This window comes from Streptomyces sp. NPDC002536 (assembly GCF_053594995.1).
On record NZ_JBSFWU010000018.1, the window covers coordinates 1 to 56,581 of the forward strand.

Below are 56,581 nucleotides of genomic sequence, written 5' to 3' on the forward strand. Positions count from 1 at the left end.
AGCCACGATGCGCCCGCAGTCGAAGTCCCGGGGCTGCGCCCGGACCCCTGGGGTGGTGCGTCGGCTGCAGGCCGTCGGTGGCTGATCGCGCAGTTCCCCGCGCCCCTTTGGGGCGCTACGGCGCCCCGAAACGCAGACGATCCGTGGGCCGGTTACCGCCGCGCCTTGCGGCGCGGCGGTGCCGAGCGGACGACTCGGCGGCCCACGGATCGGGTGACTGCCTGGGATTGGCCGGCGACGCCGGCGCAGCGCTGTACGCGACGACGGGCGCTAGCCCGCAGTCACCTCACGCGTCCGGATGTAAACCATGTCCCGAACCACCTCCCTTCTCGTGTGCCCCACAGCCTAGGAAGGCCCCCCGCGGGGTCACAACCGGTTTTTCCCGTGAACGGATTTCACGGAAGACGGCGCGGTGTCCGTCACGGTCGAGTTGAATGACCCGTCGTGCAGGACATGCAGACGCGTCCAGCAGGGGGTACCCCGTGACCGCTCCACATTCCTCAGGCCCTGCCGCAGCCGCCTCGGACAGCGACGACCACGACCTTCTCGTCGCGCTCCTCGACGGCATGGACGCCGCGCTGTTCGCCATCGACGCGAGCGGCACGGTGACGCACTGGAACCGCGAGGCCGAGCGGATACTCGGCTGGTCCGCGGAAGAGGCCGTCGGACGGTGCGGCCTGACGGGCTGGGCGGTGCGCGACGCGGACGCGGAAGAAGTGACCGCCCGGCTGCTCGGTGCGATGAAGGCGCACGGCCGGCAGGTGGACGAGTTCGCCCTGCTGACCAAAGAGGGCGGCCGGATCCTCGTCCGCGTGCAGTCCTCCGTGGTGCACGGTGCCGACGGCAGACCGGCAGGCGTGTACTGCGCGTTCAGCGAGGTGCACACGCAGATCGACCTGGAGCGCTCGGTCGCCCTCAGCGAGGCCCTGTTCGGAGAGGCGTCCTGGGGCGTGGTGCTGGTCGACGCGGACCTCCGGCCCGCGCTGGCCAACGCACACGCCGCACGGGCGCTGCGGACGAGCCGCACGGCCCTGCTGGGTCGGCCGCTGGGGGAACTGCTCGAACAGGGCGTGGAGGACCTGGAGGGCGCCCTCCAGCACGTCCTCGCCGCGGGCGCGCCGCCCGCGCCGACGGACCTGTGGGTGACGCTGCGCGGCGACCGGGGAGCCCCGGTGCCGGAGCGGCGCTGCTGGCGCTCGGGGTTCCTGCGCCTGGCCACCCCGCTGGCCGAGGAACCGGTGCCGCTCGGAGTGGCCTGGCTCTTCCTGGACGTCACCAAGACGCGGCTCGCCGAACAGGAGAGCGCCAGGCTGCGGTTCCGGGGAAGTCAGCTGCACCGCGCGGGGCGCGCGGTGGCGGAGTGCGAGGACCCGATGGAAGCGGCGGCGCTCTACATGGACTTCGCGCTGGCCGGCTTCGCGGACCACGCACTGATCGACCTGCTGCCGTCCGCCGAGACGGCACCCGACGGCCCGATCCGCCTGGTCCGCGCCGCGGCCACGCCGGCCGGCGCCCCCGGCCAGTCGCCCCCGCCGGGCGGCGGCCTGCCGGTCCCGTACATGGACGGCCACCCCGCCCTCCAGGCGGTCGAACGCTGCGGCTCGGTCCGCGCGGCCTCGGACCGCACGGAGGACTGGGCGGCGGCCCGCAAATGGCCGGACGGCACACGCCACGCCCTGTCGACGGCACTGCGGAGCCGGGGCAGGACGGTCGGAGTGGTGACGTTCCTGCGCGGGGCGTCCCGCAGGGCGTTCGACCGGGCGGACGCGATGTACGCGGAGGACATCGCGTCCCGTGTGGCGGCCTCGGTGGACTTGGCGGGGGAGGTAGGGAGCGCCCCGTAAGGGGCGCGGGGAACTGCGCGATCAGCCACAGACGACCTGCAGCCGACTCAGTACCGGAAGAAGATCCGGTCTCTGTACTCGGCCAGTACCCGCCCGTTCCATTCGTGCCCCCCGTCGACGTTGCCGGAGCGAAGCACCGGCGGATTGACCCCCCGCGCGGCGAGCTCTCCGGTGGCGGACGCCACGATGGCCTGCAAAGCCGCGCTGGCGACAACGGTCGACGCAGGCCCGAACCGCCCCCCAACGCCCTCGGCAGAGAGCTCCGCATCGCCGGGCGCCACCTTGCTGTCGATGACGACGTCGCAGTGGTCCTTGAGGAACGTCCCGGACACGTGCCGGGACTTCGTCTCCTCCGCGTACGCCAGCGACGTCAGACCGACGACCTTCAGCCCGAGCGCCCGCGCGTTCATGGCCATCTCCACCGGCAGCGAGTTCCGCCCGGACAGCGAGATGACGATCAGCAGGTCGCCCGGCTGCGCCGGACTCGTGTCGAGGACGGCCCCGGCGAGCCCGTCCACCCGTTCGAGCGCGCTGCCGAGCGTCGCCGGCATCACGTCCACGCCCACGGCCCCCGGCACGGACAGGAGGTTCATCAGGGCGAGGCCGCCCGCCCGGTAGACCACGTCCTGCGCGGGCAGCGAGGAGTGGCCGGCGCCGAAGACGAACAGCCGCCCGCCCGCGACGACGGTGTCGGCGATCAGCGCACCGGCCGCGGCGATCGCCCCGGCCTCCTCGTCGCGCACCCGCTGGAGCAGTCCGATCGCGGCGTCGAGGAACTGCCCGGCCAACTGGTGCTCGCTCATCGCTCACGGACTCCTTGTGCGTCGGGGGCGCGCGGATCACGTTGCGGTCTGGACCAGCACCCTGTCAATACGGGGCGGCCCCGGCCGGGCCGTACGCGGCACCCTTGTCGGTGGTATGCGTCAGAATTGAGTCCAGGGCCAGGCCAGCGCACTACTTATCGAGGGGCACGCATGTCCGGACTGATCGACACCACGGAGATGTATCTCCGCACCATCCTTGAGCTGGAAGAGGAAGGTGTGGTCCCCATGCGCGCCCGCATCGCCGAGCGGCTCGACCAGAGCGGCCCGACGGTGAGCCAGACCGTGGCCCGCATGGAGCGCGACGGACTGGTGACGGTCGCCGGCGACCGTCACCTGGAGCTCACCGAGGAGGGCCGCCGCCTGGCCACGCGCGTGATGCGCAAGCACCGGCTGGCGGAGTGCCTGCTCGTCGACGTGATCGGCCTGGAGTGGGAGCAGGTGCACGCCGAGGCCTGCCGCTGGGAGCACGTGATGAGCGAGGCCGTGGAGCGCCGGGTGCTCGAGCTCCTGCGGCACCCCACGGAGTCGCCCTACGGAAACCCGATCCCGGGTCTGGAGGAGCTGGGCGAGAAGGCCGAGGCCGATCCGTTCCTCAACGCCGGCATGGTCAGCCTGATGGAGCTGGAGCCCGGCACCGAGGGCAAGACCGTGGTCGTCCGCCGCATCGGCGAGCCGATCCAGACGGACGCCCAGCTGATGTACACGCTGCGCCGCGCCGGGGTGCAGCCGGGTGCGGTCGTCAGTGTGACGGAGTCCCCCGGTGGGGTGATGGTGGGCAGCAGCGGCGAGGCCGCCGAGCTGGAGCCGGACATCGCCTCGCACGTTTTCGTCGCCAAGCGCTGACCCCCGCCGCAGCCCCTGCGGCACCCGCTGCGACCTGCCGGGCCGTGCCCTCGCCCGGCGGGTCGGTGACGCTCCCCCAGCTACCTCCCCCAGCTACCGCTGGGGGTGCCCCCAGAGGTGCCCCCAGGGGCGGCAGGCGCCGCCCCTTCCGATCGACTTCCCCTGTTTCCGCCCGGAGTCGGCGGAATCGGCGCGCCCGGGCCCGAGCCGTGCCAGGCTGGCGCTGAGGCATATGCACACGCGCGCCGCCGACCGGGGGAGGGGGCTTGGGTCCGATGAGGCCGCTGGGGCGTCCCGATGCTCCGTATGCCGCCGTTGTCCTGCACGACGAAGGGCCCCGGCGCCCTGTCGGGCTGCCGGGGCCCCACCTCCCCGTAATCCCCCGTGGCGACCCGGAGCCCCGAGCTCCCAGGGTGCGCCGCGCGGACCTTCTTCCCCGAGCGGTCCGCGCCCAGGTCGATTCCTCCCCGTGGTGCAGACGGCCAATCCTGCCGCCCGGTCACTCGAACGAGGGGTGTTGCGCGTCGTAACCGTGTATTCGAATAGGCGTTCAATAAAGTGAAGCTGCCAGTCAGGCTGCCGGTTCAGGTGGAGCTGCTCGGGGGAGAAGCGAGGTGCCAGGAGTCATGGTGCGGCGTATCGAGGTGAGCGGTAGCGGCGGAGTACGGCTTGCCGCCTGGGAGTTCGCCGACCCGCCGGCGGCCGCCGGGGCCGGCGGCCGGGGTCACGGCGGAGTGCTCCTGCTCCACGGTCTGCTGGGCCGCGCCGCGCACTGGACGGAGACCGGTCGCTGGCTCTCCCCGCGCCACCGCACGGTGGCCCTCGACCAGCGGGGCCACGGCCGCAGCGACAAGCCGGTCGGCGGTCCGTACGTCCGCGAGGCCTATGTGGCCGATGCGGTGGCCGCCATCGAGCAGCTCGGCCTGGCGCCCGTGACCCTCGTCGGCCACGCCATGGGCGCCCTCACGGCCTGGCAGCTGGCCGCCCGGTACCCGGAGCTCGTGCGGGCGCTGGTCATCCTGGACATGCGGGCCTCCGCCCTGGGTGCGGCCACCCAGCGCCAGTGGACGGAGTGGTTCCGCTCCTGGCCGGTCCCGTTCGCGACGCTGGCGGACGTGCGCAAGTGGTTCGGCGAGGAGGATCCGACGCTGGAGAAGCCCGCCCCGGCCCGGGGCGACTTCTACGCCGAGGTGATGGCCGAGCGGGCCGACGGCTGGCGGCCGCTGTTCTTCCGCCGTCAGATGCTGGCCGCGCGCGAGGCCTACGCGCACGACGCGCACTGGGAGGAGCTGGCCATGGTCACGTGCCCGACGCTCGTCGTGCGCGGCCTGGACGGCGCCCTCGGGCGGGCCGAGGCCCAGGAGATGGTCCGCGTCCTGCCGCGCGGTCAGTACGCGGAGATCCCCGACGCCGGGCACCTCGTCCACTACGAGCGGCCGGACAGCTGGCGGCGGGTGGCGGAGCCCTTCCTGGACGCGGCGGTTCCGGCGTAGGGGGCGCGGGAAGAGAGCGGGGGCGCATTAATTCAACGGGCGTTGACATAACCCGCTGCCGGGTGTCCACTGGCAGTAGGCACAGCACCGTGCCGCGCAGCCGCAGAGAGCGGCCGTCCCTCGGGAGTCAGCCATGTCCGCCATGCCCGCTCGCCCCGAACACACCGCAGACGTCCTGGTTGTGGGAGCCGGCCCCACCGGGCTGCTGCTCGCCGGCGATCTCGCCGCCGCCGGCGTCCGCGTCGTCGTGCTGGAGAAGCGCGCGCAGGAGTCCAACCTCACCCGGGCCTTCGCCGTCCACGCCCGCACCCTCGAAGTGCTCGACGCCCGCGGCCTCGCCGAAAAGCTCCTCGCCACCGGCAGCTTCCTCCCCGGCATCCGCTTCTTCGGCCCCACCCGCGCCGACCTGACCCGGCTGCCCACCCGCTTCGCGGGCGTTCTGATGACCCCGCAGTACGAGACGGAGCGCGTCCTGGAGGAGCGCGCCCTCAAGCTCGGAGTCGACATCCGGCGCGGCGCCCGGCTGACCGGCCTGCGGCAGGACGCGGACGGGGTCGAAGTGGACGTCGAGGGCGCCGCTGCCCCGCTCCGTGCGCAGTACGCGGTCGGTGCGGACGGGGTGCACAGCGCGGTCCGGGCAGCGCTCGGCATGCCGTTCCCCGGGCAGTCCGTCCTGCGCTCGGTCGTGCTCGCGGACGTCCGCCTGGACGCCCCGCCGGAGGCGCTGCCCGCCTTCCGCGGGGTCGGCGCGGGCTTCGCGTTCGTCGTGGCCTTCGGCGACGGCTGGTACCGCGTCATCGCGTGGGAGCGCGGCAGCGACCTGCCGGTGGACGCGCCCGTCGACATGGACCGGCTGCGCGCCGTCGTACGCGCCGCGTTCGGCACCGACTTCGGCATCCGGGACGAGCGGTGGACCTCCCGCTTCCACAGCGACGAGCGCCAGGTGCCGCGGTACCGCCAGGGCCGGGTGTTCCTGGCGGGCGACGCGGCCCATGTGCACTCGCCCGCGGGCGGCATGGGCATGAACGCCGGCCTCCAGGACGCGGCCAACCTCAGCTGGAAACTGGCGGCCGTGCTCGCAGGCCGCGCGGACGACACCCTCCTCGACAGCTACCACGAGGAACGGCACCCCGTAGGGACGGCGGTCCTGCGCATGAGCGGCGCACTGATCCGCGCGGCGCTCGCCGACACCCGGCTCAAGCGGGGCGCACGCAACGCGGCGGTCGCGGCGGGCTTCCTGGCACCGTTCGCCATCGACCGGGCGATGATGTTCGTCTCGGGCATCGGCATCGCCTACCCGGCACCGCCCGGCGCGCACCGCCTGGTCGGGCACCGCGCACCGGACGTCCCGCTGGCGGAGACGGAGGAGGGGCCGTCGCGACTGTACGAGGCGCTCCGCGCGGGGTCGTACGTACGGGTGCTGCCGCGGGGGGCCAAGTCCGAGCCGGAGGACGGGGTCCTCACGGTGACGCGGGCCGATGCGGGGCAGATGTCGCTGCTGGTCCGACCGGACGGACATGTGGCGGAGGCCGGCTGAGACGGTGCGCCCCGCCCCGTAAGGGGCGCGGGGAACTGCGCGACCAGCCACTGTCGGCCCGCAGCCGACGCACTACCCCGGGACGTCGACTGCGGGAGCGTCGTGGTTGCTCGCGCAGTTCCCCGCGCCCCTTACGGGGCGCTGCCAAACACCCTGGTGTCGCCGCGTCAGCGGCACCGCGCATCGGCCGCCTCGCGGCCACACGCATACGCCAACGAGCTGACAAGCTCCTCCGCATCCGGCAGCCACCGGTTGGCTGCCGTCGGCTGCCGCGCCCACAGCACCCGCCCCCGGTTGCCGATACGGGTCGGCGGTGCGACCACGTAGTCGCTCTCGCCCCGGGCGATCAGGTCCAGCGTGGCCGGCGACCAGCCCAGCTTCCGTGTCGCGTCCGGCACCTTCAACGCCCCGCCCGGCAGCACGAAGAACAGCATCCGCCGGAACGGCGTGCAGGTGACCGGGCCGAGTTCGATGCCCATGCGCTCCATGCGCGCCAGCGCCAGGAAGCCGGCGGATTCGGAGACGTCGAGCGCGTCGAAGGTGCGACCGGTCGGCAGGATGATCGCGGCGCGGGGCTGTTTCGTCCACATCCGGCGTGCCGTCGAGGCGCTGCCGGTGGCCTGTTCCGCCCAGTCGGGGCGGGTCGGATGGGCGCCCGGGGCCGGGCAGTCGGGCTCGCCGCAGGAGCAGCGCTCCCTGCCGTCGACGGCCTCCAGCCAGGTGCCTGCGATGACGTCCCAGTGCCGCTCTTCCGCGTATCGTGCCGCGGCCTCGAGCACGTGCTCGCCGCGTTGTTGGGGGATGCGCGGTGCTCCTACTCCGATGGTCTCTTCCACGCTCATCACAACTCCCCTTGTCACCAGGGGTTACGGCTGTCGCACGGGGATGTGGCGGATCGGGTGTCGGGCGAGGTTGACAGCAGCCGTTGATCCGTAACAGCACGCGGGGCGCACGGAGGCATGGACGGGGGCGCAGGTGCGGCTTCACCGCCGCGAAGGGGTAGCCACTCGGGCGGCGGGCGCCGACCTCGTCATTACGGCTATAGATGGCAATACCCGTAATTCCTGCATTCTCCGGATATTCAGGGGGCAAAGATCACAGGGGAAGGCGTTCACAGCTGTCTCAGCTTCTCCGCTTCTCGCGGTCCACATCGCGAACGCATAGCAGTCTCAGGGGGTTCAGCATGGCGGCAAGGCCGCTTGTGGCGCGGCAGCCGAACGAACGGCTGCAGGCGCTGATCCAGGAAGCCGGCTGCTCCAACGCCGGGTTGGCGCGCAGGGTCAACATGTGCGGCGCGGAGCACGGTCTCGATCTGAGGTACGACAAGACCTCCGTCGCGCGGTGGCTGCGCGGTCAGCAGCCGCGCGGCCGCGCCCCGGCCGTCATCGCCGAGGCGCTCGGGCGGAAGCTCGGCCGTACGGTCACGATCGACGAAATCGGCATGGCGAACGGCAAGAACCTCGCCTCCGGCGTCGGACTCCAGTTCTCCCCAACGGTGTTGGGTGCGATCGAACAGGTCTGTGAGCTGTGGCGCAGTGACGTCGGGCGGCGCGACTTCCTGAGCGGGACGTCCGTGGCGTCGTCCGCCCTCGTGGAGCCCAGCCGCGACTGGCTGATCACCGCGGCCGATCCGCAGGTCGCCCGGAGCGCGGGCGCGCGGGTCGGGGTGTCCGACGTGGAGGCCGTGCGTGCCACGACCGAAGCACTGGTCGAACTTGACCACCGTTACGGCAGCGGGCACGTGCGCCCGGTTGTCGTGCACTACCTCAACAGCGTGGTCTCCGGACTGCTGGCCGGTTCCTACCGGGAGGCCGTGGGGCGGGAGTTGTTCGCCGCAGTGGCCCGTCTGACGGAACTCGCGGGCTACATGGCCGTGGACACCGGGCAGCCCGGTCTCGCCCAGCGCTACTACATCCAGGCCCTCCGGCTGGCCCAGGCGGCCGGGGACCGGGGGTACGGCGGGTACGTGCTGGCGGCGAGCATGAGTCATCTGGCCGCCTCGCTGGGCAATCCGCGGGAGATCGCCCAGTTGGCGAAGGCCGCGCAGGAAGGGGCGCGGGGCCAGGTCACACCGCGGGTGGAGGCGATGTTCTACGCGGCCGAGGCGCGCGGTCACGCGCTCCTGGGGGACGCGCGCTCCTGCCAGACCGTCGCGGCCAAGGCGGTGACCAAGCTCGAGGAGGCCGACAACGGGCCGGACTCCGGTGACGACCCGGCGTGGATCCGGCACTTCGACCGGGCCTACCTGTCGGACGAGTTGGCGCACTGCCACCGCGACCTGGGCCAGGCGGAACCGGCCCGGCGGCATGCGGAGGACGCACTGCACAACCACCCGCAGAGCCGGGTGCGGCGCCGGGCGATCGGCATGCTCGTCCTGGCGACGGCGCACGTGCAGCAGCGCGAGGTGGAGGAGGCGTGCGTCACCGGGACGCGGGCACTGGAACTGCTGGGCACACTGCGGTCGAACCGGGGCGCCGAGTACCTGGACGACTTCCGGCAGCGGCTGGAGCCGTACCGGGACGAGCCGGTGGTACGGGAGTTCGGGGCGCGACTGGAGATGCAAGCGGCATAACGGGCGGCGCAAAGTGAGGCAAAGAGTGACGTAAGGAGGGGCGACCCGGGACGCCGGGCGGGCCGGCTGCGACCCGCCCGGCGTCCGGGAGCGCATGGGGTTCACTGTCCCGGCGCGGAGCGCACCCGGTAGCGTGAGCTGCCGGTTCACACGCCCCGTACAGCCTGAGGAGTCCCCGGTGACGCAGAACGGACAGGGAAACGAGCCGCAGTTCCCTGCGGTGCGTGCCCCGTTGCCTCCGGAGGTTCCTCCGGGTGCCTCGGACGCCGCCACCCAGTACCTGCCGCCGCTGCCGGGCGGCCCCCCGCCGATACCGGGGCCGATACCCGGGCCGATGCCGGCCCCCGAGGCGGCATCGGCGGCGACGCAGTACCTGCCGCCCGTGGTCAACGAGAGCGCGGCGGCGCAGTATCCGCTGCCCGTGGTCAACGAGGCCGCGGCGACGCAGTACCTGCCTCCCGTGGTCAACGAGGGCTCCGCCACGCAGTACCTGGCGCCCGTTGCCGACGGGGACTCGGCCACCCAGTTCCTGCCGCCCGTGGTCAACGGGGACGCCGCCACCCAGTTCCTGCCCCCCGTCGGGGGTACCGCCGAGGCGGCCACCCAGTACATCGCGCCCGTCGCCGGACCGGGCGGCGCGCCCGGCCCGCTGCCCGCGCCCCACGGGGACCGCACGCCCCCCAGGGAGTTCGACACCCTTTTCCGTGCGGCCGCACCCACGCAGCAACTGCCGCCCGTTCCGCCGGCCGCACCGGCCGCTTCCCGGCGCAGACAGCCGTCGCCCATGGGCCCGCCGCCCGGCAGCACGGCACCGCCGCCGCCCGGGCACGCGGCCCCGCCGCCCGCCAAGCGGAAGAAGTCACCCGTCGTACTGGTCACGGCCGTTGTGGCCGGCTGCGCCGTCGCAGGGCTCGGCGCCGGTGCGCTGCTCAGCGGCGGTGGTGACGACAAGAGCAGTGACCAGCAGAACGCAGCGGCCAGCGCGCCGCCCGCCTCCACCGCGCCGAGCGACAGCCCTGCCGCCACGATCCCGGAGCCCAAGCCGGCCGACCCGGCCGAGGGGCAGGCCAAGGCGCTGGACGCCCTGCTGAAGGACAGCTCCGGCAGTCGTGACGCGGTCATCAAGGCCGTCGACTCCACCCGCAGCTGCAAGGACCTCGACAAGTCGGGCGCCGACCTGCGCACGGCTGCGGACCAGCGCAACGGCCTGGTGGGCCGGCTGCAGCAGACGCCCATCGACAAGCTCCCCGGCAACGCGGACCTCTCCGCCCAGCTGACCAAGGCCTGGCAGTCCTCCGCCTCGGCGGACAGCCACTACGCGGCGTGGGCCGGCCAGGCCGGCGGCAAGCACGGCTGCGACAAGGGGCATGCCCGTCCGAGCGGCGACAGCGTGGCCGGCGACCGGGCGAGCGGGGATGCGACCGCCGCGAAGAAGAAGGCGGCCGACCTGTGGAACCCGATCGCCAAGAAGTACGGGCTGACGCAGCGCGAGTGGTCCCAGCTGTGAGTGGGAACGTACGATCGACTGCTGTGCAAGGTTCGGAGAAGTCTTCCCGTCGCGGCCGCCGCTCGACCACCATGGACGGCATGCCGCTCAATGACATGCCGTGGTGGCGCTGGCGCGTGAACGTCCGCTCGGCGCTGCACATGCTCTCGGACCCGGCGTTCCAGCAGGAGTGCTGGCTCACCGGCCGCGAGGGCTACGGAGATGTGACCGACGCCGTCTACCGTCTGGTCGAGGACACCTGGCTGGACAACTGGTCGGCCGAGAAATACGTCGGAACGGTCTTCCGGGACTCGGGCGAGGCCGCGCTCGTCGACGTCGCCGTCCTGCGGGTGCTGCGGATCATGCACCAGGTCGGGGCGGACGCACCGGTCTCCGCCTACCTGGAGCACCACGGCTGGCCCGAGGCGGTCCGGGCGGCACGCGAGGCACACGTCCGGATGGCCGTGAGCGACGGGGACGACCCGGACGCGGCGCCGCGCTCGATCGGCGTGCTGGAGGCGCTGCTCACCCACGCCTGAGCCACGGGCGGGGGTGAGAGGGGAAGCTGGAGGTCCGGAAGGGGTCGCGGGTGTGCGACGCTATTGGGCTATGAACGCCTCGCAGCCCCCCGTCGCCGAAAAGGCCCCCGAGCAGTCCGGCCAGTACGTCCTCACCCTCTCCGGTCCCGACAAGCCGGGCATCGTGCACGCGGTGTCCAGCTACCTGTTCATGACCGGCTGCAACATCGAGGACAGCCAGCAGTTCGGAGACCGCGACACCGGGCTCTTCTTCATGCGCGTGCACTTCAGCGCGGAGGCGACCGTGACGCTGGAGAAGCTGCGGGCCAGCTTCGCCGCCGTCGGGGACTCCTTCCGCATGGACTGGCAGATCCACCGCGCCGACGAGAAGATGCGCATCGTGCTGATGGTGTCCAAGTTCGGACACTGCCTGAACGACCTGCTGTTCCGCAGCCGGATCGGGGCGCTGCCCGTCGAGATCGCCGCGGTGGTCTCCAACCACACCGACTTCGAGGAGCTCGTCGGCTCCTACGGCGTCCCCTTCCACCACATTCCGGTGACGAAGGAGAACAAGCCGGAGGCGGAGGCGCGGCTGCTGGAGCTCGTCCAGTCCGAGAACGTGGAGCTCGTCGTCCTGGCCCGCTACATGCAGGTCCTCTCCGACGACCTCTGCAAGGTCCTCACCGGCCGGATCATCAACATCCACCACTCCTTCCTGCCGAGCTTCAAGGGCGCACGCCCGTACCACCAGGCGCACGCGCGCGGTGTGAAGCTGATCGGTGCGACCGCGCACTACGTGACGGCCGACCTCGACGAGGGCCCGATCATCGAGCAGGAGGTCGAGCGGGTGGGCCACGAGGTGACCCCCGACCAGCTGGTCGCGATCGGCCGCGACGTGGAGTGCCAGGCGCTGGCGCGGGCCGTGAAGTGGCACAGCGAGCACCGGGTGCTGCTGAACGGGCGGCGGACGGTCGTGTTCGCGTAGGTTTCGGCAGCGCCCCGTAAGGGGCGCGGGGCTGTGACACCTTGCGGCTCCGCCGCGTGGGCGCGAGCAACCATGGACGGCCTGCAGCCGACGCACTGCCCCGGGGAGCCGCGACAAGGGGAGCTGGGGGCACAGCCCCCAGACCTCACAGCCGCGACAGCGACGCGGCGGCGTACAGCACGTCCCGAATGGCCTCGCGGTCCCCCAGGCCCCCGGCCGCCGCATCCGTCGGAGACACCCGGCCGGAGGCCAGCCGGCAGAACTCCACCCCCTCCACCGCCACATGCGCCACTTCGCCCTCCGCGCCGCCCACCGCTCCGGGTGAGTCCAGCGGGATGTACCAGTGGCCGCCCCCGCTGCCCTCGATCTCCAGGTGCAGCGACCGGCCGACCGTCCCGGCGGGCACCAACTCCCGTGCGGGTGCGGCCAGTCCGGCCCGTCGCCGTCCGGCGATCACGGTGGGCAGCAGCCGGGCCGCCAGGTCGATCATGCGGTGCAGGTGCGTCGAGGAGGGTGCGGTGTACGGATAGGCGACCGCCTCCGCGATGTCCCCGGCGTGCACCCAGCACTCGAAGGCGCGGTCCAGGAAGGAGTCCCGCAGCGGCAGGGCGAACGGGCCGTACTCCACGGCGAGTCCGGCCACCCGGCCGGCATCGAAGGACGCCTTCCGTATCAGTGACCGCCCCTGGTCCCGCCACGCCGCGTGGACGGCCGCGGGCGCGCGCCCGGCGCCGTCGGCGGCCCAGTACGCCTCCGTCCGCGCGGTCGGCGAGCGGAGCGAGACACAGGCGTCCCGGTCCACCGCCTCCAGCGGGTCCCGCAGCCCCAGTGCACCGGCGACGATCCCGTCGACCGTCATCAGGTGCGTGATCACCGCGGCGACCGTGGTGTCGCGTCCCACCGTCTCCTGTCCGTCGAACCACAGGAGCCGCACCGGCGCCCGCCACTCCGCCTCGCCGATGTCGTGCAGCAGGGCGTCGAGCCGGGCTGCCTCGGCCTCGTACGGCGCGGCCCAGTCGGGCACGGGGATGCGGGCGGGGCGGCGGCCGAGGGCACCGGCGAGGACGCGGGAGCGCAGGCCGGGGTCGAGGTCGAGGCTGTCCTCGGGGTGCAGCAGGGCGACCGCGTCACGCAGGCGGACGGCCTCGTCCGCGCAGCTCGCGCAGTCGGTCAGGTGCCCCTCGACGGCTGTCGTCTCCTCGGCCGAGCAGGCGGCCAGCGCCCAGGCGCCGAGCAGGGACTTGAGCACCGGGTGCGGGAGCGCCGGCCGCGGCGCGGCCGTCTCCGGGGCGTCCGGTGCGCCTGCCCACGGCGCACTGTCGTCCGCAGCAGCGCGCGGTCCCGGTACGCGCGGGGGCGCATCGGAGCGCCGGGGGTCGTCCTCGCCGCTCATCGCGCCGCCCCGCAGCCGGGCGGGGGGACGGGGCGTGGGCCCTGGTGCGCGGTGGAGAGCAGTTGCAGGCCGAGGCGGAGCCGGCGGCGGGCCTCGTCCTCGGTGACGCCCAGGCGGGCGGCGGCCTGGCGGTAGTCGAGGCGCCGGAAGTAGGCGAGGTCGAGGGCGGCGCGCAAGGGGGCGGGCATGGAGGTGACGATGTAGTCGGCGCGGGCGGCGGTGGAGGCGGTGCGGACCTTCTCCTCGACCTCCTCGGGCCCGGCCGTGCCGTCGTCCTCGGTGCGGCGCAGCCGGCCGACCGCCTGCCGGTGGGCGAGCCCCGCGATCCAGGCGCGCAGCGAGCCGTGCCGGGGGTCGTAGGCCTCGGGATGCTCCCAGGCGTGGCCGAAGACCTCGCGCGTGACCTGGTCGGCGCCGTGCTCGTCGTCGAGGACCCGGTGGGCGATGCCGTGCACCAGCGAGGCGAAGCGGTCATAGAGCTCGCCCAGGGCCGCGGCTTCGCCGTGGGTCAGCCGTTGGTGCATCCGGCGGTCCCACCGGGGTGGTGCGTCGTTCGTCATGCCGCCCCTTCCGTACGTACTCCCCTTCCGTACGTAGTGACGAATGTAGCCGCGGGCCTCCGCCGGGGATATGAGTTTGCGGCAAACTCTGGATCTTCGGTTGCTGCGGATGGTATGGGGCCGGTCACTTTGGGTCGATCTGGTCGATCGGTACGGATCGTACGTGCACGAATGTGCCGATGTGTTATGCGGGTGTGACCGGAACCAGGGGAATCCAGGGTTCGGGCTGGGCATAGGCTCAACAGCGGCCGGCTTATGCCAGGTGGTGTTTCACGGGGGAGCTCCCGGGCAGCCACCCGTTGAAGGGTCCATTCCGGATAACGAACGAACTGGGGAAGGGGCTCGGCGCGTGACATTGAAGGTGGTGGGGCACGAGCAGGGGGAGTGGGCCGTGCTCCGGGTCTGCGGCGAGATGGATCTGGTGACCTCACCGGCGGTCCGGCAGCATGTGCACGACGCGGTCGCCGAGGGGCGCAGGTCCCTGGTGCTCGATCTCGGCGAGGTGCGGTTCTGCGACTCCAGCGGGGTGGGCGTGCTGATCGCCGCCCGCCGGCTGATGCGCTCCTGCCAGGGCAGGCTGCGGCTGATCCTGCCCGCCCAGGGAGCCGTGGAGGGCTCCCACGTCAACAGGGTGCTGGCCGCGCTGGGGGTGCGCCGCCTCTTCGAGGTCTACCCGGATCTGGACAGCGCCACGGCGGAGCCCACCGGCACCCGCCCGCTGTCGGCCTGAACGCCCGCTACGGCCGCTCCTCCCGCGGGAACCGGGCGCGTACGACGAAACCGCCCTCCTCCGTGGCGTGCGCCTCCAGCGTGCCGCCCAGGCTCTGGGCCCGCTCGCGCAGCCCCACCAGGCCGTGGCCCCCGCCGGGCAGCCCCGGCGCCGGCACGGCCGAGTCCGCCGGGCCGTTGCGCACCTCCACCAGCAGGCCCCGGCCCCGCTCCTCCGCCACCCGCACCAGCACCTTCGAACCCGGCGCGTGCTTGCGCACGTTGGTCAGCGCCTCCTGCACGGTGCGGAAGGCCGCCCGCTCGACGGCCTCCGAGCGCCGGGCGTCGGGCGCGGTCACGTCCTCGAACGTGACGTCCAGCGCGCTCAGTTCGATCAGCCGGGGCAGGTCCGCCAGCCGCGGCTGCGGCGTGAGCTCCTCGGTGTCGGCGCCGGCCGCACGCAGGATGCCGACCATGTGGCGCAGCTCGTCGAGCGTGCGCACGGACAGTTCGCGGATGGTGCCGGCCCCGGCCCGCGCCCTGCTGTCGTCGGTGCTGACCTGCACGGCCCCGGCCTGGAGGCTGATCAGGCTGACCTGATGGGCCACCACGTCGTGCATCTCCCGGGCGAGCCGGGCGCGTTCGGTGGCCAGCACCTGGTCCGCCAGCAGCCGGTCCTCGCGGGCCCGGCTGCTGGTCAGCTCGGCGAGCCGGTCGGCGAGTTCACGGCGGGTGCGCACGAGCAGGCCCAGGGCGATCGGGGTGGCGGCGTTGACGAGCGCGTCGGCTGCGGACAGCCCGATCTGCCGCGCGCTGCCCCAGTCCGAGGCGGGATACGGGACGAAGTGCGCCACGGCCAGCAGCAGGCCCGTGACGAGCAGCAGCCGGCGGTCCGGCCTGCGGACCGCGATCGTGTACAGCGCGATGAGCGGCGCGAACCAGATGTAACCGATGTGCAGGCCGGGGAGCGTGATCAGGAAGACGGCCACGGGGAAGCGGCGGCGCCACAGCAGGACGACCGCGGCCAGGAGCGACAGCCAGAGCGCGAGGGACGGCGTGGTCCCGTTGACGAGCAGCGCGTCCGCCGTGGCGAACAGCATGGGCGCGACGACCGGGGCCCACGGGGGCCACGGGAACGCCCTGAGACGCGCTGCCACGGTGCTCATCGGGCGCCGCCCTCGCTCCGTGCCGCGTCCGCGGGTCTTCGGGGGTCCATGGGGCGGCAGGCGGTGACCAGGCCCGCGCGGTCGGCGACGATCGCGGCCTGCACCCGGTTGACGCCGCCGAGCTTGCCGAGGACGGCCCGCACGTGGTCCTTGACCGTGCTGGGCGCCAGGCCCATGCGCTCGGCGATCTGCGGGTTGGCCAGGCCCGTGCCGAGGTGGGCCAGCACCTCGCGCTCCCGCGGGGTGAGGGACCGTACGGCCTCGGCCGCCGCCGTCTCGGCCTCCGCGGCCAGGTAGCCGCCGATCACGGCACGCGTCACGCCCGGGTCCAGCACGCTGCCGCCGGAGGCGAGGGTGCGCACCGCGCGGACGAGCTGCTCCGGGTCGGTGTCCTTGAGGAGGAAGCCGGCGGCGCCGTGGCGGAGCGCGGCGGCGAGGTACTCGTCGGCGTCGAACGTCGTGAGCATGGCGACGGCCGGCGGCTGCGGGGCGGCGCGCAGGGCGCGCAGCACGGTCAGGCCGTCCACGTCCGGCATGCGGATGTCCAGCAGGACCACGTCCGGGGTGCAGGCGGTGATCACGGCCACGGCTTCGCCGCCGCCGCAGTCGGCGATCACCTCGATGTCCGGGGCCGTGCCCAGGATCATGCGCAGCCCGGACCGGACGAGCTGTTCGTCGTCCACCACCGCAACACGGATCACCGGCTGCTCCTCTTTCGTCCTACTGTTCGTTCCCCTCCAGCCTGCCGTATGGGTCGGACACGCGCCCCGAAGGGGCGCGGGGAACTGCGCGACAAGCCACAGCGGACCCGCAGCCGAAACGCTACGGCCGAGGCCACTGAGGCGGTGCGGTAGGGGCCGGCCCGAGTGTGGTGGTGCCGGGCGCAGCCCGGTGCCCCAAGCCGGTGCGATAGGCGTCCAGCGCCGCCTCCGTACGCCCCGTACGCCGCAACAGATCACCGAGCAGCCGGCACAGATCGGCCAGATCCCCCGCAGCACCGGTCCGCTCCAGCAGGGAAAGGGCGGCGCAGTAGTGCTCCTCGGCCCGGTCCGTGTCGCCCCGGTCCTCGGCGATCAGCCCGAGCAGACGGTGCGCCCCGCCCGCATGCACCGCACCCCGCTCCGCGCCCAGCGCATCGGGCGACAGCAGCGGATGCAGCAGCTCCTCGGCCTCCGCCGTCTTGCCGCGCCGCCGCAGCACGTCCGCCAGTTCCACCTCGACCTGGACCGTGAAGAGGGCGGCCCGCTTGGAGGCCAGCATGTCGCGCGCCGTGCGCAGCTCGCTCTCGGCCTTGCGCAGGTTGCCGTCCTGGGCGTGCACGTAGCCGCGCATCCAGTGGCAGTGGGCGAGCTCGGTGCGGATGTGCAGCTGCCGGTAGAGCTCCTGCGCCTTGGCCAGGGAGGCGTCGGCCTCGGCGATCCGGCCCTCGGCGATGAGCGTGCGGGCCACGCCCCGGTGCATGCCGGCGACCAGCGCGGGGTTGTCCACCTGGGGCGCGAGGGTCAGCGCGAGCTCCGCGGCGTGCGCGGCGCGTGCGTGCGCTCCCATGTCCATGTAGGGCGCGATGGAGGCGGTGTAGAGCAGCAGGAGCGCGTCCGGGTCGTGCATGCCGGAGGCGTTGAGCTCGTCGACGGCCGTCTCCAACAGGTAGCAGGAGTAGCGCAGTTCGCCCGCCAGGAGGTGGGCCGTGGCGCGCCCGCGCAGGGCCGGGACGCGGCGCGGCAGCGGTTCGTCGGCCAGCAGCGCCTCGGCCTCGGCGAAGCGGTCGCGGGCGTCGGTGAGGTCGCCGGTCTCCAGGGCGCAGTCGCCGAGGCCCTGCAGCGCGGCGGCCTGCTCGGGGACGAGGCTCAGGGCGGCCGTCTCGTCGTGGAGGGCCCGGAAGAGGGCCGCCGCATCCTCCGCCTCGCCGGTCGCCAGCGTGCGGCGGGCGTCGGTCAGCCGCATCCGCAGGCCGGTGGCCAGGTGCGGCGGACGGCCGGTGGTGAGTTCCTCGACGGTGGTGCCCAGCCGCCCGGCGAGGTGCCGCAGGGCGGTCTCCGAGGGGCGGACCTTGCCGGCCTCGAGCGTGGAGATGTAGGCGGCCGTGTAGGCCGGTTCGGCCAGCTGTTTCTGGGTGAGCCCCGCCTTCGTGCGCAGCCGCAGGACGCGCCGGCCGATGTCGGCGGGGTCGTCCGTCCGTATGCCGTGGGTGCTGTTCTCGGCCACTTTCGCCCCTCGGTGCCTCGCTCGGTACATTGCGCCGTGTTTCACACCGTGCCGTAAATCTGCTTACGTGAGGATGCGATCGTGCCGATGTCCCCCGAAAGGGCTGCTGCCTCTTCCGTCCGCCAGCCCGGCCTCGTCCTCACCGACCACTTCTTCGACGTCCCCCTCGATCATGCGGTTCCCGGCGGCGAACGGATCCGGATATACGCCCGCGAGGTCGTCGCCGCGGGGCGCGTGCGGGACGAACTGCCCTGGCTGGTCTACCTGCAGGGCGGTCCCGGCTGTGCGGCCGGCCGGCCGGTGGGCCGCGAGGGCTGGCTGGACCGGGCGCTGGACGAGTACCGCGTCCTGCTGCTCGACCAGCGCGGGACCGGACGGTCCACGCCCGCGAACCGGCAGACCCTCCCGCTGCGCGGCACCCCGGCCGAACAGGCCGCGTACCTGGCCCACTTCCGTGCCGACTCGATCGTCCGCGACTGCGAGCACATCCGGCCGTTGCTGACGGGCGGGCGGCCGTGGAGCGTGCTGGGGCAGAGCTTCGGCGGCTTCTGCGCGGTGACGTACCTGTCGTATGCGCCGGAGGGGCTCGCCGAGGTGCTGATCACCGGCGGTCTGCCGTCCCTGGACGCCGATGCGGACGACGTCTACCGCGCCGCCTACCCGCGCATGGAACGCAAATGCCTTGCGCACTACGCCCGCTACCCCGGCGACGAGGCCGCCGCACGGCGCATAGCCGCGCACCTGGCGGAGCACGAGGAAGTGCTCCCCGACGGCACGCTGCTGACCGTCGAAGCCTTCCAGCAGCTCGGCATCCTCCTCGGCACGGGCGACGGCTCGCACCGCCTGCATTACTTGCTGGAGGACGCCTTCGTGGACACCGTCTCCGGACCGCGCCTGTCCGATGCTTTCGGTGAACAGGTCGCAGCCGTGCTCACACGCGCCGACAACCCGCTCTACGCCATTCTCCACGAGGCTATTTATGCCCAGGACGGGCGCGCGACGCACTGGTCGGCGGAGCGCATACGGACGGAATTCCCGCAGTTCGAATGCCATTTCGAGCCCGGTGCGCGTTTCTTCTTCACCGGCGAGACCGTCCATCCCTGGATGCTGCACACTCATCCCGCCCTGCGCCCCCTGCGGCAGACCGCCGAACTGCTCGCCGGGCGCAAGGGCTGGACGCCGCTGTACGACACCGGGCAACTCGCCCGCAATGAGGTGCCGGTGGCCGCTGCCGTCTATCACGACGACCTGTACGTCGACACGGAGCACTCGCTGCGCACGGCGCGCGCCATTGCGGGGCTGCGGACGTGGGTGACGGACGAGTACGAGCATGACGGGGTGCGGGCGAGTGGCCGGGTGGTGCTGGACCGGCTGATAGGGCTTGTCAGGGGAGAGGTCTGAGCGGTCGGTTGAGCCGCAGGCATTGTCATGGGGCGGCCGCACCTCTACGTTAAGCCGCGCATTAAAGCGACTTGAGACGCCGCTTTTGCGGCGGTCTTCGAGAGGACCCCCCATGCGCAGACGAATATCGCTGGCGGTGGGCGTGGCGGTCATGGCCGCGCTCGCCGCCCCTGCCGCTGCGGCACAGCAGCCGCACCCCCAACGACAGCAGGACGTCGAGTACTTCACGGAACCGGGCGGTCACCCGCATCACGCCCGGCTCCCCGTCTCCACCACCCCGGTCAGGCCGCTCAAGCCCTCGTTCAAGGGGGACGGCGACGTCACGTCGATCGTCGACAACGGCCCGGTGAACAGCAAGCTGGACGTCGTCTTCATCGGTGACGGCTACACTGCTGGCCAGCAGGAGGCGTTTCACACCGCGGTGCGCGCCAAGTGGGCCAAGATGTCGGCCGTCGAGCCGTACGCCTCGTACCGCAATCTGTTCAACGTGTGGGCCGTGGACGCCGTTTCACGGGACTCCGGCGTGTCGGGCGACCCGGCGCAGGGCGTGAAGAAGGACACCGCACTGGGCTCGGGCTTCTTCTGCGACGGCATCGAGCGGCTGCTGTGCCTCGACACCGCGAAGGTGGAGCCGTACGCCGCGAAGGCGCCTGCGGCGGACCTGGTGGTGGTGCTCGCCAACTCCACCAAGTACGGCGGTGCGGGCTACAACGACGTGGTGTCGAAGGTGGGTTACGACGGCATAGCGACGGCGTCGTCCGACAACGACCGCTCGGACCAGATCGCGGTCCACGAGACGGGACACTCGCTGGGCAAACTTGCCGACGAGTACCAGTACGACGAGTACGGCACCTACACAGGTGCCGAGCCGCACGAGTCCAACATCAGCACGCTGAGCGCAGGGCAGATGCAGGCGCAGCGGACGAAGTGGTACCGCTGGCTCGGACAGCCGTCGCCCGACGGCGGTGCCGTCGACACGTTCGAGGGCGGCGGCTACTACCCCAAGGGCCTGTTCCGCCCCACCGACAACTCGATCATGCGGTCGCTGGGCAGGGAGTTCAATCTGCCGGGACGTGAGGCGATGATCGCGGGCTTCTACCGTCACGCGAGCGTCCTGTCGAGCAGTGCGCGGACGGATGTGACGGTCCGGAGGAGCGAACGTCTGACCGTCCGGTTGGCCGCACGGACGGTGTCGGTGCGCTGGTACGTGGACGGTCACGAGGTGGCGTCGGCGCGAGGCCGGCTCACGGTGGTGCCGCGCTCCCTGGGTGTCCGGGCCGACGGGCGCACCCACACGGTGACAGCCCGCGCGGCCGACCGGACGGGGGCGGTGCGCGACCCGGAGACCCTCAAGCGGATGTCGGGCGACCTGACGTGGCGGGTGGCCGGCTGAGGGTCTTAGCTGTCGACGGGCTACAATTTTAGACAAAGTCCAAATCTTCCGTGGTCCGTCCCCGCGGGCCGCGGAAGAATGGTCCGAGCAGGCAGCCGAAGACAGCCTGATCACCAGTCGAAAGGTTGGGGTCCGCCATGGCAAACGAGCTGAACCACATCATCGTGCACGTCAAGGACCGTCATCGGACGGCCGAGTTCCTCACCGAGTTGACGGGCACCGGCAAACCGCTGGACTGGGGGCGCTTCACCCAGGTCACCTCGTCCAACGGGGTCGGCGTCGACTTCGCCGACGACTTGGTGCCTGCGGACGCCATCAACGGGAGCCACCTCGCCTACCTCGTCACCGACGAGGAGTTCGACGCCATTTTCGGCCGAGTCACGGAACGCGGACTGCGCTACTGGGCCGACCCCGCGCACCGCGTCGAGGGTGAGATCAACACCGAGTACGGCGGCCGGGGCTTCTACACCGAGGACCCGGGCGGCACCCTCAACCTCGAGTTCATGACCACGCCGTACGGGGACGAGCCGACCGGTCGGCCCTCGCCGCCGTCACGCCACTAGGCCGTGTCCGGCGGATCTTCGCGCCCCGCAAGGGGCGCGGGGCTATTGACACATGCGGCTCCGCCGCGTGGGCGTGACCGGCCGCGACGCGCCCGCAGCCGGACTACCGCACTTCCCGCGGAGCGCTCAGCTCCCGCTCCAGCGGCGTGCGGAACCGGGGTGTGACCCGGACCTCCCCGATCCAGGCGGACAGCCGCTCCGCCTCGGCCGTGACCGCCGCCTTCGCGTCGCGGCCCACGCGGTCCAGCGCGCGCCAGACGACCTCGCCGTCCGCGCGCTGGGCCCAGCCGCCCACGATGCGCCCGTTCCACCAGACGGTGGGCCCGATGTTGCCCGCGCGGTCGAAGAGCGCAGGGACGTGGCCGGGGGACAGGTACCAGTCGCGCTGCCGCCAGCCCATGGAGGTCGGGTCGAGCCCGGGGAGCAGGGCGGCCCAGGGCCCGGCGGCCTCCCCGTCCTCGAGATCCTCCGGGAGCACGTACCCCGTGCCCTCCGTCAGCTCCACGCCCACGGCGCCCACGTCCGCCAGCGCCTTGCGCGTGTCGCCCAGCGTCCAGCCCGTCCACCACTTGAGGTCGGCCTCGGTGGCGGGCCCGTACGAGGCCAGCCAGCGCCGTGCCAGTTCGGCCTTGGCCTCCCGCACCGGGAGCTCGGGCAGCTGAGGGACGAGTGCCCACGGGTACAGGCTGCTGGTCCACGAGCCCCGCGGCCGTGCGCGGCGCAGGTGCCCGTCGGAGGCGAGCAGCCGCAGGACCCGCGAGCCGACGCTCTGCCGGGCCTCGTACGGCTTGCCGGGCGAGACGACCATCGTGTCGCGCAGGGCGGGCACGACCTTGCCCAGTTCCGCGGTCGTCGCCTCGCCGCGCTCGGCGAGGGCGGCGAGCACGGCGCGCTCGGTGCCGGCGAGGCGCTCCTCGTCCCAGTCGGGGAGGTGCGCGTGGAGGCGTTTGACGAGCGCGGCACGCTCGCGGGCGGCGATGGCGCGGGCGGTGGACGAGTAGACGTACGGGGCGAGTTCGGTGGTGACGGCGAAGAGGGTGTGCCGCATGGAGAGCAGCTTGACGAGGGAGACGTCGTCGTAGAGCCCGCGCTCCACCTCCCCCGCGGAGGGCTCGGCGAGCCGGGCGCACGCGGAGAGGTAGACGGTGGCGGCGTCGCTGGCGTGCAGCCCCACGAGGGCGTCGGCGACGCTCTCGACGCGCGCGGCGCGCCGGCCGGGGGCGAGGAGGTGCCGGTGTCCGAGCCGGGCGCGGCGCTGCTCGTCGGTGATGCGGGGGAGGACGGTGCTCATGGGGCGACGGTACGGGGTGAGTAGGTCGGTTCCTGTCCTCGTTCCGGGAGGGGCGCGTCGCCGGGAGCGGTGCACCCGAACACACCCCGTAGGGGTTCGGCTGGGGGCAACGTCCGGGCTCGTCCCGGATGTTCGGAGGCCGTCCCGAGGACAGACTCGACGCATGGACACGCTGAAGCGCAACGCCTGGGGGCCGGCCGTCGCCGCCCTGCTGGCGGCGACCACCGCCGGACCGTCGCTCGACAGGGACGCCCTGCGCCGTTCCGTCGCGGGACTTCCGGACGCCGATGTCACGGGCGCCCTGGTCAGGGTCGCGGGATCCGCAGGCCACTGGTGGGGCGTGTCCGGCGTGGCCGACGCGAGCACCGGCGCCCCGGTGCGTTCCGACTCCTCCTTCCGCATCGGCGGCATCACCCGGCTCTTCACCCACGTGGTGATGCTCCAGCTGGTGGGCGAGCAGCGTGTCGGCCTTGACGCCCCGGTCGTGCGGCACCTCCCCGGCCTCCTCCCGGAGTCCCATCGGCAGGTCACCGTCGGCCAGTTGCTGGACGGCACGAGCGGCCTGCCCGCGCCGCCCTCCCTGACATATGGGGACGGCTCGAACGAATGGTTCACGGAGCACCGTTTCGATTCTTGGAGTCCGGAGCGGATCGTGCGCGAAGCGCTCAAGGAACAGCGGGAGTTCACCCCGGAGGCGGCCGAGCCGCGAAACGGTATAGAGGACCTCTTGGCCGGCCTCGTCGTCGAGGAGATCACCGGCCGCTCCTTCGCCCGCGAGGTGCGCGAGCGCATCGCGCGCCCGCTCGGCCTGCGCTGCACGCACGTGCCGGATGCGGACGACGTCACACTCCCGGAGCCGTGCTCCCACACCTACGTGGCGACCGGCGGCGGCCTCGCCGATGTGACGGCGCGCAGCCCGCATGCCTGGGCGGCCGGGGGCATGGTCTCCACGGCGGCCGATCTGGACCGCTTCCTCACCGCCCTGCTCGAAGGGCGCCTGCTCGGCCCCGCACAGCAGGAACTCCTGTCCACCCACGGCGGGTTGGAGCGCACCGTCCTGCCGGACGGCAGGGAGCTGGTGGGTGCGACGGGCTCCGGCCCCGGTTTCGTCTGCGGCGTCCTGGCCGCCCGGGACCTCTCGCGACGCGTGGCGTACTCCCTCGCCTGCATACGCGCACAGGGATCCGGCGAAATCCCTTGCGTACAGGGCATAGTCGACGCGGCGTTCCGCATCGGCTGAGGCGCACCGCAGCGCCCCGAAGCACCCCGACGCGTGCCGCACGGACGCCGTCGGCCGGGAGGCATTGCGGCAAGATGGGCACATGGGGACCTTCGCTGCCCCCGGCGGCCTGCTCGCCGGGCGCTACCGGCTCGGTCGGCGGATCGGGCGCGGCGGGATGGGCACCGTCTGGCGTGCCACGGACGAGCTGCTCGCCCGCGAGGTCGCGGTCAAGGAACTGCACGTGGGCGACGCCGACTCCGCGCGCGACAGCGAGGCCCAGCGGGAGCGCACCCTGCGCGAGGCGCGCACGGTGGCGTTGATCAAGCATCCGAACGTGATTGTGCTGCACGACATCGTCGAGCAGGACGGGCGGCCCTGGATCGTCATGGAACTGATCGAGGGGCGTTCGCTGTCCGATCTGCTGGCGGCCGACGGCCCGGTGGGCGCGGGAGAGGCGGCGCGGATCGGCATCGCGATGCTGGGGGCACTGCGTGCGGCGCACGCGCGCGGCGTGCTGCACCGGGACATCAAGCCGCCCAACGTCCTGCTGGAGGCCGGCACGGGGCGTGTCGTCCTGACGGACTTCGGCATCGCACAGGTCTCCGGGGCGACGACGATCACCGAGACCGGCGCGTTCGTCGGCTCGCCCGAATACACCGCGCCGGAGCGGATGTCGGGAGGGCGTGCCGGGCCGGAGTCCGATCTCTGGTCGCTGGGCGTGCTGTTGTGCACGGCGCTCAGCGGGTCGTCGCCGTTCCACCGGGACTCACTGGGCGGCATCCTGCACGCGGTCGTCCACGACGAGATCCGCCCGCCCGCTGCCGCGGGCCCGCTGCTGCCGGTCGTCCGGGGGCTGCTGGAGCGCGACCCGGTGCGGAGGATGAGCACCGACCGGGCCGAACAGCTGCTGCGCGCCTACCTGGAGACGGGCAACACCTCCGTGGGGGTGGCCTGTGCGCCCACGGAGCGGAGCGTCCAGCTGCCCGTGCTCCCGGCCACCGCGCTCACCCCCGGCCGCGGGCGCACCGCGCTGATGGCCGCCCTCGCCGTGGCGACCCTGGCCGGCATGGGCGCCGGGCTGGCCGCGCTGCTGACGCACCCGGGCGCGGGCCGCACGGACGGCAGGCCCCCGCACTCCGCCGTCACGGACATCACCGGCACCAGCGCCTCGGCCCCCTCCGTCCCGGAGGCGTCCGCCAGTGCCGCCGTGTCCGCCCCGGAGGGGTTCCACGCGGTGCAGGACCCGGCGGGCTTCGCCCTCGCCGTCCCCGACGGGTACATCCGCTCCTTCGAACCGCCGCGCGTCTTCTACTACTCGCCGGGCAAGGAGTTCCGCATCGGCGTCCTCATCCAGGACCCGCAGGAGGGCGGTCCCATCGGGGTGATGCGCAGTGCCGCCGCTCTCGCGCCCGACCGCTACCCCGGCTATCGCGACGGCCAGGTCGAGCGGACCACGCACAAGGGACTCAAGGCCGCCTCCTGGGAGTTCAGCTGGGACGGCTTCGCGGAGAGCGAGAGCAAGGCACCTCAGGGCGACCGTCACACGTACGACATCTCATGGGACGAGGCGGACAAGATGTACGACGTCTGGGTGTCCTCTCCGCTCGCCAAGTCGGCAGAGGGCAAGCGGTACTTCGACGTCGCGCTGGGCACCTTCGCCCGCATCAGGCCGCGGTCGGGACCGTAGGGCCTGACCTGAGCGGGCCCTAGGGCCTGTCCGGCGGATCTTCGTCGCGTGGCACCGCAGCGCCTCGTCAGGGGCGCGGGGAACTGCGCGATCAGTCACGACGCGCCCGCAGTCGAGGTTCTCGGGGCTGCGCCCCGGACCCCAGGGGTGGGCGAAGATCCGCCGGATACGCCCTAGGTCGTTGCCCGAGTGGCCCGGGTCGCGGAACGAGGCTACTGGCGGGTACCCAAAGCGTCCGAGCACGCCTACGCTCGCCCCCATGACGGAATCGCGGCACAGCAACCCCCTCGCCCCGGCCGGCGCCCGTACCGCTGCCGACGTGGTCACCCCGGCTCTGGTGGCCCGTCTCACCGCCGGCGTCACCGGCTCCGGCAGCACTGTGAGCCACGCGCCGTTCACCGGCGAGGTGCTGGCCCGGCTGCCGGAGTCCACCCCCGAGGACGTCGCCGCCGCGTTCGAGCGGGCCCGCGAGGCGCAGCGGCACTGGGCCGCCCGCTCCGTGCGCGAGCGCGCAGGCGTGCTGCTGCGGTTCCACGACCTCGTGCTGCGCCGCCAGTCCGACATCCTCGACCTGATCCAGCTGGAGACCGGCAAGGCCCGGCTGCATGCGCACGAGGAGGTGCAGGCGGTCGCCGTGGCCGCCCGCCACTACGGCCGCAGTGCCCCCGCCTACCTCCGTCCGAAGCGTCACACCGGCGTCATCCCCACACTCACCCGGGTCACCGAACTGCGCCGCCCGCGCGGTGTTGTCGGACAGATCGCGCCCTGGAACTACCCGTTCGAGCTGTCGGTCGGCGACGCGTTGCCCGCCTTCGTCGCGGGCAACGCCGTCGTGATGAAGCCCGACACACAGACCGCCCTGACCGCGCTGCTGGCGCGCGAGCTGCTGATCGAGGCGGGGCTTCCCGAGAGCGTCTGGCAGGTCGTGCTCGGCGAGGGCCCGGTCGTCGGCCCGGAGGTGACGGACCGGGCGGACTACGTCTCCTTCACCGGCTCCACCCGGACCGGCCGCGAGGTCGCCCGCAGCGCGGCCGCCCGGCTGGTCGGCTGCTCCCTCGAACTCGGCGGCAAGAACGCCATGCTGGTGCTGCGCGACGCCGACATCGAGAAGGCGGCGGCCGGTGCCGTCCGGGGCTGCTTCTCCTCCGCCGGACAGCTGTGCATCTCCATCGAGCGCCTCTACGTGCACGCCTCGGTCGCCGACGAGTTCCTGGTCCGCTTCGCCGCCCGGACCCGGGCGATGCGGCTGGGGACGGCGCTCGCCTACGGCGCCGACATGGGCTCGCTGGTCTCGCAGAAGCAGCTGGAGAACGTCACCCGGCACGTGGACGAGGCCGTGGCCAAGGGCGCCACGCTCGTCGCGGGCGGCCGCCACCGGCCGGACGCCGGGCCGCTGTTCTACGAGCCGACCATCCTCGACGGCGTCGAGCCGCCCATGGCGGTGTGCACGGAGGAGACGTTCGGCCCGGTGGTGTCCGTCTACCGCTTCACCGACGAGGACGAGGCGGTCCGGCTGGCCAACTCCACGCCGTTCGGCCTCAATGCGAGCGTCTGGACGGCCGACGGGCGGCGCGGCCGGGAGATCGCGGCACGGCTGAAGGCCGGCACCGTCAACGTCAACGAGGCGTACGCGGCCGCCTACGGCAGCGCACAGGCGCCCATGGGCGGCATGGGCGACTCGGGGCTGGGCCGCCGCCACGGCTCGGAGGGCATCCTCAAGTACACCGAGGCCCAGACCGTCGCGCAGCAGCGGGTGATGCCGCTCGGCCCAGCGTTCGGCATGGACGACGAGAAGTACGCACGGCTGATGACGGGTGGACTGCGCGCGCTGAAGGCGCTGCGCCTGCGCTGAGGAGGACGCGTCGCAATGACCGAGCTCGACAACTTTGACTACGACGTCATCGTCGTGGGCTCCGGCTTCGGCGGCTCTGTCTCCGCGCTGCGGCTGACGGAGAAGGGCTACCGCGTCGGCGTCCTGGAGGCGGGCCGCCGCTTCACGCCCGAGACCCTCCCCAAGAACTCCTGGGACCTGCGCAATTACCTGTGGGCGCCCGCGCTCGGCCTCTACGGTATCCAGCGCATCCACCTGCTGGGCAAGGTGATGGTGCTCGCGGGCGCCGGCGTCGGCGGCGGCTCGCTCAACTACGCCAACACCCTCTACGTCCCGCCGAAGGCGTTCTTCGACGACCCGCAGTGGGCCGGCATCACCGACTGGCATCAGGAGCTGGAGCCCCACTACGCACAGGCGCGCCGCATGCTGGGCGTCCGGCTCAACCCGACCGTCACACCCTCGGACGTCCATCTCCGGGCCGCTGCCGAGCAGATGGGCGTCGGCGACACCTTCCACATGGCGCCCGTCGGCGTGTTCTTCGGCGACGGCAAGGACGCCGACGGCACTGCCCGGACACTGCCCGGACAGGAGGTGCCGGACCCCTACTTCGGTGGCGCGGGCCCGTCCCGCCGGGCCTGCCTGGAGTGCGGCGCCTGCATGACCGGCTGCCGGTACGGCGCGAAGAACACCCTCACCGAGAACTACCTGTACCTCGCCGAGCGCGCCGGGGCCGTCGTCCACCCGATGACCACGGTCGTCGCCGTCACCGAGCACCGCGACGGCGGCCACCGCGTCGTCACCGTCCCCACGGACCGGCGGCGGGCCCGGCCGAAGGTGCTGCGCGCCCGCCACGTGGTGATCGCCGCGGGCACCTACGGCACCCAGACGCTGCTGCACACCATGCGGGACAAGGGACTGCTGCCCCGCATCTCCGACCGCCTGGGCGCGCTGACCCGCACCAACTCCGAGGCCCTGGTGGGCGCCCAGACCGACACCCGTCGCTACGGTGAGCGGCCGGACTTCACGCGGGGCGTGGCGATCACGTCCTCGGTGCATCCGAACGCCAACACCCATATCGAACTGGTCCGTTACGGCAAGGGCTCGAACGCGATGGGCTTCCTGTCCATCCTGCAGGTGCCCGTGGGCACCCGGGCGCCGCGGGTGCTGGCCTTCGCGGGCCGCTGCGTGCGCCACCCGGTGCAGCTGGCGCGGTCGTTGTCGAACCACCGCTGGTCGGAGCGCACGATCATCGGCCTGGTCATGCAGTGCCTGGACAACTCCCTGACGACATACCGCCGGACGCGCGGTCCGGGCAAGGGCCTGCTCACGGCCCGCCAGGGTCACGGCGCGCCCAACCCCCAGCAGATCCCGGAGGCCACGGCGGCGGCGACCCTGCTCGCCCAGGAGATCAACGGCTTCCCCGGCAGCAACGTCGGTGAGCTGATGGGCACTCCGCTCACCGCCCACTTCCTGGGCGGCTGCCCGATCGGGCCCGACCCGGCACACGGTGTCGTCGACCCCTACCACCGCCTGTACGGCCACCCGGGCATCTCGGTGGTCGACGGCGCGGCCGTCTCCGCGAACCTGGGCGTGAACCCGTCCCTGACGATCACCGCCCAGGCGGAGCGCGCCATGTCCTTCTGGCCGAACAAGGGCGACAAGGACCCCCGCCCGCACCAGGGTTCGGAGTACGAGCGGGTGGCCGCGGTGTCCCCGCGCAACCCGGCTGTCCCGAAAGGGGCGTTCGGTGCCCTGCGCACCTGAGGCCGTCCGGCGACCCCCGCATGGCGAAGGGCCCCGGGCCGCTCCGCGGGGGCGTGCGGGCGGCCACGGGGCCCTTGACTGCCGGCACCGAGGTCAGGGCAGGTCGGTGCCGCAGGAGCGGCGCCGGGGGGAGCGCCGCAGGCCGAGGTCGGTGGTCGGACCAATGGCGGTACGCCGGAAGGGATTTGGTCTTCCCTTTGCATCGTGGGGGATGAGCCAGGCAGTGCGCAACCGTTTCGACCGGATACGGTCGGTTCCAGGCGTCCCCGGAACCGACCGCCCCTTGGATGGCGGCCGGGCTGCTGTCCCCTGCTGACCGGTCGCCGCGCCACCGGAGTGAGGTCCCACGACATGCGTGCTCGCACGTCACACACTCCAGTGGATCCGCCCTGTCGTTGTCGGGCGCCCGGATGAACAGGGGCGGAAGCCACGCGTGGATTTCGGTGGGCCGCTCCTGGCTGGCGCGGACGACCGGTCCAACGAAGGCGGCGGCAGGCCGGTCACGCTCCGTACGGGTGACGGTCGGGTGACGGTCCGACGCTGCCCCAGCGGTCAGATGCGTCCGCGGCACAGCTCCAGCAGCGTCATGGCGAGCGCCGTCCCCGGCTTGCCGAGCTGACCGCTGTAGTGGTTGAGGATCTCCAGCTCCCGGGCGAGGTTCACGCGGCCCCCGCCGGAGGCGATGCGCTCCTTCTGGATCACGGCCGAGACGGCCATCCGTTCCTGGACGAGCCCGATGATCCGGCCGTCGAGATCGTCGATCTTCTCCCGGGCTCCGGTGATCACCGAGGCCGCGGCCTCGGTGCGGGCGCCGGTGTCCTTCGTGGCGGTGACGGTGGTGGTGCTGGTGCTCATGTCGGTGGTCGTTCCTCTCCGGGGGCTGTCGGCGGCCCGTGGCCGGTCGGCCGGCCCGGTGCGGAGGGAAACGACAGGCGCCCCGGGCCTTGACCGGCCCGGGGCGCCTGGGAAGTGCTTGTCAGTGGTTCAAGCAGCACGACCATGGCAGCCGGACGGGCCGGTGCCATAGGTAAAGACGAAGGTCGTGTGCTTGCGCATGGCCGACAGTATGGCCCGGGGACGGCCCCGGGGCCAATGCGGATTCGGATGGTGAGACAAAAGCACCTACCCGTTCCCCGGTAGAATCGACAAATACAGACCCCCTCCACCGACCGCCGGAAGGCCGCCCCGTGTCAGCAGCACCTCCCGCCGCCGCCCACGACAACACCGCGGAACCGGTGCTCGTTGTCGACTTCGGCGCGCAGTACGCCCAGCTCATCGCCCGCCGCGTCCGCGAGGCCCGGGTCTACAGCGAGATCGTTCCGTCCACCATGCCGGTGGCCGAGATGCTCGCCAAGAACCCGAAGGCGATCATCCTGTCCGGTGGCCCCTCCTCGGTCTACGAGGAAGGCGCCCCCACCGTCGACCGTGCCCTCTTCGAGGCCGGCGTCCCCGTCTTCGGCATGTGCTACGGCTTCCAGCTGATGGCCACCACCCTGGGCGGCACCGTCGACAACACCGGTGCGCGCGAGTACGGCCGTACGCCGCTGCACGTGAGCAAGCCCGGCTCCACGCTCTTCGAGGGCACCCCGGAGGAGCAGTCGGTCTGGATGTCGCACGGCGACGCCTGCTCGGCCGCCCCCGAGGGCTTCACCGTGAGCGCGTCCACGGACGTCGTCCCGGTCGCCGCCTTCGAGAACGACGAGAAGAAGCTGTACGGCGTGCAGTACCACCCCGAGGTGATGCACTCCACGCACGGCCAGCTGGTCCTGGAGCACTTCCTCTACCGCGGTGCCGGCATCGAGCCGACCTGGACCACGGGCAGCGTGATCGAGGAGCAGGTCGAGGCCATCCGTGAGCAGGTCGGCACCAAGCGTGCGATCTGCGGCCTGTCCGGCGGCGTGGACTCCGCCGTGGCCGCCGCGCTGGTGCAGAAGGCCATCGGCTCGCAGCTGACCTGCGTCTACGTCGACCACGGCCTGATGCGCAAGGGCGAGACCGAGCAGGTCGAGAAGGACTTCGTCGCCGCGACCGGCGTGCAGCTGAAGGTCGTCGACGCGAAGAAGCGCTTCCTGGACGCGCTCGCCGGGGTCTCCGACCCCGAGGAGAAGCGGAAGATCATCGGCCGGGAGTTCATCCGGGTCTTCGAGCAGGCCGAGGCCGAGATCGTCGCCGAGGGCTCCGCGAGCGGCGAGCCGGTCGAGTTCCTGGTGCAGGGCACCCTCTACCCGGACATCGTCGAGTCGGGCGGCGGCACCGGCACCGCCAACATCAAGTCCCACCACAACGTGGGCGGCCTCCCCGAGGACCTGGAGTTCAAGCTCATCGAGCCGCTGCGCCAGCTGTTCAAGGACGAGGTCCGCATGGTCGGCGCCGAGCTGGGCCTGCCCGACGAGATCGTCCAGCGCCAGCCCTTCCCGGGCCCGGGCCTGGGCATCCGGATCGTCGGCGAGGTCACCCAGGAGCGCCTGGACCTGCTGCGCGACGCCGACGCCATCGCCCGCGAGGAGCTCACCGCCGCCGGTCTGGACCGCGAGATCTGGCAGTGCCCGGTGGTCCTGCTCGCGGACGTCCGCTCCGTCGGCGTCCAGGGCGACGGCCGCACCTACGGCCACCCGATCGTGCTGCGCCCGGTCTCGTCCGAGGACGCCATGACCGCGGACTGGACGCGCATGCCGTACGAGGTGCTGGCGCGCATCTCGACGCGCATCACCAACGAGGTCCGGGACGTCAACCGCGTCGTGCTCGACGTGACGAGCAAGCCGCCGGGGACCATCGAGTGGGAGTGACCGCTCCCCGCTGACCGCCGCCGCGCCGCCCTCCGCACCTCCGGAGGGCGGCGCGGCTGTTTCTGTGTCCTTGTCGCGCGATTTCTGCGAGCCCTCACCCCCGCCCGTCGGCGGGGGTGAGGGCTCGTCCTTCAGGTGCCTTTGGGGGGTATTTGCGCTGCTTAGGATGGTTGCGAGCCGGGGCGTAGCCGCCTCGGCTCCGTCGTGCCATCGGTGGTGCAAACACCGGAACACCGGATAGGAGAACCATGCGCCTCTCCCGTTGCATAGGGCTGTCCGCCGCCCTCGCCCTCACCGGCCTGGCCGTCACCGCCTGCGGTGGCGGGGCCGAGGCGGAGGAGCGGCCGGCGAAGTCCGGGAAGGCGTCCTCCTCGCCGTCGGCCTCCGCCTCGCCCTCGCCGACCGCGGTCACCGAGAAGCCCGCGCCGCCCGCCGAGCTGCTGACGAACGCCGCCCGGGTCGTCCGGCCCGAGATCGCCCCCGAGAACGGCGAGAAGGTCGGCGTCGGACAGCCCGTCGCCCTCGTCTTCAAGAAGCAGAAGATCGCCCAGGAGCTGCGCGCCGGGATCGAGGGCCGGCTGAAGATCTCGAACAGCGCGAAGGTGCCCGGCGCCTGGCACTGGAACGAGACCAAGGGCGACACCTACCTGCACTTCCGCCCCGAGAAGTTCTGGCCCGCCGGCACCGAGGTCACGCTCGACGCGAAGCTCGCGGGCGTGAAGCTCGCCCCCGGCGCGGCCGCCGACCGCGACCGCTCGCTCTCCTTCACCGTCGGCGACTCGATGGTCAACACCGTGGACCTCAAGGCCCGCACGTTGACGGTCGTCCGCAACGGGAAGACGCTGCGCACCATTCCGATCAGCGGCGGCGACGAGTCGAAGGGCTTCCAGACCCGTCAGGGCATCAAGACGATCATGGCCAAGGAGGGCCGGGTCGTCATGGACTCGCTCTCCATCGGCATCCCCCGCAACCACCCCGACGGCTTCTACGGCTCGTACGACTTCAGCATGCGCGAGACGGTCAGCGGCGAGTACGTGCACGCGGCCCCCGACAACGCCGAGTCCTTCGGCAAGGAGAACGTCAGCCACGGCTGCATCGGCATGTCCACGGAGAATGCCAAGTGGCTGTACGGGATGAGTCTCAAGGGCGACGTCGTACAGGTGAACGGCAGCTCCAAGCCCAAGCCGATGGACCACTTCGGCAACGGCTACGGCGACTGGAACCTCGGCTGGGAGGAGTGGCTCGCGGGCAGCGCCCTGGGCGTCCGGGCCGGCTGAGTCCGGAGGGGGTGGGCGGGGGCCTGTGGGTGGTTGAGTCGGCACGGAGCGCGGTGCCGGTGTTGCCACCGGTCCGTTTCTCCGTGCCGCTCTCCGAACCCGGCGTGCGCCTCTCGGCGCACCGGGCTCTCCACGGACTCTGCCGTTCAGGCGTGGTTGTAGCGGGTCCAGGGGTTGGGGATCGTGTTGCCTCGGTAGCGGTAACGGGTGATCGTCACCGTTTGGAGGTCGAACAACTCGATCCCGTCCGCCGACGGTCTGTGCCACCGGCCATTGCGGTCGGTGAGGCGTCGGCGGACGTCCTTCCACCTCCAGCGGTAGAGCCGGAGCCACCAGTTGATCACCCGGTGCCAGACAAATCGCTGGAGGGTTCTCAAGGTGACCTTCGCGACCGCGTGCTTGAAGTAGTTGGCCCAGCCGCGCATGATCTGGTTGAGCCTTCTCAGCACGTCCCTGGGGTCCTGCTGCGACGTTCTGTTCGTCAGGGCACGGATCTTGTCCTTCAGCTGCCGGATGGGCCGGTCAGCGATGAAGGTGTAGACGTACCACTTGTCCGATCCTCGCTTGCGGCGCCACTGGATGCGGAACCCAAGGAAGTCGAACCCTTCCGACATGTGCACCATCTGGGTCTTGGCCTCCGCGAGGCGGAGGCCGATCGGTTGCAGCGCGTCGGTGATGTCCTCGCGCAGCGCTGTGGCGTCGTCGCGCTCTCCGTCCACCAAGACGACGAAGTCGTCCGCATAGCGGACGACGCGCCAGTTCGGCAGACCCTTGAGCCGTCGTCGCTTGCGCCGGCTGCTGGTGGACATCGTCCCACCTGGTTCCCATGGCGCCGTGAGGTGCTCGTCGAGCGCCGTCAGGGCGATGTTCGCCAGCAGCGGGGAGAGGATGCCGCCCTGCGGGGTGCCCGTGTAGGAGCTCTCGCGGACGGCGGACTCGGTGAGCACACCAGCCTTGAGAAACGCCTTCACCAGCCGCAACACGCGCTTGTCCTTCACTCGTTGCCGCACCTGGTCCATCAGGGCCGTGTGGTCGATCGAGTCGAAGCACGCCTCGATGTCCGCGTCCAGGACCCAGCGGTAGCCGTGGGTGCCGTAGAAGTGGATCTCGGCGATCGCGTCGTGTGCCCGCCGCAGTGGTCTAAAGCCGTAGGAGACCGGCTTGAAGTCGGCCTCGAAGATCGGCTCCAGCACCAGCTTGAGGGCCGCCTGGACCACTCGGTCGGTCACGGTCGGGATGCCGAGCTTGCGCACCTTTCCGCTCCCGCCGGGCTTGGGGATCTTGCGTTCACGCACCGGCAGCGGGCGGAATTCACCCGTCCGGAGTATGCGGCGCAGGTCCTCCAGGAACCCCCAAGTGCCGCTTTCCCGCTCGATGTTGACGACCGTCTGGCCGTCCACTCCGGGTGTTTCGGCACCTTTGTTGCCTGCGACCCGTTCGAACGCCACGAGCAGCGTCGCCGGGTCGTGCACGAGGTTGAACAGGTCGTCGAACCTGCGGCCGGGATCGGCCGCCGCCCAACGGTGAAGCTTGGCCTGCATCTCCGATACCCGCTGGTGAGGCCCCTTCGGGGCCTGCGGAGCACTGCTGTTCAGCAGTGCGTCTTTCGGCATTGCAGCCTCCTTCCCTTCTCGGATCCGCTGCCGCCCTTCCCCATGTGCCGGGCTCTCCCCGGCTCGGAGTACTACGGCGGCTCCGCCCCGCCCCGGCCCGATCGGCCGACGGTGGACCCAGCCCACGACGGCACCGGCTGTGTCGTTGCAGGTCAGGACCGGGACGGTTCCCGTGTTCACTCACTGTCGATCGACGGAGGAGGAGCCCGGCTATACCCCCGCGACATCGCCACGGCTACCCCGCAGCACTTCACCGTGGCCTCCCCGAGCGCCAATCCGATGACCCTCGGGAAGTTCCCTGCCTCCCACTCTGAGCAGGGACGCGCCGCTTCCAGCCCGTATCCGCCAGGTTGGAGCTGGTGTGGAATCAGGGGGCGTGCACGCCGGTTCCTCGCGTACTCCTTTCCGTCTCGCTTGCCGGACCCGCGCCATCTGGCAGTTCTGACACGTCCCGGCTTTGTCAGGGCCGCTTGCCACCCACCCCGGCACCTCCCGGGGCGAGCTGCCCTCAGCTTCAGCCGCCCTGCTGCGACAGGGCGGACGGTGGTGGTCTTTCACCTCCACTCGAACAGTGAGCGCCTCACGGCGCACAGCGGGTTGTCCACATGCGGGCCGCTGTCCACAAGGGCGAGCGCGGAACGTCTTCCGTACGTATGGTCGGTTGCAGGCCCGGTCTTTCGAGGGCCTGGTCGTTCGAGGACCACGACGGGACGGAAGGCGGGCGGCGCGCATGGCACTCAGGGGTGTGCTCGGGAAGAGCGATGAGCTGACCCGGTATGCGCTGCTGCCGCTGCGCGTCTTTCTCGGCGTCACCTTCGTCTACGCGGGCCTGGACAAGCTCACCGACTCCGTCTTCCTGGCCGCCACCGGGCAGGGGTCCCTCGGGGCCCTGATGCACTCGGCGCGCGACACCGCCGCGATCCCGGCCCTGGTGGACCTGGGCCTGAAGAGCCCGGTCGGCTTCGGCTACGGCCTCGCCCTCGGCGAGCTGGCGGTCGGGCTGGGGACGCTGCTGGGCCTCTTCGCCCGCCTCGCCGCAGCCGGCGGTGCACTGATCTCGTTCACCCTGTGGATGACGGTCAGCTGGCCGGCCACGCCCTACTACTACGGCAACGACCTGGCCTATCTGATGGCCTGGCTGCCGCTGATAGTCGCGGGTGCGCCCCTGCTGTCGGTGGACGCGATGCGGCCCCGCCGTCGCCGGGGGCGCGCCCGGCGCTGAGCCCGGCCCCCGGCCCGGGTCACAGCAGCTCGCGCTGTTCCGTGCCCCGGGCGCGGTGGCGGCGTACCGCGAAGGCGAGGGAGGAGACCAGGCCCGCCACGCAGAAGCCCCCGACGAGCACCGGCAGCAGGAAGTAGAAGGGGAGGTGCACCCAGCCGCGCACGGACGCGAGATGCGCCAGACAGCCGCCGATCAGCACCAGGCCGACGACCAGCTTCCCCGGTTCGAACTCATGGCGTCCCACGGGTCACCTCCACCTGTCCGATACCGGCCTTGAGCCGGAGCTCCAGCGTGCCGCGCGAGGGGTGCCCGGCGACGGGGGCCAGGGTCACCTTCCGGTGCTGCCCGGGCCGGATCCCGATGTCGTCGCGCCCTTCACCGGGCAGCTGGATGTCGCCGACGCCGACCTCGATGGTCAGCTGCGCCGTCATGTCGTCGGGCAGCACGGCCTTGAGCCGACCCGCGCCCACCTCGGCACTGGCGCTGACGGGCGGTCCGCCCTGCCCGTCCGGCGGGTGCAGGCCGCTCAGGTCGAGCACGCCGACGCCGCTGCCCACCGCGTAACGGCTCTGCACGTCGGCCGCGCTCGCCGGATGCCACGTCATGTGCGTCCAGTCCGGGGTGACCGACTTCGGCAGGGCGGTCGCGCCCGTCAGCAGGACGGCGGTGAGCACCCCGAGAAAGACCGTGCCGCCGCCTGTGCGCCCGTAGAACGAGCTGAGCACGATGCCCAGGCCGAAGACGCCGAGCGCACAGGCCAGGCCCGTCTCCAGGGAGGTGCCCAGCGGCTGCTGGTGCCAGTGCACGGCGGTGCCCGCCCAGCCGGCGGCCAGGGCCAGCAGGAACGTCCAGCCGCCGAGCCGGGGGGCGCGGCGGACCGGGCGGGCGTGCTCCACGGCGGCGCCCCACGCGTTCTCCACGGCGGTCCGGACGGTCCCTGCCACCCCGGCGGGTGCGGCCCCGGCCGCCCCTGTGCCGTCGTCGGGTCCCCACAGATAGCCCGTGCTGATGCGGGTCGCCGCCATGACGTCCCGCGCCAGCGGGTCGCGCCACCAGGAAGGGGTGCCCGCCATCGGCGGGGCCTGCGTCTCCGGGGGTGCCTCCACCGTCTTCGGGGCCTTGAAAGGCTTCTGGGCACCGGCCGCATCGGGCACGGCCTCCTCCGCCTCGGCCAGCCGGCGGCGCTGCGACCAGTACGCCGCGCCGCTGAGGGCTATCAGCAGCATCAGCCCGAAGGCCAGCACCCCGCCGTTGTTGAGCATGGACAGGAACAGCCCGCAGCCCACCAGCGCGCACAGCACCGCCGTCAGCGCGGGGCCCTCGACGCGGCCCGACAGCATCCGGCGGGCCTCGTTCTCCTCCTCGCCCTCCAGGGGGATCAGCAGCCAGGCGAAGCCGTAGAGGATCAGGCCGAGGCCGCCGGTGACCGCGAGCACGCCCAGCACCACCCGGAACACGACCGGGTCCAGGTCGAAGTACCGGGCGAGCCCTCCGCACACGCCGGAGATCAGCTTGGGCTCGCGGCTGCGCCGCAGCGGCGGTCTGCCGTCGTGGCGGTCGGCGGGAGGTGCTTCGTCGGTCATGTGCACATGGTGTCAACCGGAACGCACGTACGGCATCCGTGACGACCCTGGCCGTTCCCTGAGATCGTCCCTGAGACCGATCCGGTTAGGGTGGCGCTGCTCGAACACACATGGGGAACCGGAGGGGGCGCGCGGTGACGGAGTCATGGCCCGGGGCGTGGCCCGAGGACGTATCCGGCCCCGGACCGGACGCCGGACGCCTGATCGCCGGGCGGTACCGGCTCCTGGAGCGGATCGGCCGCGGCGGCATGGGCACCGTCTGGCGCGCCGAGGACGAGCTGCTGGCACGCCAGGTCGCGGTGAAGCGGCTGCACGTCTCGCCGGGCCTGGACGACGAGGACCTCGCCACCCTCTACGAGCGCACCCGCCGCGAGGCCCGCAGCGCGGCCCGGATCAACCACCCCAACGTGGTCGTCGTCCACGATGTGGTCGACGACGGCGGCCTGCCGTGCATCGTGATGGAGTACGTGCCGTCGACGACGCTCGGCGACGTGCTCAAGCGCGGCACGATCGGCCCCGAGGAGGCCGCCCGGATCGGCCGCGGCATGATCGCGGCGCTGCGTGCGGCCCACGCGGCCGGTGTGCTGCACCGCGACGTCAAGCCGGGCAACGTGCTGCTCAGCCACGACGGGCGGGTCGTGCTGACTGACTTCGGCATCGCCCAGTCCACCGGCACCTCGACCCTGACCAAGACCGGCGAGATGGTCGGCTCGATCGACTACATCGCACCCGAGCGGGTCAAGGGCGCCAAGCCCGGTCCCGCCGCCGACCTGTGGGCGCTGGGCGCCACGCTCTACCAGGCGCTGGAGGGCCGTCCCCCGTTCCGCCGGGACACGGGCGTCGAGACGGCCTACGCCATCGCCATGGACCCGTTGCCGCCGCCGCGCCACGCGGGGCCGCTGGCGCGGCTGATCGAGACGCTCCTGGCCAAGGACCCGTCCCTGCGGCCCCCGGCGGACCTGGCCGAACAGATACTGACCGAACCTGGCGCCCTCCCGGTCGGGATCCCGGACGAGACCGTCGTGGCACCAGCGGGCACGAGCGTCGTGTGGCCGGAGGCCGGAACGGCAGTCGCAGCCGCCGCGGCGGCCCCGGCACCGCCCGCCGTCCCGCAGGAATCCCCCCTCCCGCAGCCGGAGACCGGGACGCACCCACGCCTGCCCGGCTCCGGGCAACTCCCCGGCGCCCTGCAGCAGTCCGCGCCCACGGCGGACACGCCGGTCACCGCCGCTGTGACCGTTCCCTCCCCCCGCCCCGAGCCGCCCGCACGGGCGAAGGGGCGGCCGCGCGGCGTGCTGTGGGGTGCCGCGGCCGCGGTCGCGGCGGCCGGGCTGGCCGCCGGGGCGTACATGTTCCTGCAGCAGGACGACGGCGGGGAGGACACCACGGCCGAGCCTGCCGCGTCACCGAGTCCGCAGCCGAGCCGTTCCGCCTCGCCCAGCGCTTCGCCCGCCTGGACGCCCCCGCCCGTGCCGGAGGGCTACCACCTCGTCAAGGAGGACAAGCTCGGCGTCTCCTTCCCCGTCCCGGACGGCTGGCACCGCGACGCGGCGACCTCGTCCTCGACCGAGGTGAACTACCTGGACGTCACCGGCCGCGTCGGTATCAAGATCAACGTCCTGGAGTTCGCGAGCTCCGACCCCGTTCAGCACTTCAAGGACGTCGAGGAGCAGACGAAGAAGAAGGTCGACGAATACACCCTCGGTCGGCTCCAGGCGACCACCTTCCGCGGAGAGCCCGCCGCGGTCTGGGAGTTCAGGTTCAAGGGCCGCGCCCGTTCCTACCGCGCGATCGACCTCGGGTTCGGGCGCGAGGGCGGCAACGAGTACGCGATCTACCTCTCCGCGCCGGACGCGGAATGGGACCGCCACCGTCCGGTCTTCGACGCCGTCCGCGACGGCTTCCGCCCGGCGAAGGGCCGCTGAGGCCGGACCGGGCCCGCAGGCCCGGGATGGGGGTCCGCTCAGGGACGACCCTGATGCCGTGCCCCCTCCCGACGTGTGACGATCAAGGTATGACCACAGTCACGCCCCCGGACGCCCCACCCCTGCGCAAGCTCTACCGCAGCGCGGAGGGTCGCATGCTCGGCGGCGTCGCGCGCGGGCTCGCCGGGCACCTCGGGGTGCCGGTGTCCTGGGTGCGGCTGGTGTTCGTGGCCCTGTTCCTGGCGCAGGGCATGGGGGCCCTGCTCTACGCGGTGTTCTGGTTCGTCGTGCCGCTGGGCGTCGGCGGGGTCGAGGTGCCGCGGCCCGCGGTCGCCGAGGTCTCGGCGGACGGGCGCAGACGGATCTTCGCCCGCAAGCCCGACCGCGGGCAGGTCTTCGCGCTCGTCGCCCTCGTCGTCGGCGCCGCCATATTCCTCGACCGGCTGCACCTCGGCCGGGCCAACGCCTACGTCTGGCCGCTGGTCCTCATGGGCGCCGGCGTCGCCCTCGTCTGGCGCCAGGCCGACAACGCCCGCCGCTCCCACTGGGTGGAGGTCGGCCGCAGCAAGCGCGTCCTGCCGCTCGCGCGCGGCGCGGCCGGCGTCCTCCTGGTCGGAGCCGGCGCGACGGGCATCGTCGTGCTGCAGAGCTCCGCGGAGCACCTGGGCACCGTGCTCCAGGCCTCGCTGGCCGTCCTGGTCGGCATCGCCCTGCTCGCCGGTCCCTCCGTGGTGCGGATGACGCAGGACCTCTCCGCCGAGCGCACGATGCGCATCCGCGCCCAGGAGCGTGCCGAGGTCGCCGCCCACGTCCACGACTCCGTCCTGCACACCCTCACCCTCATCCAGCGCAACGCCGAGGACGCGCGCGAGGTCGCCCGCCTCGCCCGGGCCCAGGAGCGCGAGCTGCGCGCCTGGCTCTACAACCCCGAGGGCCGTGGCAAGGACGAGGCCGAGGAGCCCCGGACCCTGGCCGACGCGGTCCGGGCCGCCGCGGCCGGGGTGGAGGATCATCACGGGGTGCCGATCGAGGTCGTCGTCGTCGGCGACTGCCCGCTGGACGAGCGGCTGGACGCACAGCTGCAGGCCGCCCGTGAAGCCATGGTCAACGCGGCCAAGTACGGTGGCGAGGGCGGCGCCGTCCAGGTGTATGCCGAGGTCGAGGGGCGTACGGTCTTCATCTCCGTACGGGACCGGGGCCCCGGCTTCGATCCGGACGCGGTGCCGGAGGACCGGATGGGCGTCCGCGAGTCGATCATCGGCCGGATGCAGCGCAACGGCGGTACGGCGCGGCTGCGTTCCGTGCCCGGCGGGGGGACAGAAGTGGAGCTGGAGATGGAGAGGGCGGAGAAGGCGTGATGACGACCGAACAGATGCCGGAGCGGCACGTCAGGGTGGTGCTGGTGGACGACCACCGGATGTTCCGCACGGGCGTGCAGGCCGAGATCGGCGCCACCGAGCGCACGGGCGTCGAGGTCGTCGGCGAGGCCGCCGACGTCGACCAGGCCGTCACGGTCATCACCGCCACCCGTCCCGAGGTCGTCCTGCTGGACGTCCACCTCCCGGGCGGTGGCGGTGTGGAGGTGCTGCGTCGCAGCGCGGCCATGATGGCCGATCAGGAGAATCCGGTCCGCTTCCTCGCCCTGTCCGTCTCGGACGCCGCCGAGGACGTCATCGGTGTCATCCGCGGCGGCGCCCGCGGCTACGTCACCAAGACCATCACCGGCACGGACCTGGTCGACGCGGTCTTCCGGGTCAAGGAGGGCGACGCGGTCTTCTCGCCGCGGCTGGCCGGCTTCGTCCTCGACGCCTTCGCGTCCACGGACGCCCCACCGGTCGACGAGGACCTGGACCGGCTGACGCAGCGCGAGAGGGAGGTCCTCCGGCTGATCGCGCGCGGGTACGCGTACAAGGAGATCGCCAAGCAGCTGTTCATCTCCGTGAAGACCGTCGAGTCGCACGTCTCGGCGGTGCTGCGCAAGCTGCAGCTGTCCAACCGGCACGAGCTGACGCGCTGGGCGACGGCACGCCGGCTCGTCTGAGGCAGGCACGGCGGGCGCGGCGGGCCCGGCTGGGGGCACCTCCTGGGGGTACCCCCAGCGGTAGCTGGGGGAGGCGGCTGGGGGAAGGCCCGCTGTGCCGTGGCTCACCCCGGCGGAACCTCCGGGCCCCGCCGGGCATCTACCACGGGCGAGACCACCTCCGCCGAACGAGAGCCACCGCCCGATGAGCCTGACAGGAACGCCCTTCTTCCTGACCGCGATCGTCCTGGTGGTGCTGGCCCTCGCCCTGCCGCTCACCCTCTGGGCGAAGATCGGCGGGCCCAGGCCGGTCCGGCAGATCACGCGCTTCTTCATGCTGCTGTTCGCGCAGATCACGGCGGTCGTCCTGGTCTTCGTGATCGTCAACAACACCAACGGGCTCTTCGACAGCTGGGCCGATCTGTTCGGCACCGGCAACCACGTCAAGGCGGCGGCCGACCTGGGGCCGGACGGCACCGGCGGCCGCAAGGCCGACGAAGGCCCCAAGGAAGTGCAGAAGTTCAAGCCCGCCTCCGACAACCGGATGGGCCCGGGCGTCCAGGAGACCGAGTTCAAGGGCCGAATATCGGGCGTGGAGGGCGAGGTCTACGTCTGGCTGCCGCCGCAGTACAACGACCCGGCGTACCAGAACAAGAAGTTCCCCGTCGTCGAGGTGCTGCCCGGCTTCCCCGGCTCCGCCAAGGCCTGGTTCGGCTCCCTCAACGTCAACACGCAGCTCAAGCCCCTGATGGAGAAGGGCGAGGTCGCCCCGTTCATCATCGTGGCACCCCGCACCACCCTCCTCGGCGACACCGACTCCGGCTGCGCCAACATCCCCGGCAAGGTCAACGCGGACACCTGGCTCAGCGTCGACGTCCGCAAGATGGTCACCGACACCTTCCGGGCCGAGGACTCCGCCGACGGCTGGGCGGTCGCGGGCTACTCCGCCGGAGCGCACTGCGCGGCCAAGCTCGCCATCGCGCACCCGGACCGCTACCGGGCCGGCGTGGGCCTGTCCGGCTACAACGACCCTGTCGGCGAGCCCGCTTCGCTCACCGCCAAGACCCCGCAGCTGCGCGACGAGAACAACCCCTGGAAGATGCTCCAGCGCGCCCAGACCCCGCCCCGCGTGGCGTTGTTCCTCTCGGGTGCGGAGACCGACGGCTACCAGGCGGGCATGGCGATCAAGCAGTCGGCCAAGCCGCCGACGACCGTGCAGGTGACCCTGATACCGGCGGGCGCCGGCGGCCACGGCACCGCGGTGTGGAAGAAGCAGGTGCCGGACGTCTTCCGGTGGCTGACCAAGCAGCTGAAGGCGCCCACGGCGTAGGCCCGTTCGACAGCGGTCGTCAGCAACGGCCGTCAGACCGGCCGCGTCGCCCCCGCGAACGGCATCTCGTCGATGGGCGCGATCCGCACGGGCGCCCCGGGGTGCGGGGCGTGGATCATCCGGCCGCCGCCGATGTAGAGCCCGACGTGGGTGATGCCCGGGTAGAAGAACACCAGGTCGCCCGGGGCGAGCCGGTCCCGGGCGATCCGCTGCCCGGCGTTGATCTGGGTGTACGTGGTGCGCGGCAGCGACACCCCGGCCGCCTGCCAGGCGGCCTGCGTCAGGCCCGAGCAGTCGAAGGAGGACGGGCCCGTCGCCCCCCAGACGTAGGGCTTGCCGAGCGCGGAGTAGGCGAACGCCACCGCCTGCGCGGCCCGTCCGGAGACGGCCGAGGCCGCCTCGTGCACCGTGGTGGAGGAACTCCCCTCCCCCGTCACGGACTTCACCGCGCCGCCTGCCGCATCGCCTGCTGCACTGCCGGCCGCCCGGACGGCCGTTCCGGTGTCGCCGCTCTCGACGACCGCCCGCTCCTCGGACGGCAGCTGGTCGAGCACCTGCCGGGCCTGGGCCAGCTTGGTCTCGATGGTGTGCTTGTGCTGAGCCAGCCTGGCCTCGTCCGTCCTGAGCTCGGTGAGCTGGGCCTCGGCGGTGGTCCGTACCTGCCGGACGTCCCGCAGGTCGTGCTGGACGGCCGCGACGACGGCGGCCTGCCGGGAGCCCGCGCGGTCGGCCATGGAGGCCCGCTCCAGGTACCGGTCGGGGGAGGAGGACAGGAAGAGCCGGACGGTCGCGGGGATGCCGCCCTCGCGGTACTGGGCGGTGGCGAAGGACCCCAGGGCGTTGCGGGCGGCATTGAGCCGTTCGGTCCTGCGGGCGGCCTCGTCCTGGAGTCCGTCCAGCCGCTGCTGGGCCCGGTCGGCCCGCTCCTTCACCCCGTCGTACTGCTCGGTGGCCGCCTCGGCCTGCTGGTAGTAGCGGGCGACCTGGGCCTTGGCCTGTGCGGGGGAGAGGGCGGGGGAGGCGTGGCCGGTGCCCTCCAGGGCCGTGGCGGTGGCGGCGCCCGCCAGGGCGAGGGTGGCCGCCGTCCGGACGGTCGTGCCGGCGAGCTGGTGGAGCCTGGGCTTGCGGTGCGACGCCACGGTGGCCGTCACTTCCTTCCGGTCCGGCAGAGACGATGCCCGGCGACGGCCCGCACGAGGGGGGAGAGAACGGGCCGCCGCCGTCTGCAGGAGGACGCTAAACCGCGGGATCCGCGGGAAACGGGCATGACCGGTAATGCCCGTAATCGTCGGTTTGGCGATCGTGTCCGGCAGGCTGCCCCGGCGGGTGCGGAAGGATCATTGCCTCCTGTGACCGATGCGGTGTTCCAGCCGGACCTCATGACGAGCGGGTGCTATGCGTCCGGTTAATGTCGGTTCTCATGGACGTACTGATTCACGCCGTGATCGCTCTGCACATCATCGGCATCGCCTCGCTGCTCGGCGGCTTCCTGACCCAGATCAAGGCCATGGGCAAGGGGGAGGCGCGCATGGTCCCCGCGATGCTGCACGGCGCGCTCACCATGCTGGTCACCGGCGTTGCGCTGGTCGGCCTCAACCAGGCCCAGGGCGACACGCTCAACAACTTCAAGATCGGCCTGAAGCTTGCGCTGTTGGTCGTGATCCTGGGGCTGGTGTACGTCAAGCGCGACGACGAGAAGGTCGACGCGGCGGCTTTCGGCACGGTCGGCGCACTGACGACGGCCAACGTCTTCATCGCCGTGCTGTGGGTGTGACCACGGCCTGACCGGATCCGGGACCGGCTGTCGGCGGGGCGGCCTAGACTCGGGAGGCGATGAGCAGCCTCTTTGACGACAGCTTCCTGGCGGACCTGGCCCCCTCCGACGAGGAGCCCCCTCCGCCGCCCCCGGAGGACGACGCGGCCCCGGAGCCCCTGCCGGACGACCTGTTCGGCGGGGCATTCGACGTGCCCGTCCCCCGCGAGGCGTACTACCGCGACGGCGCCGTGCGCCCGGCCGTCGATCCGGCGGCTCTGCTGGAGGGGATGAACGAGCAGCAGCGCGAGGCCGTGGTGCACACCGGCTCGCCGCTGCTGATCGTCGCGGGCGCCGGCTCCGGCAAGACGCGCGTCCTCACGCACCGCATCGCCCATCTGCTGGGCGCGCGCGGCGTGCACCCGGGCCAGATCCTCGCGATCACCTTCACCAACAAGGCCGCGGGCGAGATGAAGGAGCGCGTCGAGCAGCTCGTCGGCCCGCGGGCGAACGCGATGTGGGTGATGACCTTCCACAGCGCGTGCGTCCGCATCCTGCGCCGCGAGAGCAAGAAGCTGGGCTTCACGTCCTCCTTCTCGATCTACGACGCGGCCGACTCCAAGCGGCTCATGGCGCTCGTCTGCCGCGACCTGGACCTCGACCCGAAGAAGTTCCCGCCGAAGTCCTTCAGCGCGAAGATCTCCAACCTCAAGAACGAGCTCATCGACGAGGAGGCCTTCGCCGGGCAGGCCGCGGACGGTTTCGAGAAGACGCTCGCCCAGGCGTACGCGATGTACCAGGCCCGGCTCCGCGAGGCCAACGCCCTGGACTTCGACGACATCATCATGACCACCGTGCACCTGCTGCAGGCCTTCCCGGACGTGGCGGAGCACTACCGGCGCCGCTTCCGGCACGTCCTGGTCGACGAGTACCAGGACACCAACCACGCCCAGTACACGCTCGTGCGCGAGCTGGTCGGCACGCCGGAGAACGCGGGCGAGGAGGGCCCCGGCGAGCTGTGCGTCGTCGGTGACGCCGATCAGTCGATCTACGCCTTCCGCGGCGCCACCATCCGCAACATCCTCCAGTTCGAGGAGGACTACCCGGACGCCACCACGATCCTGCTCGAGCAGAACTACCGCTCCACGCAGACGATCCTCAACGCCGCCAACGCGGTCATCGAGCGCAACGAGAACCGCCGCCCGAAGAACCTGTGGACCGAGGCCGGCGAGGGCGCCGCCATCACCGGCTACGTCGCCGACACCGAGCACGACGAGGCCCAGTTCGTCGCCGACGAGATCGACCGGCTGACGGACGCCGGCGACGCCAAGGCGGGCGACGTGGCCGTCTTCTACCGGACCAACGCCCAGTCCCGCGTCTTCGAAGAGATCTTCATCCGCGTCGGCCTGCCCTACAAGGTCGTCGGCGGCGTGCGCTTCTACGAGCGCAAGGAGGTCCGCGACGTCCTGGCCTACCTGCGGGTGCTCGCCAACCCCGAGGACACCGTGCCGCTGCGGCGCATCCTCAACGTGCCCAAGCGCGGCATCGGCGAGCGCGCCGAAGCCATGATCGACGCCCTGTCGCTGCGCGAGAAGGTCAGCTTCGCGCAGGCGCTGCGCCGTGTGGACGAGGCCTACGGCATGGCCGCCCGCTCGGCGAACGCCGTCAAGCGCTTCAACGTCCTGATGGAGGAGCTGCGCACGGTCGTCGAGTCCGGCGCCGGGCCCGCCACGATCCTGGAGGCGGTGCTGGAGCGCACGGGCTACCTCGCCGAACTCCAGGCCTCCACCGACCCGCAGGACGAGACCCGCATCGAGAACCTCCAGGAACTCGCAGCCGTCGCCCTCGAGTTCGAGCAGGAGCGCACGGAGGAGGAGCCGGGCACCCTGGCCGACTTCCTGGAGAAGGTCGCGCTCGTCGCCGACTCCGACCAGATCCCCGACGAGGCTGAGAGATCAGCGGCTGGCGCCGCGGGGGAGGGCACCGGCGTCATCACGCTGATGACCCTGCACACGGCCAAGGGCCTGGAGTTCCCGGTCGTCTTCGTCACGGGCATGGAGGACGGCGTCTTCCCGCACATGCGCGCCCTCGGCCAGACCAAGGAGCTGGAGGAGGAGCGCCGGCTCGCCTACGTGGGCATCACGCGGGCCCGCGAGCGGCTGTACCTGACCCGGTCGAGCATGCGCAGCGCGTGGGGCCAGCCCTCCTACAACCCGCCGTCGCGGTTCCTGGAGGAGATCCCCGACCAGTACGTGACCTGGCGGCGCACCGGGCCGGCGACGCCCTCGGCGACGATGGGCTCGATGGGGTCGGGGCGCGGCGGCTCGGGCATCACGTCCGGCTTCGCGTCGTCGCGCGGTTCGGGTTCCGGTTCCGGCAAGGCGGGGCCGAGCGGGTTCGCCACGCGCCGCGCCAAGGACCGTCCGGTGGTCTCCCTGACCGTCGGGGACCGGGTCACGCACGACTCGTTCGGACTCGGCACGGTCGTCGGGGTCAAGGGCAGCGGGGACAACGCCGAGGCGACGATCGACTTCGGCGAGGAGAAGCCGAAGCGGCTGCTTTTGCGGTACGCGCCGGTGGAGAAGCTTTAGCTTTGGCCTTCGCTGCGGGTCGGCTGTGGCTGGTCGCGCCCACGCGGCGGAGCCGCATATCGAAAGCAGCCCCGCGCCCCTTCGGGCGCGGGGCCTCCTACGTCGGGTCCAGGTCGTGGCTGCGGAGCCACGGGAGGGGGTCCACTGCCGAGCCGCCGGGGCGGACCTCGAAGTGGAGGTGCGGGCCGGTGGAGTTGCCGGAGTTGCCGGAATAGGCGATGACGTCCCCGGCCTTGACCTTCCCCGAGCGCAGCTTGTAGCTGCTCAGGTGGCAGTACCAGGTCTCGGTGCCGTCCGCGGACGTCACCTTGGCCATGTTGCCGTAGGCGACGTTGTACTGCGTGCTGACGGTGCCGTCGGTGGCGGCCATGACCGGAGTGCCGTAGCTGACGGGGAAGTCGATGCCGGTGTGCACCGACATCCAGTTGACGCCCGCCTGTCCGAAGAAGGCGCTCAGGCCGTGCTGGCTGACGGGGAGCGCGAACTTCGGGCGCTCCGCCTCTTTTCGGGCGGCTTCCTCCGCCTTGCGTTTGCGCTCCTCCTCCTGGCGGGCCTGGAGGTCGAGCCGCTCCTGGTTGCGGCTGGCGCGGGAGGCGAAGTCGTCGGCGCCCTTGCTGAGACCGGCTAGCTGGGTGTCCAGCTTGCTGTTGGCCGCCGAGAGCTTCACCGGCTGCTCGGGGGCGGCCTGTGTGTGCGGGGTGTCCTTGTGCCCGCCGGCCGCCACGGACGCGGCGGCGATCCCGGCCACGCCCATGACGGCCACCGAGGGCACGGCGACCGTGAGGAGCGCCCGGCGGCGGGGGCGGTAACCGGCGCGCGAGGCAGCGCCCTTGCGGCGGTTGCGGGCGGGGGCGGCCGGGGACGGCTCCGCCGCCGGGGCCTCCGCCTCCTCCATGTCGAGGACCGACATGGTGCAGGTCTCGGCGTCGGCCACACCGGAGAACCCGGAGACGGCGGACACGTCGGTCATGAGGGTCGGGGTGGGGACGACCGCGGGCGCCGGCTCGGGCTCCGGGGCCGCCTCCGGCGCGGTCCCGGCGTAGCCGCCGGTGTCCCAGGCCTGGGTCTGCGAGTAACCGGTGAAGTCCCACTGGGCGGAGGTGTTCCAGGACGGGTAGTACCCGGAGGTGTCCCAGGTCTGCGTCATGGCCTGGTCGACGGGCGGCTGTTGCGCGGCGTGCGCGTTCGTCCCCCAGCCACCGGGGTGTTCCGAAACGCCGGAGCCGTACGTGTCGTACGAACCGGCCGCGGCCCAGCCGGAGCTGTCCCCCAGCCCGGTCGGCTGCCCGCCGTCGCCGAGGTCGTAGCCGCTGAAGTCCCAGGTCTGGGTCTGCCCGCTCGCGGCGCCCCATGTGCTGGTGGTCTCCCAGTGCCCCGAACCGCCGGAGGCGTACGTGTCGTAGGCGTATCCGGCGTAGCCCTGCGGTGCGTTGTCCTGCTGCTCGTACGGCGACGGGGCGTAGTGCCCGTAGGAGGAGGCATCGTGAGCGGGAACGGCCGGAGCCGGGCCCGCCGACGGGTGACGGTCGTTCACCACCACTTCCATTTCGCCTTGGGGGCAGGAGAATTAGCGGCGACTGTACCCGGCGGTATGCGACGGCGACAATCTTCCCCACGTTTCGGGCATGCGGACGTCGGGCATTTAGCCGCCTTTTGGTGGACTGAACCCGGGCGGCTCGACTTGACGTTCGATATACGTTCGACAACGGGCCGTACGGGACCCCGTCGGTCAGGCCACCGAGGCCGCCCCGGCACGGCCGTCCGCCGTCTCCTCCGTGGTCAGCGCCTGCCGGATGCCGGCGGCCACCTCCGCGTGCACGGGGAGGGCGAGATGACCCACGCCGCTCACCCGCACACTGCGCGAGATCAGATCCGGATGATCGATCCGTGCAGTCTCCACCGGGATCATGATGAGATCGAGCTCGCTCCAGAAACTGACGAATTGCGTGCCGCATTGCGGCGCAGGTTCCGAGAGCTCCGCGACGATCTCGGAATCGGGACGCATCTGCCGGGCCAGCGGGTGCCCGGGCACGATGCCCGCCAGGTGTGTGCCGGCATGCGGGGTGCCGAGCGTGACCAGGGTGCGGACCCGGGTGTCACCGCCCATCCGCTGCACGTAGTACCGGGCGATCAGGCCGCCGAGGCTGTGCCCGACGACGTCGACCTGCGGGCTGCCGGTGCGGGCGCAGACCTCCTCGACGTGCCCGGCGAGGAGCGCGGCCGCGGCGCGGACGTCGCACGTCAGCAGCGAGAAGTTGAGGGTCAGGACGTGCTGCCAGCCGTGCCGCCGCAGGGAGCGGCGGAGGAGGACGAAGACCGAGCGGTTGTCGATGAAGCCGTGGAGGAGGAGCACCGGCGGGCGGTCCTCGCCGTCGCCCTCCTGTTCGCTCCGCGGCCCGGAGACGGCAGGCGGCGGGGGGCGGCGCTCCTGCGCCAGGCCCGTCGGATAGAGCAGGACGTGCACCGTGAGGATCAACAGCTCGAGCACCGTGGACCGCAGCAGAGCGGCAGAAGGGCGTACGAGCATGCGGAGATAGGGCAAGGCCCCCATTGGCCGACCTCCCGAACGGCACACATGCAGGGCAACTGTCCCCCGTGTGCCCTGGCGGGCAGCTGTGCGCTGCCTGCCGCACCGCTGAGCCATGCGGCTGGGACGGCTCTGCGGCACGGCGGCCTCGCCGCGGCTCCCCTCGTGGCCGCCCCGCGGCCCGGCGGCTCTTGGGGTCCGGGCGGCGCTGCGGCCCGTGAGACGCGGGAAACGGGAGCGGTGAGAAGCGAACGTGGTGTCCCACGTGTGATTTCCCCCTCGCTCTCCACCGCGAAACGGCCGGTTGCGGGATGCTGTGGATAACGTTCGTTCACATCCCCGGCCGGTTGGCGGCGGTAGTGCATGGAGGCAGTGATGGGAGTGACCGGTCCGATCCGCGTGGTGGTGGCCAAGCCGGGGCTCGACGGCCATGATCGCGGCGCCAAGGTCATCGCGCGGGCGCTGCGCGACGCGGGCATGGAGGTGATCTACACCGGGCTCCATCAGACGCCCGAGCAGATCGTCGACACCGCGATCCAGGAGGACGCCGACGCGATCGGGCTGTCCATCCTGTCCGGCGCGCACAACACCCTGTTCGCCAAGGTGCTGGAGCTGCTCCGGGAGCGCGACGCCGAGGACATCAAGGTCTTCGGCGGCGGCATCATCCCGGACGAGGACATCCCGCCGCTCAAGGCGCTGGGGGTCGCGGAGATCTTCACCCCGGGCGCCACGACGGCATCGATCGTGGAGTGGGTCAACGCCAACGTGCGCCACGCGGTGGGCTGATCGGGGCACCACGGTGCCCCGAAGGGGCGCGAGGAACTGCGCGATCGGCCACGATGCGCCCGCAGTCGAGTCCCCCAGCTACCTCCCCCAGCTACCGCTGGGGGTGCCCCCAGGAGGTGCCCCCAGGGGGCTTCGCCCCGGACCCCTGGGGTGGTGCGTCGGCTGAGGGCCGGTGGGGGCTGGTCGCGCCCACGCGGCGAAGCCGCATGATGTAACAGCCCCGCGCCCCTACGGGGCGCCCAACTCCTCCCGCATCACCCCCCGCAGCCGCAGCGTGCCCACGAGCCGACGGAACGCCTCCGCCCAGTAGCCGGAGGCCCCCGGCGGAGCCGACTCCTCGTCCGGCGCCGAAGTGAGCACCGCCAGCCGCCCGGCCTCCGCCGGGTCGAGGCAGCGCTCCGCCATCCCCATCACCCCGCTGAAGCTCCACGGATAACTCCCCGCGTCCCGCGCGATGTCGAGCGCATCCACCACCGCCCTCCCCAGCGGCTCCGCCCACGGCACCGCGCACACCCCCAGCAGCCGGAACGCGTCCGACAGCCCGTGCGCGGCGATGAAGTCGGCCACCCAGGAGGCCCGTTCGGCGGGCGGCAGGGCCGACAGCAGCTTCGCCGGGTCGCGCCACGTCCCCCCTTCCGGCGCGGGCGGCGCCGTCGCCGGGCCCAGCAGCGCCCTCGCCCACGCGGCGTCCCGCTGTCGCACGGCCGCCCGGCACCAGGCGGCGTGCAGATCGGGCTGCCAGCCGTCGGCCACCGGCAGGGCCACCGCCTCGGCCGCGCCCGTGACGCCGAGCCGCTCGTACCACGTCGCCAGGGGCGCGGCCTCGACCAGCTGGGTCAGCCACCACGACCGCTCGCCCCTGCCGGACGGCGGCTTGGCGACCACGCCGTCCCGCTGCATCGCGCTGTCGCACTCGGGCGGCGCCTCCACCGCTATGCGCCGGTCCTCGCGGGTGCCGGCGAGGTCCAGGGCCACGCAGGCACGGGCCCGTTCGGCCATCCGGGCCGCGAGGGCCGAGCCGGGGAGGGCGGACAGGAGCTCGGCCGCCAGGGCCCGCACATTGCGGCTGCGGTCGGACAGGGCCTGCTCCAGGAACGGCTCGTCCGCGAGGGAGACGCCCTCCCGCAGGGTGTCGAGGAACATCAGCCGGTCCTCCGCGCGCTCCTCGGCCCACGTGGTGGCCAGCAACTCCCGGGCGGCCGCCGGATCGCCGCGCCGCAGGGACGTCAGCAGAGCGGCCCGCTCGGCGAACAGCCCCTCGTGCCACACCTGTTCACCGGCTGCCGAGGGCAGCGCCGCGCTGCCCGCCGCGGTGCCGCGCAGGGCGTACGCCCACTGCGGGTTGAGCCGGGCCAGCCACAGCGCGCGCGGCCCGGCCAGGGCGAGGGCCTCCGCCCGCAGGTCGCTGCGGGCGCGGGCCGCGTCGAGCAGGCCGGGCAGCAGCGCGGCGGGAGCCCGGTAGCCGTGGCCGTTGGCGGCGGTGAGCCACTGCGGCAGCAGCTCGGTCAGATCGGGCGCGTAGCCCGGACGGCCCGCGCCGCCGGAACCCGCCCGGTCGGCGAGCAGCAACGCCAACCGCCGGGCGGCGGCGGCCGGCAGCGGCGGACGCGGATCGTCCGGGGCGGTATCGGGACGGGCCCTGGCCGCCGCCGGCAGCAGGGCGGCGCGCCGCTGCACCGTGCGCAGCGCGGCCTCGTCCAGCAGCGCTGCCGCCGGATCCTGCCCCGGGCGCGGCTGCACGGGCGGGGTGCGCCGCTCGGTGCCGAGCAGGGCGGCGGCGACGAGCTCGCCCCAGGAGGGCGTGTGCGCGGTGGCGCACGGGGTGGTGGTCATGCCTCGATTCCCTTCACAGTGTCACGAGTTCCGGCGCCCACGCGGCCAGCGGTGCGAAGCCCCGGTGACCGCATTCACCGAAGACCGTCACCGGGCCGCCGCCGGATATCGCCGCGAGCTGCCACAGGCCCGTACGGTCGCTGCACCGCGGGTCGACGGGCAGCGCCGACTCGCCGCCGGCATCGGCCAGTTGCCAGCCTTGCTCCGGATCCGGGACCGGGACCACGTCCGACAGGACCACCGGCCACGCGTCCAGCCAGGGATCGTCGCGCAGAGCCTCGCCGTAGGCGCGCAGGGCCGCCTCCGTGCCGGCCCCCGGCGGGGGCGCGGGGGAGGGGGCGGGAGGTGCGTGGCGGGCGCCCAGGACGGCCCGCAGTGGACGGGCCGAGGGGTGGAAGGCGAGGTCGGCGTCCAGCACGAGGCCTGCGGGCAGCGAGAGTTCGGGCGCCCTGCCCCCTCCGCCGTAGGAGAGGAGGAGCGCCATCCGGCCCGTCGCAGTGCCGTGGAGCCAGATGCGGCGGATGATCAACCGGCTGTCGTCGCCGTCCTGCTGGGCCAGGACGAGCCAGCGGTCGCGGACGGGCACGGCCGAGGCCAGCACGGCTGCCGCGTCCGTACCGACCCCGACGCGGCTGCGCACCGTCGCCGCGAGCGGCCCGGGGAGCCGGTCCGCCTGCAGGAAGCCCTGGTTGAGGGTATGGAGCAGCGCGCACTCCTCCAGCAGCCGCGACGCCCCGGCCGCACCCGACAACGGTGCCAACTCCCTTGTGCGCGAAGCCAGACCCGGCGCCTGGGCGTCGACCATGCGGGCGGCCGTCTCCTCCCACTGCCCGTACGCGGACCCCTCGGCGGCCGCCAGGCCGTGCCGCAGCAGATCCACCAGCCGCTGCTCCAGCTCCGCGGCACCCGCGGCCATGCGCTGCGCCCGGCGGTCCGCCCGGCGCCGGGCCGACTCGCTGTCGGCCGCGGGCTTCCCGGACCCGCCGCCCGACCCCGCCACGGCCTCCGGCGCCGTGCGGGCGCGCTGCCTCCGCCGGTCCAGCCAGGCGCCCGCCCAGGCCGGGGGATCCTCTGCCGTGACCGCCACGGCCTCCCCGCCCGAGGACCACAACAGCAGCAGCCCCAGGGCGTGTTTGCACGGGAACTTGCGGCTCGGGCACGTGCAGTGGAAGCCCGGACCGGCCTCGTCCACCAGATCCACGACCGTCCGGTACGGCGTGCTGCCGCTGCCCCGGCACTCCCCCCAGACCGCGCCTGCACCCCCCTCCGTGCGGGCACCCGCGCCCGACCACGGGCCCGGCACCCCGAGCCGCGCGCCCGCCTTGCGTGATGCAGCGTCAGGTGCGAGCGCGAGCACCTGATCCTCCGTCCGGCGTTCCCCCTGCGGATTCATGCCGACCATGCTGGACCCAGGCACTGACAATCGGCCTCGGCGCAGAGAAACCTCAGGTCAGGGCGATTGTCAGTGGGGTGGTGCAGGGTGGTTCACGCATCCCGGAACCGCACGACGAGGGGGACTTGTGACCGTGTCCGGAATCCCAGCCGCCACCATGCCTTCCACCGGGTCCCAGGCCCGGACCCAGGCCCTGCGCCCGCACGCCGAGGACGCCTTTGCGGCCGAGCTCGCGGCGCTCGCGGCCGCCGACGACCGTCCCAGGCCCGCCCGTTGGCGCCTGTCGCCCTGGGCCGTGGCCACATACCTGCTCGGCGGCACGCTGCCCGACGGCACCGTGATCACGCCCAAGTACGTGGGCCCGCGCCGCATCGTGGAAGTTGCCGTCACCACGCTCGCCACCGACCGCGCGCTGCTCCTGCTCGGCGTGCCCGGCACGGCCAAGACCTGGGTGTCCGAGCACCTCGCCGCCGCCGTCAGCGGCGACTCCACCCTCCTGGTGCAGGGCACCGCGGGCACCGCCGAGGAGGCCATCCGCTACGGCTGGAACTACGCCCGCCTCCTGGCCCACGGACCCAGCCGCGAAGCGCTCGTGCCCAGCCCCGTCATGCGTGCCATGGCCGAGGGCCTGACCGCCCGCGTCGAGGAGCTCACCCGCATCCCGGCCGACGTCCAGGACTCGCTCATCACCGTCCTCTCCGAGAAGACCCTGCCCGTCCCCGAACTCGGCGAAGAAGTCCAGGCCGTTCGCGGCTTCAACCTCATCGCCACCGCCAACGACCGCGACCGCGGTGTCAACGAACTCTCCAGCGCGCTCCGCCGCCGCTTCAACACCGTCGTCCTGCCCCTGCCGGAGACCCCCGAGGCCGAGGTCGACATCGTCGCCCGGCGCGTCGAACAGCTCGGCCGCGCCCTCGACCTGCCGGCCGCGCCCGACGGGGCGGACGAGATCCGGCGCGTCGTCACGGTCTTCCGCGAACTGCGCGACGGGGTCACCACGGACGGCCGCACCAAGCTCAAGTCGCCCTCGGGCACGCTCTCCACGGCCGAGGCCATCTCCGTCGTCACCGGTGGCCTGGCGCTCGCCGCACACTTCGGCGACGGAGTGCTGCGCGCCGGCGACGTGGCCGCGGGCATTCTCGGCGCGGTCGTCCGCGACCCGGCGGCCGACCGGCTGGTCTGGCAGGAGTACGTGGAGACGGTCGTCCGCGAACGGGACGGCTGGAAGGACTTCTACCGCGCGTGCCGCGAGGTGTCCGCATGACCACGGCCCCCGCCCTGCTGGGCGTACGCCACCACGGCCCGGGCTCGGCCCGCGCCGTGCGGGCGGCACTCGACCGGTGCCGGCCGAGCGCCGTGCTGATCGAGGGCCCGCCCGAGGCGGACGCGATCGCCCACCTCGCCGCGGACCCGCGGATGCGCCCGCCCGTGGCCCTGCTCGCCCACGCCACCGACGACCCAGGCCGCGCCGCCTTCTGGCCGCTCGCCGAGTTCTCCCCGGAATGGGTGGCCCTGCGATGGGCCCTGTCCCACGACGTGCCGGTGCGCTTCATCGACCTTCCGGCGGCTGTTTCGCTCGCGTTCGGTGAGGAGGAGGTGTCCGGTGCGGAGCGCCTCAACGCTCCGCCGGAAGTACGGTACTTCGGCTGCGGGCTGTCCGTGGCCGGCCGCGCAGTTCCCCGCGCCCCTTACGGGGCACGGAACGCCGCCCCGGCGTCCGGCCCCTCCGGTCGGGACGACCCCCTCGGTGCGCTCGCCGCAGCCGCCGGGTACGGCGATGCCGAGGTCTGGTGGGAGGACGCCGTCGAACACCGGCGAGAGGGGGGCGCCGGCGGCGATGCGCTGGCGCCTTTCCTGGCCCTCGCCGAGGCCATGGCGGAGCTGCGGGCGGGCCGTGGTCCCGTCGGTGCGCGGGATGCCGTGCGTGAAGCGCACATGCGGCTGAAACTCCGCGAGGCGCGGCGGGAGTTCGGGGACGGTGTCGCCGTCGTCTGCGGCGCCTGGCACGTGCCGGCCCTCGCCGAGAAACGGACGGTGGCGTCCGACCGGCAGCTGCTCAAGGGGCTGCCCAAGGTCAAGGCGGCGATCGGCTGGGTGCCGTGGACGCACCGGCGGCTGGCCCGGCGCAGCGGCTACGGCGCCGGGATCACCTCGCCCGGCTGGTACGCGCATCTCTTCCATGCGCCCGACCGGGTGGTCGAGCGCTGGATGACCACGGTCGCCCGGCTGTTGCGCGAGGAGGACCGCCCCGTCTCCTCGGCCCATGTCATCGAGGCCGTACGGCTCGCCGGGACCCTCGCCGCGATGCGCGGCCGCCCGCTGGCCGGGCTCGCCGAGACGACCGACGCCGTGCGCGCGGTGATGTGCGACGGGTCCGACGTGCCGCTCGCCCTCGTGCGGGACCGCCTCGTCATCGGGGACGTGCTCGGCGAAGTCCCCGACTCCGCGCCGGCCGTGCCCCTCCAGCGCGACCTGGACCGCCTGCAGCGCAGCCTTCGGCTGAAGCCCGAAGCCGCCGTCCGCGAGCGCGAGTTCGACCTGCGCACCGACAACGACGCGGCCCGCAGCAGACTGTTGCACCGCCTGCGGCTGCTCGGCGTCGACTGGGGCGAGCCCGTGCGCTCGCGTGGCTCGCTCGGCACCTTCCGGGAGACCT

General features: G+C 72.6%; 45 protein-coding genes (1 of these 45 cut by a window edge). 28 read left to right on the forward strand and 17 right to left on the reverse strand.

Features of this window, described 5'->3' with window-relative positions; translation table 11 throughout:
* The first annotated feature begins 434 nt into the window (after positions 1–434).
* Positions 435–1,844 carry a PAS domain-containing protein gene (locus ACWD4B_RS09365; RefSeq protein ID WP_451420208.1) on the forward strand — a complete coding sequence of 470 codons (1,410 nt, stop codon included), beginning with the start codon at positions 435–437 and terminating at the stop codon, positions 1,842–1,844.
* A gap of 47 nt (positions 1,845–1,891) precedes the next feature.
* Here the strand turns inward: ACWD4B_RS09365 and ACWD4B_RS09370 are convergent, their stop codons facing one another.
* Positions 1,892–2,647: an SIS domain-containing protein gene (locus ACWD4B_RS09370; protein WP_336414739.1), complete on the reverse strand. Its 756-nt coding sequence runs from the start codon at positions 2,645–2,647 to the stop codon at positions 1,892–1,894.
* Between the two features lie 171 nt (positions 2,648–2,818).
* Here ACWD4B_RS09370 and ACWD4B_RS09375 point away from each other — a divergent pair, with 171 nt between their 5' ends.
* The 3 genes from ACWD4B_RS09375 to ACWD4B_RS09385 all read left to right on the forward strand — a co-directional run bounded on the left by ACWD4B_RS09375 (position 2,819) and on the right by ACWD4B_RS09385 (position 6,541).
* Positions 2,819–3,511, forward strand: a complete 693-nt coding sequence (locus ACWD4B_RS09375) for a metal-dependent transcriptional regulator (protein WP_336414740.1) — start codon at positions 2,819–2,821, stop codon at positions 3,509–3,511.
* 626 nt (positions 3,512–4,137) lie between these two features.
* Complete coding sequence (locus tag ACWD4B_RS09380) at positions 4,138–5,004, forward strand: alpha/beta fold hydrolase (protein ID WP_451420209.1); 867 nt, start codon at positions 4,138–4,140, stop codon at positions 5,002–5,004.
* Positions 5,005–5,137: 133 nt separating this feature from the next.
* Positions 5,138–6,541: an FAD-dependent monooxygenase gene (locus ACWD4B_RS09385; protein ID WP_451420210.1), complete on the forward strand. Its 1,404-nt coding sequence runs from the start codon at positions 5,138–5,140 to the stop codon at positions 6,539–6,541.
* Positions 6,542–6,708: 167 nt separating this feature from the next.
* On the opposite strand, the gene ACWD4B_RS09390 is transcribed toward ACWD4B_RS09385, so the two are convergent.
* Positions 6,709–7,383 carry a bifunctional DNA primase/polymerase gene (locus ACWD4B_RS09390; RefSeq protein WP_451420211.1) on the reverse strand — a complete coding sequence of 225 codons (675 nt, stop codon included), beginning with the start codon at positions 7,381–7,383 and terminating at the stop codon, positions 6,709–6,711.
* Positions 7,384–7,724: 341 nt separating this feature from the next.
* Between ACWD4B_RS09390 and ACWD4B_RS09395 the strand changes: the two genes are divergently transcribed.
* The 4 genes from ACWD4B_RS09395 (at position 7,725) to purU (ending at position 12,102) form a co-directional block, all read left to right on the forward strand.
* Positions 7,725–9,113 carry a transcriptional regulator gene (locus tag ACWD4B_RS09395; RefSeq protein ID WP_336414744.1) on the forward strand — a complete coding sequence of 463 codons (1,389 nt, stop codon included), beginning with the start codon at positions 7,725–7,727 and terminating at the stop codon, positions 9,111–9,113.
* 178 nt (positions 9,114–9,291) lie between these two features.
* The gene (locus ACWD4B_RS09400) at positions 9,292–10,620 is read left to right on the forward strand and encodes a hypothetical protein (protein WP_451420212.1); all 1,329 of its coding nucleotides are present in this window, start codon (positions 9,292–9,294) and stop codon (positions 10,618–10,620) included.
* A gap of 71 nt (positions 10,621–10,691) precedes the next feature.
* Entirely contained in the window at positions 10,692–11,138 is a 447-nt protein-coding gene (locus ACWD4B_RS09405; protein WP_451420263.1) for an SCO4402 family protein, read from the forward strand.
* 70 nt (positions 11,139–11,208) lie between these two features.
* On the forward strand, positions 11,209–12,102 hold the full coding sequence (gene purU / locus ACWD4B_RS09410; protein ID WP_171078988.1) for a formyltetrahydrofolate deformylase: 894 nt from the start codon (positions 11,209–11,211) through the stop codon (positions 12,100–12,102).
* Positions 12,103–12,247: 145 nt separating this feature from the next.
* Here purU and ACWD4B_RS09415 read toward each other — a convergent pair whose 3' ends face one another.
* Together ACWD4B_RS09415 and ACWD4B_RS09420 are read right to left on the reverse strand one after the other, a co-directional pair.
* Entirely contained in the window at positions 12,248–13,495 is a 1,248-nt protein-coding gene (locus tag ACWD4B_RS09415) for a maleylpyruvate isomerase N-terminal domain-containing protein (RefSeq protein WP_451420213.1), read from the reverse strand.
* Complete coding sequence (locus tag ACWD4B_RS09420) at positions 13,492–14,055, reverse strand: sigma-70 family RNA polymerase sigma factor (protein WP_451420214.1); 564 nt, start codon at positions 14,053–14,055, stop codon at positions 13,492–13,494. The genes ACWD4B_RS09415 and ACWD4B_RS09420 overlap by 4 nt, the downstream gene beginning before the upstream one ends.
* A 349-nt stretch (positions 14,056–14,404) precedes the next feature.
* Here ACWD4B_RS09420 and ACWD4B_RS09425 point away from each other — a divergent pair, with 349 nt between their 5' ends.
* A complete protein-coding gene (locus ACWD4B_RS09425) occupies positions 14,405–14,785 on the forward strand; it encodes an STAS domain-containing protein (RefSeq protein ID WP_390780449.1) in 381 nt (126 codons plus the stop codon).
* Between the two features lie 7 nt (positions 14,786–14,792).
* On the opposite strand, the gene ACWD4B_RS09430 is transcribed toward ACWD4B_RS09425, so the two are convergent.
* From ACWD4B_RS09430 to ACWD4B_RS09440, 3 genes are all read right to left on the reverse strand, one after another.
* Positions 14,793–15,929: a sensor histidine kinase gene (locus ACWD4B_RS09430; RefSeq protein WP_451420215.1), complete on the reverse strand. Its 1,137-nt coding sequence runs from the start codon at positions 15,927–15,929 to the stop codon at positions 14,793–14,795.
* The gene (locus ACWD4B_RS09435; protein ID WP_451420216.1) at positions 15,926–16,630 is read right to left on the reverse strand and encodes a response regulator; all 705 of its coding nucleotides are present in this window, start codon (positions 16,628–16,630) and stop codon (positions 15,926–15,928) included. Before ACWD4B_RS09435 ends, ACWD4B_RS09430 begins: the two co-directional genes overlap by 4 nt.
* Before the next feature lie 121 nt (positions 16,631–16,751).
* On the reverse strand, positions 16,752–18,134 hold the full coding sequence (locus tag ACWD4B_RS09440; RefSeq protein WP_451420217.1) for a helix-turn-helix domain-containing protein: 1,383 nt from the start codon (positions 18,132–18,134) through the stop codon (positions 16,752–16,754).
* Between the two features lie 87 nt (positions 18,135–18,221).
* Between ACWD4B_RS09440 and ACWD4B_RS09445 the strand changes: the two genes are divergently transcribed.
* From ACWD4B_RS09445 to ACWD4B_RS09455, 3 genes are all read left to right on the forward strand, one after another.
* On the forward strand, positions 18,222–19,535 hold the full coding sequence (locus tag ACWD4B_RS09445) for an alpha/beta fold hydrolase (RefSeq protein WP_451420264.1): 1,314 nt from the start codon (positions 18,222–18,224) through the stop codon (positions 19,533–19,535).
* A gap of 112 nt (positions 19,536–19,647) precedes the next feature.
* Complete coding sequence (locus tag ACWD4B_RS09450) at positions 19,648–20,928, forward strand: M64 family metallopeptidase (protein ID WP_451420218.1); 1,281 nt, start codon at positions 19,648–19,650, stop codon at positions 20,926–20,928.
* 137 nt (positions 20,929–21,065) lie between these two features.
* Entirely contained in the window at positions 21,066–21,491 is a 426-nt protein-coding gene (locus ACWD4B_RS09455) for a VOC family protein (RefSeq protein WP_451420219.1), read from the forward strand.
* A 103-nt stretch (positions 21,492–21,594) separates the two neighbouring features.
* Here ACWD4B_RS09455 and ACWD4B_RS09460 read toward each other — a convergent pair whose 3' ends face one another.
* Positions 21,595–22,782, reverse strand: a complete 1,188-nt coding sequence (locus ACWD4B_RS09460) for a winged helix DNA-binding domain-containing protein (protein WP_451420220.1) — start codon at positions 22,780–22,782, stop codon at positions 21,595–21,597.
* 163 nt (positions 22,783–22,945) lie between these two features.
* On the opposite strand from ACWD4B_RS09460, the gene ACWD4B_RS09465 reads away from it, so the two are divergent.
* From ACWD4B_RS09465 to ACWD4B_RS09480, 4 genes are all read left to right on the forward strand, one after another.
* Complete coding sequence (locus tag ACWD4B_RS09465) at positions 22,946–24,022, forward strand: serine hydrolase domain-containing protein (RefSeq protein ID WP_451420221.1); 1,077 nt, start codon at positions 22,946–22,948, stop codon at positions 24,020–24,022.
* Positions 24,023–24,104: 82 nt separating this feature from the next.
* Positions 24,105–25,691, forward strand: coding sequence for a serine/threonine-protein kinase (locus ACWD4B_RS09470; RefSeq protein WP_451420222.1), 1,587 nt, complete (start codon positions 24,105–24,107; stop codon positions 25,689–25,691).
* A 259-nt stretch (positions 25,692–25,950) separates the two neighbouring features.
* Positions 25,951–27,543, forward strand: coding sequence for a succinic semialdehyde dehydrogenase (locus tag ACWD4B_RS09475; RefSeq protein WP_451420223.1), 1,593 nt, complete (start codon positions 25,951–25,953; stop codon positions 27,541–27,543).
* A 15-nt stretch (positions 27,544–27,558) separates the two neighbouring features.
* Positions 27,559–29,286 (forward strand): GMC oxidoreductase, encoded by a 1,728-nt coding sequence (locus tag ACWD4B_RS09480; protein WP_451420224.1) that lies wholly within the window; start codon positions 27,559–27,561, stop codon positions 29,284–29,286.
* Positions 29,287–29,838: 552 nt separating this feature from the next.
* On the opposite strand, the gene ACWD4B_RS09485 is transcribed toward ACWD4B_RS09480, so the two are convergent.
* On the reverse strand, positions 29,839–30,141 hold the full coding sequence (locus tag ACWD4B_RS09485; RefSeq protein WP_451420225.1) for a chorismate mutase: 303 nt from the start codon (positions 30,139–30,141) through the stop codon (positions 29,839–29,841).
* A gap of 332 nt (positions 30,142–30,473) precedes the next feature.
* Between ACWD4B_RS09485 and guaA the strand changes: the two genes are divergently transcribed.
* Positions 30,474–32,072: a glutamine-hydrolyzing GMP synthase gene (gene guaA / locus ACWD4B_RS09490; RefSeq protein WP_451420226.1), complete on the forward strand. Its 1,599-nt coding sequence runs from the start codon at positions 30,474–30,476 to the stop codon at positions 32,070–32,072.
* A gap of 248 nt (positions 32,073–32,320) precedes the next feature.
* Entirely contained in the window at positions 32,321–33,349 is a 1,029-nt protein-coding gene (locus ACWD4B_RS09495) for a L,D-transpeptidase family protein (RefSeq protein ID WP_451420227.1), read from the forward strand.
* Between the two features lie 146 nt (positions 33,350–33,495).
* Here ACWD4B_RS09495 and ltrA read toward each other — a convergent pair whose 3' ends face one another.
* Positions 33,496–34,962 carry a group II intron reverse transcriptase/maturase gene (gene ltrA, locus ACWD4B_RS09500; protein ID WP_451420228.1) on the reverse strand — a complete coding sequence of 489 codons (1,467 nt, stop codon included), beginning with the start codon at positions 34,960–34,962 and terminating at the stop codon, positions 33,496–33,498.
* 730 nt (positions 34,963–35,692) lie between these two features.
* Here ltrA and ACWD4B_RS09505 point away from each other — a divergent pair.
* Positions 35,693–36,184 (forward strand): DoxX family membrane protein, encoded by a 492-nt coding sequence (locus ACWD4B_RS09505; protein ID WP_451420229.1) that lies wholly within the window; start codon positions 35,693–35,695, stop codon positions 36,182–36,184.
* Between the two features lie 19 nt (positions 36,185–36,203).
* Here the strand turns inward: ACWD4B_RS09505 and ACWD4B_RS09510 are convergent, their stop codons facing one another.
* Both ACWD4B_RS09510 and ACWD4B_RS09515 read right to left on the reverse strand, forming a co-directional pair.
* Positions 36,204–36,428, reverse strand: a complete 225-nt coding sequence (locus tag ACWD4B_RS09510; RefSeq protein ID WP_336414764.1) for a hypothetical protein — start codon at positions 36,426–36,428, stop codon at positions 36,204–36,206.
* A complete protein-coding gene (locus ACWD4B_RS09515; RefSeq protein WP_451420230.1) occupies positions 36,415–37,767 on the reverse strand; it encodes a PspC domain-containing protein in 1,353 nt (450 codons plus the stop codon). Before ACWD4B_RS09515 ends, ACWD4B_RS09510 begins: the two co-directional genes overlap by 14 nt.
* A gap of 248 nt (positions 37,768–38,015) precedes the next feature.
* Here ACWD4B_RS09515 and ACWD4B_RS09520 point away from each other — a divergent pair, with 248 nt between their 5' ends.
* The 4 genes from ACWD4B_RS09520 to ACWD4B_RS09535 all read left to right on the forward strand — a co-directional run bounded on the left by ACWD4B_RS09520 (position 38,016) and on the right by ACWD4B_RS09535 (position 43,042).
* Positions 38,016–39,692, forward strand: coding sequence for a protein kinase domain-containing protein (locus ACWD4B_RS09520; RefSeq protein WP_451420265.1), 1,677 nt, complete (start codon positions 38,016–38,018; stop codon positions 39,690–39,692).
* Positions 39,693–39,781: 89 nt separating this feature from the next.
* Positions 39,782–41,050, forward strand: a complete 1,269-nt coding sequence (locus tag ACWD4B_RS09525; protein WP_451420231.1) for a PspC domain-containing protein — start codon at positions 39,782–39,784, stop codon at positions 41,048–41,050.
* Entirely contained in the window at positions 41,050–41,733 is a 684-nt protein-coding gene (locus tag ACWD4B_RS09530) for a response regulator transcription factor (protein WP_336414767.1), read from the forward strand. Before ACWD4B_RS09525 ends, ACWD4B_RS09530 begins: the two co-directional genes overlap by 1 nt.
* Before the next feature lie 184 nt (positions 41,734–41,917).
* Positions 41,918–43,042, forward strand: coding sequence for an alpha/beta hydrolase (locus ACWD4B_RS09535; protein ID WP_451420232.1), 1,125 nt, complete (start codon positions 41,918–41,920; stop codon positions 43,040–43,042).
* Positions 43,043–43,074: 32 nt separating this feature from the next.
* Here ACWD4B_RS09535 and ACWD4B_RS09540 read toward each other — a convergent pair whose 3' ends face one another.
* Entirely contained in the window at positions 43,075–44,181 is a 1,107-nt protein-coding gene (locus ACWD4B_RS09540) for an NlpC/P60 family protein (RefSeq protein WP_451420266.1), read from the reverse strand.
* Between the two features lie 281 nt (positions 44,182–44,462).
* On the opposite strand from ACWD4B_RS09540, the gene ACWD4B_RS09545 reads away from it, so the two are divergent.
* Positions 44,463–44,816, forward strand: coding sequence for a hypothetical protein (locus tag ACWD4B_RS09545; protein WP_451420233.1), 354 nt, complete (start codon positions 44,463–44,465; stop codon positions 44,814–44,816).
* 59 nt (positions 44,817–44,875) lie between these two features.
* Positions 44,876–47,386: a DNA helicase PcrA gene (gene pcrA / locus ACWD4B_RS09550; protein ID WP_451420234.1), complete on the forward strand. Its 2,511-nt coding sequence runs from the start codon at positions 44,876–44,878 to the stop codon at positions 47,384–47,386.
* Between the two features lie 97 nt (positions 47,387–47,483).
* Here pcrA and ACWD4B_RS09555 read toward each other — a convergent pair whose 3' ends face one another.
* Positions 47,484–48,920 (reverse strand): M23 family metallopeptidase, encoded by a 1,437-nt coding sequence (locus tag ACWD4B_RS09555; RefSeq protein WP_451420235.1) that lies wholly within the window; start codon positions 48,918–48,920, stop codon positions 47,484–47,486.
* A 195-nt stretch (positions 48,921–49,115) separates the two neighbouring features.
* Positions 49,116–49,913, reverse strand: coding sequence for an esterase/lipase family protein (locus ACWD4B_RS09560; RefSeq protein ID WP_451420236.1), 798 nt, complete (start codon positions 49,911–49,913; stop codon positions 49,116–49,118).
* Between the two features lie 375 nt (positions 49,914–50,288).
* Between ACWD4B_RS09560 and ACWD4B_RS09565 the strand changes: the two genes are divergently transcribed.
* A complete protein-coding gene (locus ACWD4B_RS09565; RefSeq protein ID WP_336414774.1) occupies positions 50,289–50,699 on the forward strand; it encodes a cobalamin B12-binding domain-containing protein in 411 nt (136 codons plus the stop codon).
* 228 nt (positions 50,700–50,927) lie between these two features.
* Here the strand turns inward: ACWD4B_RS09565 and ACWD4B_RS09570 are convergent, their stop codons facing one another.
* Both ACWD4B_RS09570 and ACWD4B_RS09575 read right to left on the reverse strand, forming a co-directional pair.
* Positions 50,928–52,532, reverse strand: a complete 1,605-nt coding sequence (locus ACWD4B_RS09570; RefSeq protein ID WP_451420237.1) for a DUF5691 domain-containing protein — start codon at positions 52,530–52,532, stop codon at positions 50,928–50,930.
* A gap of 13 nt (positions 52,533–52,545) precedes the next feature.
* Complete coding sequence (locus ACWD4B_RS09575) at positions 52,546–53,925, reverse strand: SWIM zinc finger family protein (RefSeq protein ID WP_451420238.1); 1,380 nt, start codon at positions 53,923–53,925, stop codon at positions 52,546–52,548.
* Between the two features lie 127 nt (positions 53,926–54,052).
* On the opposite strand from ACWD4B_RS09575, the gene ACWD4B_RS09580 reads away from it, so the two are divergent.
* Both ACWD4B_RS09580 and ACWD4B_RS09585 read left to right on the forward strand, forming a co-directional pair.
* Complete coding sequence (locus tag ACWD4B_RS09580) at positions 54,053–55,189, forward strand: ATP-binding protein (RefSeq protein WP_451420239.1); 1,137 nt, start codon at positions 54,053–54,055, stop codon at positions 55,187–55,189.
* Positions 55,186–56,581, forward strand: partial view of a DUF5682 family protein gene (locus ACWD4B_RS09585; protein ID WP_451420240.1) — the 5' portion only. It continues 1,004 nt past the right edge of the window; the window shows 1,396 of its 2,400 coding nt (coding positions 1–1,396); its start codon is at positions 55,186–55,188; the stop codon falls past the right edge of the window. Before ACWD4B_RS09580 ends, ACWD4B_RS09585 begins: the two co-directional genes overlap by 4 nt.

Excerpts from the sequence above, each read along its gene's own strand:
- ACWD4B_RS09365 (WP_451420208.1), top strand. The coding sequence starts at position 435 with ATGACCCGTCGTGCAGGACATGCAGACGCGTCCAGCAGGGGGTACCCC.
- ACWD4B_RS09370 (WP_336414739.1), bottom strand. The coding sequence starts at position 2,647 with ATGAGCGAGCACCAGTTGGCCGGGCAGTTCCTCGACGCCGCGATCGGA.
- ACWD4B_RS09375 (WP_336414740.1), top strand. The coding sequence starts at position 2,819 with ATGTCCGGACTGATCGACACCACGGAGATGTATCTCCGCACCATCCTT.
- ACWD4B_RS09380 (WP_451420209.1), top strand. The coding sequence starts at position 4,138 with ATGGTGCGGCGTATCGAGGTGAGCGGTAGCGGCGGAGTACGGCTTGCC.
- ACWD4B_RS09385 (WP_451420210.1), top strand. The coding sequence starts at position 5,138 with ATGTCCGCCATGCCCGCTCGCCCCGAACACACCGCAGACGTCCTGGTT.
- ACWD4B_RS09390 (WP_451420211.1), bottom strand. The coding sequence starts at position 7,383 with ATGAGCGTGGAAGAGACCATCGGAGTAGGAGCACCGCGCATCCCCCAA.
- ACWD4B_RS09395 (WP_336414744.1), top strand. The coding sequence starts at position 7,725 with ATGGCGGCAAGGCCGCTTGTGGCGCGGCAGCCGAACGAACGGCTGCAG.
- ACWD4B_RS09405 (WP_451420263.1), top strand. The coding sequence starts at position 10,692 with ATGGACGGCATGCCGCTCAATGACATGCCGTGGTGGCGCTGGCGCGTG.
- purU (WP_171078988.1), top strand. The coding sequence starts at position 11,209 with ATGAACGCCTCGCAGCCCCCCGTCGCCGAAAAGGCCCCCGAGCAGTCC.
- ACWD4B_RS09415 (WP_451420213.1), bottom strand. The coding sequence starts at position 13,495 with ATGAGCGGCGAGGACGACCCCCGGCGCTCCGATGCGCCCCCGCGCGTA.
- ACWD4B_RS09420 (WP_451420214.1), bottom strand. The coding sequence starts at position 14,055 with ATGACGAACGACGCACCACCCCGGTGGGACCGCCGGATGCACCAACGG.
- ACWD4B_RS09430 (WP_451420215.1), bottom strand. The coding sequence starts at position 15,929 with ATGAGCACCGTGGCAGCGCGTCTCAGGGCGTTCCCGTGGCCCCCGTGG.
- ACWD4B_RS09445 (WP_451420264.1), top strand. The coding sequence starts at position 18,222 with ATGTCCCCCGAAAGGGCTGCTGCCTCTTCCGTCCGCCAGCCCGGCCTC.
- ACWD4B_RS09450 (WP_451420218.1), top strand. The coding sequence starts at position 19,648 with ATGCGCAGACGAATATCGCTGGCGGTGGGCGTGGCGGTCATGGCCGCG.
- ACWD4B_RS09455 (WP_451420219.1), top strand. The coding sequence starts at position 21,066 with ATGGCAAACGAGCTGAACCACATCATCGTGCACGTCAAGGACCGTCAT.
- ACWD4B_RS09460 (WP_451420220.1), bottom strand. The coding sequence starts at position 22,782 with ATGAGCACCGTCCTCCCCCGCATCACCGACGAGCAGCGCCGCGCCCGG.
- ACWD4B_RS09465 (WP_451420221.1), top strand. The coding sequence starts at position 22,946 with ATGGACACGCTGAAGCGCAACGCCTGGGGGCCGGCCGTCGCCGCCCTG.
- ACWD4B_RS09470 (WP_451420222.1), top strand. The coding sequence starts at position 24,105 with ATGGGGACCTTCGCTGCCCCCGGCGGCCTGCTCGCCGGGCGCTACCGG.
- ACWD4B_RS09475 (WP_451420223.1), top strand. The coding sequence starts at position 25,951 with ATGACGGAATCGCGGCACAGCAACCCCCTCGCCCCGGCCGGCGCCCGT.
- ACWD4B_RS09480 (WP_451420224.1), top strand. The coding sequence starts at position 27,559 with ATGACCGAGCTCGACAACTTTGACTACGACGTCATCGTCGTGGGCTCC.
- ACWD4B_RS09485 (WP_451420225.1), bottom strand. The coding sequence starts at position 30,141 with ATGAGCACCAGCACCACCACCGTCACCGCCACGAAGGACACCGGCGCC.
- ACWD4B_RS09495 (WP_451420227.1), top strand. The coding sequence starts at position 32,321 with ATGCGCCTCTCCCGTTGCATAGGGCTGTCCGCCGCCCTCGCCCTCACC.
- ltrA (WP_451420228.1), bottom strand. The coding sequence starts at position 34,962 with ATGCCGAAAGACGCACTGCTGAACAGCAGTGCTCCGCAGGCCCCGAAG.
- ACWD4B_RS09505 (WP_451420229.1), top strand. The coding sequence starts at position 35,693 with ATGGCACTCAGGGGTGTGCTCGGGAAGAGCGATGAGCTGACCCGGTAT.
- ACWD4B_RS09515 (WP_451420230.1), bottom strand. The coding sequence starts at position 37,767 with ATGACCGACGAAGCACCTCCCGCCGACCGCCACGACGGCAGACCGCCG.
- ACWD4B_RS09520 (WP_451420265.1), top strand. The coding sequence starts at position 38,016 with ATGGGCACCGTCTGGCGCGCCGAGGACGAGCTGCTGGCACGCCAGGTC.
- ACWD4B_RS09525 (WP_451420231.1), top strand. The coding sequence starts at position 39,782 with ATGACCACAGTCACGCCCCCGGACGCCCCACCCCTGCGCAAGCTCTAC.
- ACWD4B_RS09530 (WP_336414767.1), top strand. The coding sequence starts at position 41,050 with ATGACGACCGAACAGATGCCGGAGCGGCACGTCAGGGTGGTGCTGGTG.
- ACWD4B_RS09535 (WP_451420232.1), top strand. The coding sequence starts at position 41,918 with ATGAGCCTGACAGGAACGCCCTTCTTCCTGACCGCGATCGTCCTGGTG.
- ACWD4B_RS09545 (WP_451420233.1), top strand. The coding sequence starts at position 44,463 with ATGGACGTACTGATTCACGCCGTGATCGCTCTGCACATCATCGGCATC.
- pcrA (WP_451420234.1), top strand. The coding sequence starts at position 44,876 with ATGAGCAGCCTCTTTGACGACAGCTTCCTGGCGGACCTGGCCCCCTCC.
- ACWD4B_RS09560 (WP_451420236.1), bottom strand. The coding sequence starts at position 49,913 with ATGCTCGTACGCCCTTCTGCCGCTCTGCTGCGGTCCACGGTGCTCGAG.
- ACWD4B_RS09565 (WP_336414774.1), top strand. The coding sequence starts at position 50,289 with ATGGGAGTGACCGGTCCGATCCGCGTGGTGGTGGCCAAGCCGGGGCTC.
- ACWD4B_RS09570 (WP_451420237.1), bottom strand. The coding sequence starts at position 52,532 with ATGACCACCACCCCGTGCGCCACCGCGCACACGCCCTCCTGGGGCGAG.
- ACWD4B_RS09575 (WP_451420238.1), bottom strand. The coding sequence starts at position 53,925 with ATGAATCCGCAGGGGGAACGCCGGACGGAGGATCAGGTGCTCGCGCTC.